General features: G+C 71.0%; 59 protein-coding genes, 4 tRNA genes and 1 pseudogene (2 of these 64 cut by a window edge). 33 read left to right on the forward strand and 31 right to left on the reverse strand.

All coding sequences use genetic code 11. The annotated features are described in order from the left end of the window. Window positions 1–304 carry the 5' portion of a hypothetical protein gene (locus AB0C28_RS30625; RefSeq protein ID WP_358079390.1) on the reverse strand. 242 nt of this gene lie to the left of the window's left edge, so the window shows 304 of its 546 coding nt (coding positions 1–304); the start codon lies at window positions 302–304; the stop codon falls past the left edge of the window. A gap of 144 nt (window positions 305–448) precedes the next feature. Here AB0C28_RS30625 and AB0C28_RS30630 point away from each other — a divergent pair, with 144 nt between their 5' ends. Continuing rightward, entirely contained in the window at window positions 449–1,198 is a 750-nt protein-coding gene (locus tag AB0C28_RS30630) for a MerR family transcriptional regulator (RefSeq protein WP_358079392.1), read from the forward strand. Window positions 1,199–1,256: 58 nt separating this feature from the next. Here the strand turns inward: AB0C28_RS30630 and AB0C28_RS30635 are convergent, their stop codons facing one another. Beyond that, on the reverse strand, window positions 1,257–2,105 hold the full coding sequence (locus AB0C28_RS30635; protein ID WP_357861436.1) for a LysR family transcriptional regulator: 849 nt from the start codon (window positions 2,103–2,105) through the stop codon (window positions 1,257–1,259). A 93-nt stretch (window positions 2,106–2,198) separates the two neighbouring features. On the opposite strand from AB0C28_RS30635, the gene AB0C28_RS30640 reads away from it, so the two are divergent. Both AB0C28_RS30640 and rpoB read left to right on the forward strand, forming a co-directional pair. After that, window positions 2,199–2,936 carry an SDR family oxidoreductase gene (locus AB0C28_RS30640; RefSeq protein WP_358079394.1) on the forward strand — a complete coding sequence of 246 codons (738 nt, stop codon included), beginning with the start codon at window positions 2,199–2,201 and terminating at the stop codon, window positions 2,934–2,936. A 213-nt stretch (window positions 2,937–3,149) separates the two neighbouring features. Further along, window positions 3,150–6,614 carry a DNA-directed RNA polymerase subunit beta gene (gene rpoB / locus AB0C28_RS30645; RefSeq protein ID WP_358079396.1) on the forward strand — a complete coding sequence of 1,155 codons (3,465 nt, stop codon included), beginning with the start codon at window positions 3,150–3,152 and terminating at the stop codon, window positions 6,612–6,614. Between the two features lie 1,326 nt (window positions 6,615–7,940). Here rpoB and AB0C28_RS30650 read toward each other — a convergent pair. The 7 genes from AB0C28_RS30650 to AB0C28_RS30680 all read right to left on the reverse strand — a co-directional run bounded on the left by AB0C28_RS30650 (window position 7,941) and on the right by AB0C28_RS30680 (window position 13,104). Continuing rightward, complete coding sequence (locus AB0C28_RS30650; protein WP_357861131.1) at window positions 7,941–8,324, reverse strand: TIGR03618 family F420-dependent PPOX class oxidoreductase; 384 nt, start codon at window positions 8,322–8,324, stop codon at window positions 7,941–7,943. Between the two features lie 11 nt (window positions 8,325–8,335). Further along, window positions 8,336–9,250, reverse strand: a complete 915-nt coding sequence (locus AB0C28_RS30655; protein WP_357861128.1) for an NAD(P)-dependent oxidoreductase — start codon at window positions 9,248–9,250, stop codon at window positions 8,336–8,338. Then, a complete protein-coding gene (locus AB0C28_RS30660) occupies window positions 9,247–9,840 on the reverse strand; it encodes a dihydrofolate reductase family protein (protein WP_357861125.1) in 594 nt (197 codons plus the stop codon). The genes AB0C28_RS30655 and AB0C28_RS30660 overlap by 4 nt, the downstream gene beginning before the upstream one ends. Window positions 9,841–9,863: 23 nt before the next feature. Further along, entirely contained in the window at window positions 9,864–11,021 is a 1,158-nt protein-coding gene (locus AB0C28_RS30665) for an FAD-binding oxidoreductase (RefSeq protein ID WP_357861122.1), read from the reverse strand. Window positions 11,022–11,030: 9 nt separating this feature from the next. Further along, window positions 11,031–11,885: a DUF6597 domain-containing transcriptional factor gene (locus tag AB0C28_RS30670; protein WP_357861119.1), complete on the reverse strand. Its 855-nt coding sequence runs from the start codon at window positions 11,883–11,885 to the stop codon at window positions 11,031–11,033. Between the two features lie 302 nt (window positions 11,886–12,187). Further along, entirely contained in the window at window positions 12,188–12,313 is a 126-nt protein-coding gene (locus AB0C28_RS30675; RefSeq protein ID WP_357861117.1) for a hypothetical protein, read from the reverse strand. A gap of 272 nt (window positions 12,314–12,585) precedes the next feature. Beyond that, window positions 12,586–13,104 carry a hypothetical protein gene (locus AB0C28_RS30680; RefSeq protein WP_358079398.1) on the reverse strand — a complete coding sequence of 173 codons (519 nt, stop codon included), beginning with the start codon at window positions 13,102–13,104 and terminating at the stop codon, window positions 12,586–12,588. 179 nt (window positions 13,105–13,283) lie between these two features. Here AB0C28_RS30680 and AB0C28_RS30685 point away from each other — a divergent pair, with 179 nt between their 5' ends. Genes AB0C28_RS30685 through AB0C28_RS30705 form a run of 5 tightly spaced genes read left to right on the forward strand, consistent with a single transcriptional unit; the run spans window position 13,284 to window position 17,978 of the window. Then, window positions 13,284–13,787, forward strand: coding sequence for an EF-hand domain-containing protein (locus AB0C28_RS30685; RefSeq protein WP_357861111.1), 504 nt, complete (start codon window positions 13,284–13,286; stop codon window positions 13,785–13,787). 36 nt (window positions 13,788–13,823) lie between these two features. Then, window positions 13,824–15,239 (forward strand): AMP-binding protein, encoded by a 1,416-nt coding sequence (locus AB0C28_RS30690; RefSeq protein ID WP_358079400.1) that lies wholly within the window; start codon window positions 13,824–13,826, stop codon window positions 15,237–15,239. Beyond that, a complete protein-coding gene (locus tag AB0C28_RS30695) occupies window positions 15,226–16,056 on the forward strand; it encodes an SDR family NAD(P)-dependent oxidoreductase (protein WP_358079403.1) in 831 nt (276 codons plus the stop codon). The genes AB0C28_RS30690 and AB0C28_RS30695 overlap by 14 nt, the downstream gene beginning before the upstream one ends. Then, complete coding sequence (locus tag AB0C28_RS30700) at window positions 16,053–17,417, forward strand: FAD-dependent monooxygenase (RefSeq protein ID WP_358079405.1); 1,365 nt, start codon at window positions 16,053–16,055, stop codon at window positions 17,415–17,417. The genes AB0C28_RS30695 and AB0C28_RS30700 overlap by 4 nt, the downstream gene beginning before the upstream one ends. Window positions 17,418–17,441: 24 nt before the next feature. Continuing rightward, window positions 17,442–17,978, forward strand: a complete 537-nt coding sequence (locus AB0C28_RS30705; protein ID WP_357861099.1) for a hypothetical protein — start codon at window positions 17,442–17,444, stop codon at window positions 17,976–17,978. Here the strand turns inward: AB0C28_RS30705 and AB0C28_RS30710 are convergent. From AB0C28_RS30710 to AB0C28_RS30730, 5 genes and pseudogenes are all read right to left on the reverse strand, one after another. Then, the gene (locus tag AB0C28_RS30710; protein WP_358079566.1) at window positions 17,973–18,320 is read right to left on the reverse strand and encodes a hypothetical protein; all 348 of its coding nucleotides are present in this window, start codon (window positions 18,318–18,320) and stop codon (window positions 17,973–17,975) included. The two genes, AB0C28_RS30705 and AB0C28_RS30710, sit on opposite strands and share 6 nt — an antisense overlap. A gap of 88 nt (window positions 18,321–18,408) precedes the next feature. Continuing rightward, window positions 18,409–18,681 (reverse strand): annotated as a pseudogene (locus AB0C28_RS30715) (phosphotransferase); the annotation flags it as partial. 39 nt (window positions 18,682–18,720) lie between these two features. Then, window positions 18,721–19,722 (reverse strand): hypothetical protein, encoded by a 1,002-nt coding sequence (locus AB0C28_RS30720; protein WP_357861094.1) that lies wholly within the window; start codon window positions 19,720–19,722, stop codon window positions 18,721–18,723. 47 nt (window positions 19,723–19,769) lie between these two features. Then, window positions 19,770–19,973: a hypothetical protein gene (locus tag AB0C28_RS30725; RefSeq protein ID WP_357861091.1), complete on the reverse strand. Its 204-nt coding sequence runs from the start codon at window positions 19,971–19,973 to the stop codon at window positions 19,770–19,772. A 292-nt stretch (window positions 19,974–20,265) separates the two neighbouring features. Then, complete coding sequence (locus tag AB0C28_RS30730) at window positions 20,266–21,693, reverse strand: serine hydrolase domain-containing protein (RefSeq protein ID WP_358079407.1); 1,428 nt, start codon at window positions 21,691–21,693, stop codon at window positions 20,266–20,268. A 535-nt stretch (window positions 21,694–22,228) separates the two neighbouring features. Here AB0C28_RS30730 and AB0C28_RS30735 point away from each other — a divergent pair. Both AB0C28_RS30735 and AB0C28_RS30740 read left to right on the forward strand, forming a co-directional pair. After that, complete coding sequence (locus AB0C28_RS30735; protein WP_358079409.1) at window positions 22,229–23,095, forward strand: oxidoreductase; 867 nt, start codon at window positions 22,229–22,231, stop codon at window positions 23,093–23,095. A gap of 150 nt (window positions 23,096–23,245) precedes the next feature. Beyond that, the gene (locus AB0C28_RS30740; RefSeq protein WP_357861078.1) at window positions 23,246–24,307 is read left to right on the forward strand and encodes a HesA/MoeB/ThiF family protein; all 1,062 of its coding nucleotides are present in this window, start codon (window positions 23,246–23,248) and stop codon (window positions 24,305–24,307) included. Between the two features lie 271 nt (window positions 24,308–24,578). Here AB0C28_RS30740 and AB0C28_RS30745 read toward each other — a convergent pair whose 3' ends face one another. Next, complete coding sequence (locus tag AB0C28_RS30745; RefSeq protein WP_358079410.1) at window positions 24,579–25,772, reverse strand: serine hydrolase domain-containing protein; 1,194 nt, start codon at window positions 25,770–25,772, stop codon at window positions 24,579–24,581. 405 nt (window positions 25,773–26,177) lie between these two features. On the opposite strand from AB0C28_RS30745, the gene AB0C28_RS30750 reads away from it, so the two are divergent. From AB0C28_RS30750 to AB0C28_RS30765, 4 genes are all read left to right on the forward strand, one after another. Next, window positions 26,178–26,248: transfer RNA gene (locus AB0C28_RS30750), tRNA-Ala, on the forward strand. Between the two features lie 9 nt (window positions 26,249–26,257). Next, window positions 26,258–26,330: transfer RNA gene (locus AB0C28_RS30755), tRNA-Leu, on the forward strand. Window positions 26,331–26,352: 22 nt separating this feature from the next. Continuing rightward, window positions 26,353–26,425, forward strand: a tRNA-Glu gene (locus AB0C28_RS30760). Window positions 26,426–26,429: 4 nt separating this feature from the next. Beyond that, window positions 26,430–26,505 (forward strand) — tRNA-Arg (locus AB0C28_RS30765). Between the two features lie 15 nt (window positions 26,506–26,520). On the opposite strand, the gene AB0C28_RS30770 is transcribed toward AB0C28_RS30765, so the two are convergent. Beyond that, entirely contained in the window at window positions 26,521–27,168 is a 648-nt protein-coding gene (locus AB0C28_RS30770; RefSeq protein WP_358079412.1) for a transcriptional regulator, read from the reverse strand. After that, entirely contained in the window at window positions 27,165–27,560 is a 396-nt protein-coding gene (locus tag AB0C28_RS30775; protein ID WP_357861069.1) for a DNA-binding protein, read from the reverse strand. Before AB0C28_RS30775 ends, AB0C28_RS30770 begins: the two co-directional genes overlap by 4 nt. A gap of 59 nt (window positions 27,561–27,619) precedes the next feature. On the opposite strand from AB0C28_RS30775, the gene AB0C28_RS30780 reads away from it, so the two are divergent. Both AB0C28_RS30780 and AB0C28_RS30785 read left to right on the forward strand, forming a co-directional pair. After that, the gene (locus tag AB0C28_RS30780) at window positions 27,620–28,771 is read left to right on the forward strand and encodes a PEP/pyruvate-binding domain-containing protein (RefSeq protein ID WP_358079414.1); all 1,152 of its coding nucleotides are present in this window, start codon (window positions 27,620–27,622) and stop codon (window positions 28,769–28,771) included. Window positions 28,772–28,786: 15 nt separating this feature from the next. Beyond that, on the forward strand, window positions 28,787–29,389 hold the full coding sequence (locus tag AB0C28_RS30785) for a histidine phosphatase family protein (RefSeq protein ID WP_357861063.1): 603 nt from the start codon (window positions 28,787–28,789) through the stop codon (window positions 29,387–29,389). 42 nt (window positions 29,390–29,431) lie between these two features. On the opposite strand, the gene AB0C28_RS30790 is transcribed toward AB0C28_RS30785, so the two are convergent. From AB0C28_RS30790 to AB0C28_RS30830, 9 genes are all read right to left on the reverse strand, one after another. Continuing rightward, window positions 29,432–30,043, reverse strand: a complete 612-nt coding sequence (locus tag AB0C28_RS30790; protein ID WP_358079415.1) for a VOC family protein — start codon at window positions 30,041–30,043, stop codon at window positions 29,432–29,434. 96 nt (window positions 30,044–30,139) lie between these two features. Next, window positions 30,140–30,835: an SDR family oxidoreductase gene (locus tag AB0C28_RS30795; RefSeq protein ID WP_358079417.1), complete on the reverse strand. Its 696-nt coding sequence runs from the start codon at window positions 30,833–30,835 to the stop codon at window positions 30,140–30,142. Window positions 30,836–30,877: 42 nt separating this feature from the next. After that, complete coding sequence (locus AB0C28_RS30800) at window positions 30,878–31,714, reverse strand: NAD(P)-binding domain-containing protein (RefSeq protein WP_358079419.1); 837 nt, start codon at window positions 31,712–31,714, stop codon at window positions 30,878–30,880. Further along, the gene (locus AB0C28_RS30805) at window positions 31,711–32,766 is read right to left on the reverse strand and encodes an LLM class flavin-dependent oxidoreductase (protein ID WP_358079420.1); all 1,056 of its coding nucleotides are present in this window, start codon (window positions 32,764–32,766) and stop codon (window positions 31,711–31,713) included. Before AB0C28_RS30805 ends, AB0C28_RS30800 begins: the two co-directional genes overlap by 4 nt. 72 nt (window positions 32,767–32,838) lie before the next feature. After that, window positions 32,839–33,402, reverse strand: a complete 564-nt coding sequence (locus tag AB0C28_RS30810) for an NAD(P)H-dependent oxidoreductase (RefSeq protein ID WP_357861049.1) — start codon at window positions 33,400–33,402, stop codon at window positions 32,839–32,841. Window positions 33,403–33,635: 233 nt separating this feature from the next. Next, the gene (locus tag AB0C28_RS30815) at window positions 33,636–34,061 is read right to left on the reverse strand and encodes a helix-turn-helix domain-containing protein (protein ID WP_358079422.1); all 426 of its coding nucleotides are present in this window, start codon (window positions 34,059–34,061) and stop codon (window positions 33,636–33,638) included. Window positions 34,062–34,155: 94 nt separating this feature from the next. Further along, window positions 34,156–34,302, reverse strand: a complete 147-nt coding sequence (locus AB0C28_RS30820) for a hypothetical protein (RefSeq protein WP_357861044.1) — start codon at window positions 34,300–34,302, stop codon at window positions 34,156–34,158. Between the two features lie 51 nt (window positions 34,303–34,353). After that, a complete protein-coding gene (locus AB0C28_RS30825; RefSeq protein ID WP_358079424.1) occupies window positions 34,354–34,713 on the reverse strand; it encodes a hypothetical protein in 360 nt (119 codons plus the stop codon). Beyond that, window positions 34,710–35,114: a GntR family transcriptional regulator gene (locus tag AB0C28_RS30830; RefSeq protein WP_358079426.1), complete on the reverse strand. Its 405-nt coding sequence runs from the start codon at window positions 35,112–35,114 to the stop codon at window positions 34,710–34,712. Before AB0C28_RS30830 ends, AB0C28_RS30825 begins: the two co-directional genes overlap by 4 nt. A 147-nt stretch (window positions 35,115–35,261) precedes the next feature. Between AB0C28_RS30830 and AB0C28_RS30835 the strand changes: the two genes are divergently transcribed. Then, window positions 35,262–37,166, forward strand: a complete 1,905-nt coding sequence (locus tag AB0C28_RS30835; RefSeq protein WP_358079428.1) for an alpha/beta fold hydrolase — start codon at window positions 35,262–35,264, stop codon at window positions 37,164–37,166. On the opposite strand, the gene AB0C28_RS30840 is transcribed toward AB0C28_RS30835, so the two are convergent. After that, window positions 37,150–38,022: an aldo/keto reductase gene (locus AB0C28_RS30840; protein WP_358079430.1), complete on the reverse strand. Its 873-nt coding sequence runs from the start codon at window positions 38,020–38,022 to the stop codon at window positions 37,150–37,152. The two genes, AB0C28_RS30835 and AB0C28_RS30840, sit on opposite strands and share 17 nt — an antisense overlap. Window positions 38,023–38,141: 119 nt before the next feature. Further along, complete coding sequence (locus AB0C28_RS30845; RefSeq protein ID WP_358079432.1) at window positions 38,142–38,588, reverse strand: helix-turn-helix domain-containing protein; 447 nt, start codon at window positions 38,586–38,588, stop codon at window positions 38,142–38,144. A gap of 275 nt (window positions 38,589–38,863) precedes the next feature. Here AB0C28_RS30845 and AB0C28_RS30850 point away from each other — a divergent pair, with 275 nt between their 5' ends. The 3 genes from AB0C28_RS30850 to AB0C28_RS30860 all read left to right on the forward strand — a co-directional run bounded on the left by AB0C28_RS30850 (window position 38,864) and on the right by AB0C28_RS30860 (window position 40,924). Beyond that, entirely contained in the window at window positions 38,864–39,721 is an 858-nt protein-coding gene (locus tag AB0C28_RS30850; RefSeq protein ID WP_358079434.1) for a nitroreductase/quinone reductase family protein, read from the forward strand. Window positions 39,722–39,987: 266 nt separating this feature from the next. Next, a complete protein-coding gene (locus AB0C28_RS30855) occupies window positions 39,988–40,626 on the forward strand; it encodes a helix-turn-helix domain-containing protein (protein WP_358079436.1) in 639 nt (212 codons plus the stop codon). A gap of 4 nt (window positions 40,627–40,630) precedes the next feature. Beyond that, window positions 40,631–40,924 (forward strand): DUF6204 family protein, encoded by a 294-nt coding sequence (locus AB0C28_RS30860; protein ID WP_357861021.1) that lies wholly within the window; start codon window positions 40,631–40,633, stop codon window positions 40,922–40,924. Here the strand turns inward: AB0C28_RS30860 and AB0C28_RS30865 are convergent. Continuing rightward, complete coding sequence (locus tag AB0C28_RS30865) at window positions 40,921–41,607, reverse strand: hypothetical protein (RefSeq protein WP_358079438.1); 687 nt, start codon at window positions 41,605–41,607, stop codon at window positions 40,921–40,923. The two genes, AB0C28_RS30860 and AB0C28_RS30865, sit on opposite strands and share 4 nt — an antisense overlap. Before the next feature lie 66 nt (window positions 41,608–41,673). Continuing rightward, window positions 41,674–42,258: a TetR/AcrR family transcriptional regulator gene (locus AB0C28_RS30870; protein ID WP_358079440.1), complete on the reverse strand. Its 585-nt coding sequence runs from the start codon at window positions 42,256–42,258 to the stop codon at window positions 41,674–41,676. 89 nt (window positions 42,259–42,347) lie between these two features. Between AB0C28_RS30870 and AB0C28_RS30875 the strand changes: the two genes are divergently transcribed. The 4 genes from AB0C28_RS30875 (at window position 42,348) to AB0C28_RS30890 (ending at window position 44,515) form a co-directional block, all read left to right on the forward strand. Beyond that, on the forward strand, window positions 42,348–42,836 hold the full coding sequence (locus AB0C28_RS30875; RefSeq protein WP_358079568.1) for a hypothetical protein: 489 nt from the start codon (window positions 42,348–42,350) through the stop codon (window positions 42,834–42,836). Between the two features lie 189 nt (window positions 42,837–43,025). After that, the gene (locus AB0C28_RS30880; protein ID WP_358079571.1) at window positions 43,026–43,439 is read left to right on the forward strand and encodes an erythromycin esterase family protein; all 414 of its coding nucleotides are present in this window, start codon (window positions 43,026–43,028) and stop codon (window positions 43,437–43,439) included. 24 nt (window positions 43,440–43,463) lie between these two features. After that, the gene (locus AB0C28_RS30885; RefSeq protein WP_358079442.1) at window positions 43,464–44,234 is read left to right on the forward strand and encodes an RNA polymerase sigma factor; all 771 of its coding nucleotides are present in this window, start codon (window positions 43,464–43,466) and stop codon (window positions 44,232–44,234) included. Beyond that, the gene (locus tag AB0C28_RS30890; RefSeq protein ID WP_358079444.1) at window positions 44,225–44,515 is read left to right on the forward strand and encodes a hypothetical protein; all 291 of its coding nucleotides are present in this window, start codon (window positions 44,225–44,227) and stop codon (window positions 44,513–44,515) included. Before AB0C28_RS30885 ends, AB0C28_RS30890 begins: the two co-directional genes overlap by 10 nt. A gap of 47 nt (window positions 44,516–44,562) precedes the next feature. On the opposite strand, the gene AB0C28_RS30895 is transcribed toward AB0C28_RS30890, so the two are convergent. Further along, window positions 44,563–45,645 (reverse strand): SIS domain-containing protein, encoded by a 1,083-nt coding sequence (locus tag AB0C28_RS30895; protein WP_358079446.1) that lies wholly within the window; start codon window positions 45,643–45,645, stop codon window positions 44,563–44,565. A 65-nt stretch (window positions 45,646–45,710) separates the two neighbouring features. Here AB0C28_RS30895 and thrC point away from each other — a divergent pair, with 65 nt between their 5' ends. From thrC to AB0C28_RS30940, 9 genes are all read left to right on the forward strand, one after another. Continuing rightward, entirely contained in the window at window positions 45,711–46,775 is a 1,065-nt protein-coding gene (gene thrC, locus AB0C28_RS30900) for a threonine synthase (RefSeq protein ID WP_358079448.1), read from the forward strand. 436 nt (window positions 46,776–47,211) lie between these two features. After that, on the forward strand, window positions 47,212–47,388 hold the full coding sequence (locus tag AB0C28_RS30905) for a hypothetical protein (RefSeq protein WP_358079450.1): 177 nt from the start codon (window positions 47,212–47,214) through the stop codon (window positions 47,386–47,388). A gap of 103 nt (window positions 47,389–47,491) precedes the next feature. Further along, window positions 47,492–48,097, forward strand: coding sequence for a biotin transporter BioY (locus AB0C28_RS30910; RefSeq protein ID WP_357861001.1), 606 nt, complete (start codon window positions 47,492–47,494; stop codon window positions 48,095–48,097). 7 nt (window positions 48,098–48,104) lie between these two features. Continuing rightward, window positions 48,105–49,487, forward strand: a complete 1,383-nt coding sequence (locus AB0C28_RS30915; RefSeq protein ID WP_358079452.1) for a class I adenylate-forming enzyme family protein — start codon at window positions 48,105–48,107, stop codon at window positions 49,485–49,487. A 1-nt stretch (window position 49,488) separates the two neighbouring features. Beyond that, window positions 49,489–50,670 carry a thiolase family protein gene (locus tag AB0C28_RS30920; RefSeq protein WP_358079454.1) on the forward strand — a complete coding sequence of 394 codons (1,182 nt, stop codon included), beginning with the start codon at window positions 49,489–49,491 and terminating at the stop codon, window positions 50,668–50,670. A 123-nt stretch (window positions 50,671–50,793) separates the two neighbouring features. Next, window positions 50,794–51,471 carry an ABC transporter ATP-binding protein gene (locus tag AB0C28_RS30925; protein ID WP_358079456.1) on the forward strand — a complete coding sequence of 226 codons (678 nt, stop codon included), beginning with the start codon at window positions 50,794–50,796 and terminating at the stop codon, window positions 51,469–51,471. Then, on the forward strand, window positions 51,468–52,073 hold the full coding sequence (locus tag AB0C28_RS30930) for an energy-coupling factor transporter transmembrane protein EcfT (protein WP_357860992.1): 606 nt from the start codon (window positions 51,468–51,470) through the stop codon (window positions 52,071–52,073). Before AB0C28_RS30925 ends, AB0C28_RS30930 begins: the two co-directional genes overlap by 4 nt. Before the next feature lie 39 nt (window positions 52,074–52,112). Next, window positions 52,113–52,463 (forward strand): metalloregulator ArsR/SmtB family transcription factor, encoded by a 351-nt coding sequence (locus AB0C28_RS30935; RefSeq protein ID WP_358079458.1) that lies wholly within the window; start codon window positions 52,113–52,115, stop codon window positions 52,461–52,463. Further along, window positions 52,460–53,430, forward strand: partial view of a VOC family protein gene (locus AB0C28_RS30940; RefSeq protein WP_357860985.1) — the 5' portion only. The gene runs 52 nt beyond the window's last position; only the first 971 of its 1,023 coding nucleotides appear in the window; its start codon is at window positions 52,460–52,462; the stop codon falls past the right edge of the window. The genes AB0C28_RS30935 and AB0C28_RS30940 overlap by 4 nt, the downstream gene beginning before the upstream one ends.

The raw sequence follows: 53,430 nt of genomic DNA on the forward strand, positions 1-53,430 counted from the left end.
CCATGACCCGCAGCTCGACCCGCGCGCCGTTGTTGATGTAGCCCTGCCCGTCGTACCTGTTCGACGGGAGCCAGACGTCGATGTTGACGGCGTAGGTGTTGTTGTCGTGGCTCGGCCCGGGGAAGGTCTCGATGCTCAGGCCGACGTGCATCTCGGTCACGGCCGCCGCCGGCAGGGTCGCCACGGACAGGGCCAGGGCGAGGCCGGCTCCCAGGGCGGCCAGCCGCCGTCCGAGTCGGCCCGCCCGGCCGGAGGGTACGGCCCGCGGCCGCTGGTCACGGGTGCGGTGGATCAAGGCGAACATGGGTCTCCTTTTCGTCAAGGGCGCTGCCCTCGGGCGGTGGCGGCTTCACCGGGAAGACGTTCCGCGCCGTTCCAAGCCGTTCCAGCCGTCTGGGGGAGTACGTGGTTTGACCTTGACGTGGCGTCAACCTGTTCAATGAGACGCATGAGGATCGGCGAGCTCGCGGCGCTGGCCGGGGTGTCCACCCGGACCATCCGCCACTACCACCACCTGGGGCTGCTCCCCGAGCCGGAACGACTGGCCAACGGCTATCGCGAGTACCGGCTGCGCGACGCGGTGGCGCTCGCCCGCGTGCGGCGTCTGGCCGAGCTGGGCCTGTCGCTCGACGAGGTCCGCGACGTCCTGGCCGACGACGAGGGCCAGGAGCTGCGAGAGATGCTGCTGGAGCTGGACGCCGACCTGGCCAGGGAGCAGGCGGCGATCGCCGCCAGAAGGGCCCGGCTGGCGGGGCTGCTGGCGGAGGCGGACCTGCATCCCGACTCGACGGTCTCGCCCGACATGGCGGAGGTGCTGCGCGGCCTGCCCACGGGTACCTCGGCGTTCGCCGAGTTCGACCGCGAACTGCTGACCCTGGCCGCCAGCGGGCGCGACCCGGAGGGCCGGGCCGAGTTCGCCGAGCTGCTGCGGCCGCTCACCGAGCCGGAGGCGTACGCGCGCGGGCAGGTCCTCATCGCCCGGCTGGACGAGCTCGCCGACGCCGATCCCGATGATCCGCGCGTGGCCGTGGTCGCCGGTGACCTCGCGGCCCACCTGCCCGGCGAGATGGTCTCGGCGACGCTGGGGAGCCTCGACGACACGAGTATCGGCCACTGGCTGGAGGAGATGCTGCGCGAGCTGCCCGCCGCCCAGGCCCAGGTCTTCCAGCTGCTCGTGAAGCGACTGCGGCGAGGGTGAAGGTGTTCAGAGCCGGGCGGTGACAGCAGCTCGTGGAGCGGGGGCGGCGGAGACGGTGTCAGAGCCGGGCGGCGACGCCGACCAGCCGGGCCAGGGGGAGTGAGCGGCTGTGTGCGGGCCAGGCGAGGGTGGTGGTGACGGCGGGCGCGTCGCTCACGGGAACGGCGGCGTGCTCGGCCCACAACCAGGCGTAGGCGGAGGCGGGAATGACGATCAGGGCGAGCCCGAGCGCGACCAGCTGCGCCATCTGAGCCTGGTCCTTGACCTCGGGGCCGGGGCCGGGCGGATAGCTGCCGTCCAGCCGGGGCCAGCGCGCGATCGGCAGATCGGGTACGCCGGCCGCCTCGGCCATGGACAGCGAGTCGCGCATGGCCAGCGGATGCCCGGCCGGCATGACGGCGACCTGCCCCTCGGTCAGCAGGTCCTGGGTGTCGAACCCGGACAGGTCGTCGAAGGGCCGGTGCACGAGCGCCACGTCGGCCCGGCCCTCGCGCAGGAGCCTGGCCTGCTCACCGATGCCGCACATCAGCACCTCGACCTCGGCCGCCTCCGGTTCCGCGGCGTACGCGTCGAGAAGCTTGCGCAGCAGCTCGTGGGAGGCCCCGGCCTTCGTCGCCAGCACCAGGCGGTCGCCGTGCTGGGCGGCGCGGCGGGTACGGCGGGCGGCGGCGGTCGCGGCGTCGAGGGCCGCGCGGGCCTCGTGCAGCAGCACCTCCCCGGCGGCGGTGAGCGCGACGCCGCGCCGGTCGCGCTCCAGCAGGGTGACACCCAGGCGCCGCTCCAACTGCTGGATCGCCCGCGACAGCGGCGGCTGCGCCATCCCGAGGCGCTCGGCGGCCCGGCCGAAGTGCAGCTCCTCGGCGACGGCCACGAAGTACCTCAGCTCACGGGTCTCCAGGGTGTCCACCGCACCAGCATAATCCGGTGATACCTGCCGGGTATGACAGCGCACCCGATCGGTGTTGGAGCTCCCCGGCGGCCCGGGGGCAGGATCGACACCGTGAGCGAGAAGAAGATCGCGCTGGTGACCGGCGCGAACAAGGGGATCGGATACGAGATCGCGGCCGGGCTCGGCGCTCTCGGCTACGGCGTCGCAGTGGGCGCCCGCGACGACGCCCGGCGGGAGACCGCCGTCGAGAAGCTGCGCGCCGCCGGGGTGGACGCCTTCGGGGTGCCGCTCGACGTGACCAGCGACCAGAGCGTCACCGCGGCGGCCGAGCTCGTCGAACGCCGGACCGGGCGGCTGGACGCCCTGGTCAACAACGCGGGCATCTCGGGAGCGATGTCGGCGGAATGGATCCAGGATCCGACCACGACCGACCTGGACGAGGTCCGCAGGGTCCTGGAGACCAACGTCATCGGCGTCATCCGGGTGACGAACGCGATGCTGCCACTGCTGCGGCAGGCGCCGTCGCCGCGCATCGTCAATGTGTCCAGCAGCGTCGCCTCCCTGACCTGGCAGGCGGACCCGGACGTCAACGTCGGCCCCCTCATGAGCATCTACGCGCCGACGAAGACGTACCTGAACGCCGTCACGCTGCAGTACGCCCGGCAGTTCGCCGGCACGGACATCCTGATCAACGCGGTCTGCCCCGGCCTGGTCGCGACCGACTTCACCGGCTTCCAAGGGCCCCGCACACCCGAGCAGGGCGCGGCCGTGGCGATCCGCTTCGCCACGCTGCCCGACGGCGGTCCCACCGGGTCCTTCTTCCAGGACGACGGCGTCATTCCCTGGTGACTCGAACGCCTGGCTCGTGCGGAAGTTGACGAAGGTGCCGCCGCTGTGACAAGCTGAAGGCGGCACCGAGGTTGACGCTCATAGTAGGTGTAGACATTCGTTTGCATTTTGCGTTATGCTGCTCCCTCGCGCTGCCTTACTCCGCCCCGGGTCGCTCCGGGGCGTTTGGCATGCGCGCAGTCCGATTCCATCCGTGCCCCGGAAGGACATCTGTTGGCAGCTTCGCGCACCGCCTCCGCCATACCCGCCGGTCCCCGCCGTGTCTCCTTCGCCCGCATCGAAGAGCCTCTGGAAGTTCCCGACCTTCTCGCCCTGCAGACCGAGTCCTTCGACTGGCTGCTCGGCAACGACGCCTGGAAGGCCCGGGTGGAGGCGGCTCGCCTGGCCGGGCGTAAGGACGTCCCGGTCCAGTCGGGCCTGGAAGAGATCTTCGAGGAGATCAGTCCCATCGAGGACTTCTCGGGGACCATGTCCTTGTCGTTCCGCGACCACCGGTTCGAGCCGCCCAAGTACTCCGTAGACGAGTGCAAAGACAAGGACATGACCTTCTCCGCCCCGATGTTCGTGACGGCGGAGTTCATCAATAACACCACCGGTGAGATCAAGAGCCAGACGGTGTTCATGGGCGACTTCCCGCTCATGACCCCGAAGGGCACGTTCATCGTGAACGGCACCGAGCGGGTCGTCGTCACCCAGCTGGTCCGTTCGCCGGGCGTCTACTTCGAGCGCAGCGTCGACAAGACGACGGACAAGGATCTCTACGGCTGCAAGGTGATCCCGTCGCGGGGCGCCTGGCTGGAGTTCGAGATCGACAAGCGCGACAGCGTCGCCGTCCGCGTCGACCGTAAGCGCAAGCAGGCCGTCACCGTGCTGCTGAAGGCACTGGGCTGGACCAACGAGAAGATTCTCGAGCGGTTCGGCCAGTTCGAGTCGATGCGGGCCACCCTGGAGAAGGACCACACGGCCGGCCAGGACGACGCCCTGCTCGACATCTACCGCAAGCTGCGGCCCGGTGAGCCGCCGACCAGGGAGTCGGCGCAGACCCTGCTGGAGAACCTCTACTTCAACCCCAAGCGGTACGACCTGGCCAAGGTGGGCCGCTACAAGATCAACAAGAAGCTCGGGGTGGACGCCGAGATCACGCACGGCACCCTGGCCGAGGACGACATCGTCTCGATGATCGAATACCTAGTGCGGCTGCACGCCGGCGAGACGTCGATGGGCTCGACGGGTGAGGTCGTCGTGGACGTCGACGACATCGACCACTTCGGCAACCGCCGCCTGCGCAGCGTCGGCGAGCTCATCCAGAACCAGGTCCGGCTGGGCCTGGCCAGGATGGAGCGCGTCGTGCGCGAGCGGATGACGACGCAGGACGTCGAGGCGATCACGCCGCAGACCCTGATCAACATCCGGCCGGTCGTGGCGTCGATCAAGGAGTTCTTCGGCACCTCGCAGCTGTCGCAGTTCATGGACCAGACCAACCCGCTGGCCGGCCTGACGCACAAGCGGCGGCTGAACGCGCTCGGCCCCGGCGGCCTGTCGCGTGAGCGGGCGGGCATGGAGGTGCGCGACGTGCATCCGTCCCACTACGGCCGGATGTGCCCGATCGAGACCCCCGAAGGCCCGAACATCGGCCTGATCGGCTATCTCGCGTGCTTCGCCCGCCTCAACGCCTTCGGCTTCGTCGAGACGCCTTACCGCAAGGTCGTCGACGGCAAGGTGACCGAGCGGATCGACTACCTGACCGCCGACGAGGAGGACCGGTTCATCATCGCGCAGGCGAACTCCGCGCTGACGGCGGACGGCGGCTTCGCGGAGAACCGGGTGCTCGTACGGCGCAAGGGCGGCGAGTTCGAGCACGTACGGGCCGAGGAGGTCGACTACATCGACGTGTCGCCGCGCCAGATGGTGTCGGTGGCCACCGCGATGATCCCCTTCCTGGAGCACGACGACGCCAACCGCGCGCTGATGGGTGCGAACATGCAGCGCCAGTCGGTGCCGCTGCTCAAGAGCGAGGCGCCGCTGGTCGGCACCGGCATGGAATACCGTGCCGCGACCGACACGGGCGACGTGCTCAGCGCGGAGAAGGCCGGTGTGGTGGAGGAGGTCTCCGCCGACTACATCACCGTGATGAACGACGACGGCACGCGGACGACGTACCGGGTGGCGAAGTTCAAGCGCTCCAACCAGGGCACGAGCTTCAACCAGAAGCCCATCGTGGCCGAGGGCGACCGGGTCGAGGTCAACCAGGTCATCGCCGACGGCCCCTGTACCGACAACGGTGAGATGGCGCTCGGCAAGAACCTGCTCGTGGCGTTCATGCCGTGGGAGGGCCACAACTACGAAGACGCGATCATCCTGTCCCAGCGGCTGGTCCAGGACGACGTCCTGTCCTCGATCCACATCGAGGAGCACGAGGTCGACGCCCGTGACACCAAGCTGGGCCCGGAGGAGATCACCCGCGACATCCCCAACGTCTCCGAGGAGGTCCTGGCCGACCTCGACGAGCGCGGCATCATCCGGATCGGCGCCGAGGTCGTGCCCGGCGACATCCTGGTCGGCAAGGTCACGCCCAAGGGCGAGACCGAGCTGACGCCGGAGGAGCGGCTGCTGCGCGCGATCTTCGGTGAGAAAGCCCGTGAGGTCCGCGACACCTCGCTGAAGGTGCCGCACGGCGAGCAGGGCAAGGTCATCGGGGTCAGGGTGTTCTCACGCGCCGACGGGGACGAGCTGCCGCCGGGGGTCAACGAGCTGGTCCGCGTCTACGTGGCGCAGAAGCGTAAGATCACCGACGGTGACAAGCTGGCCGGCCGGCACGGCAACAAGGGCGTCATCTCCAAGATCCTGCCGGTCGAGGACATGCCGTTCCTGGAGGACGGCACCCCGGTCGACATCATCCTCAACCCGCTGGGCGTGCCCGGCCGGATGAACGTCGGCCAGGTGCTGGAGATGCATCTGGGCTGGATCGCCGCCAGGGGCTGGGACATCTCCGGCATCGAGGAGGCCTGGGCCGAGCGGCTGCGCGACAAGGGCTTCGAGCGGGTCGAGCCGCGGACCCGGATGGCCACGCCGGTCTTCGACGGGGCGAACGAGGAGGAGATCGTCGGGCTGCTCGACAGCACCGTGCCCAACCGCGACGGGGATCGGATGGTGCGCGGGAGCGGCAAGGCGCAACTGTTCGACGGCCGTTCGGGGGAGCCGTTCCCGTATCCGATCGCCGTGGGGTACGTCTACATCCTCAAGCTGCACCACCTGGTCGATGACAAGATCCACGCGCGTTCGACCGGCCCGTACTCCATGATCACCCAGCAGCCGCTCGGCGGTAAGGCCCAGTTCGGTGGCCAGCGCTTCGGTGAGATGGAGGTGTGGGCGCTGGAGGCGTACGGCGCCGCCTACGCCCTGCAGGAGCTGCTGACCATCAAGTCCGACGACGTTGTCGGCCGGGTGAAGGTCTACGAGGCCATCGTCAAGGGCGAGAACATCCCCGAGCCCGGCATCCCCGAGTCCTTCAAGGTGCTCATCAAGGAGATGCAGTCGCTGTGCCTGAACGTCGAGGTGCTCTCCAGCGACGGCATGTCCATCGAGATGCGCGACACCGACGAGGACGTCTTCCGCGCGGCGGAAGAGCTCGGTATCGATCTGTCCCGGCGTGAGCCGAGCAGCGTCGAAGAGGTCTGACGCTCCCGCGACCCGGCGGAGGACGCCCGTCCGTCCTCCGCCGCGCTGCGAAGCAGCGCCAAGGGTACGGCTGCCCTCTGACGGTTGCCCTGGCCGGCCCAGGTCTGACCGAGGACGTCGACGAGTCCGCGCTGACCACCGGTGCCGGCGGTGCCCAACGGCGCGAACGTCGTCCCGAAGCTGAGGCGGGGCCGGTCACCGACAAACAGCTGAAGTGCCTCAGTTGATCACGGTCTTGGCCGGTCCCTGACGCCGGGGCTGATCAGGCGGTGGGCGACACCTGGGCGGCCCCCACTGGGTCGGTGCGACCAGCCCAAAAGTAGCTCTCTGTAGTTGTTGTCACCGTATGTGTCTGAAGCTGCTGAACCGAACGGCTGACAGGGGAAGTCGACCTGTCGCTGGCGAAGCTGTCAGCAGGTACACGTGATCGTGTTGGCTCTGGTCAACGCGTCGCCGCCGGCGTCCAGCACGCGGGTGATCTCGCGGGCGGACAGCAGCACATCCACACGGGCCACCGCGCTGACCGGTGCGTCGTCCAGGTCGTCCTGGCTGTCGGCGAAGCCGCCGGTCTGCCAGGCTTACGGCCACACCGCTGCCGTCACACCTGCGCCACCCCGTCTACGCCACGGTGGAGCCGACCCGGCCCACGTCCAAGCCCTCCTCGACGAATGTCGCTATCGTCCGCAGGTCCATTCGCGTCCGAGCCGTTGCGTTCCCGGAGGTCCGTATGTTCCCCTTGGCTGCTCATGGAAGAAGGGGGGTGTGGCGAACCATCTCCGGCCTCGCTGTTCCTCTTTTGTGGCCGGGTCCCTTAATTTCGCTGCCCAGCTCGGAATTGTCGCCATTCTGGGGCGTATGGGGGGAGAGGTCATTTATGTACGTTCCCTGTATCAGCCTGTCAGCCTCATCGTCCTTGCCCTGAGTGTGGGCTTCGCGGTCTGTAACCAGGTAACCGCCGCGATCAGCAAGGGGGCCGGGCGCCCCGGGACGTCATGTCGAACGCCGCCAGCCCGGCCAGGGTATGGCTCGGGTTCGGCGCGGCCCTGTACCTGCTCCTCGCGGTCGCGGCTCCCTCCCTGACCGGTCTTCTCCATGTGGACGCCGGTCTGCTGGTCGTCGGGGAGGAGCTGTGTGCGTCCAGCCTGCGCGGCTATGGGTATGCGCGGCAGGCCACCGTCCTGGTCATCTGTACGGCGAGAGTGCGGGCCGCCTACTTGCCTGACGTGACTGACACGCCTTCAACCGCGCTGACCAGCAGATTCGCTCTGGTCGCCCGTGTGCCCGTGCCTCCGGCGCCGCAGCGGCGCGTGCGCTGGGCGCACACGTTCAGCCCATCCCGACCTTCTGGTGTTCAGGGTCGATGACGAAGACGGTGCGGGGGCTGTCGTGGGGGTAGGGCTGGTCGGTGTACTTCGCGGCGATGGCGTCGATGATTTCCCAGGTGGCGTCGCCTTCGATGCGGTCGACGACTCGGCCGCGGACGACGATGGGCTCGAACCACTTGGCGGCGGGAACGATGGAGATGGCGACGCGGGGGTCGCGGGCGAGGTTGCGGGCCTTGCGGGTGTGCGGGCCGGTGAAGAAGATGACCTGTTCGCCGCGGGCCGCGACATACACGGGTGCGCTGTGCGGCGCGCCGTCGGGGCCGATGGTGGCGAGGTGACCGAAGGACGCGGCGTCGAGGGCGGCGCGTACGGCGGGATCCAGCATGGTGAGACTCCTCAACGGGGATTGGTGGTTCGCCAGTCGACGTAGTCGGCGACGGCGCGGTTGATGTCGAACTCCGGCGTGAATCCGGTGTCGGCGGTGAGCCGGGTGATGTCCAGGTACGGCGCGGGGCCCATGGTGCGGCCGGGAAGCAGGTCGCCGGCGATCTCCGGGCGGACGGCCTTGACCGCCTCGACGAACTCGCGGTTGCTGACCGGTTGCCCGCTGGACACGTTGTAGACGGTGTGCGGCAGCGTCGGAGCCGTTGTCAGCAAGGCGATCGCGCGGCCCGCGTCCGGTGCGTAGCAGGAGTCCTCGGCGGCGTCGTCGGGCAACGCCGGCGGTGTTTCGCCGCGCAGGACCGCGCCGATGTACGGCGGTTTCGGGCTGAATGCGGACTCCGGATCCATCAGCGGCCCCCACGTGCTCCCGATGCGCAGCAGCACCGGCTGTACGTCGGTGCCCTGCAGGGCGTGGGTGACGATCGGCTCGGCGGCCTTCTTGAACGCGATGATGAGGTGCGGGTAGTCCGCCACCGGGAGCGGCAGGTCCTCGGTCCAGCAGATCTCTGGCCGGCCGATGTAGTTGCCGATGCTGCTGGCCACCGCGAATCGTCCTACGCCCCAGGTCCGAGCCGCGTCCAGCGCGTTCAGCAGGCCGGTCAGATCGGTGCGGAAGAACGACACCGGGTCATCGCCCGGGATGCTGCCGGCCAGGTGCACGATGTCGCTGATCTCGTACCGCTTGCCCAGGGACAGAAACCCCTCCCGGTCGGTCACATCGAGCGTCTCCACCGTCGCCGCACCCGCGAGGAACGACGGTAGGTCGGAACGCCGGTGCGAGGTGACGATCACCTCCTGACCCAGGTCCAGGAGCGCGCGGGCGGTGTGGGCGCCGATCATGCCGAGCCCGCCGGTGACGAGGATCATCGGACCACCTCGTAGCGCAGGTGCGTCACGCCCGGCGCCGGGACGGCCTCGAGCAGGCGCAGCTCGACATGCTGGGGAAGTGCCTGGAAGAACGGGTGCCCGCCGCCGAGCAGGACCGGGACCTGGTGCAGGACGATCTCGTCGACCAGCCCGGCAGCCAGCGCGGAGGTGACGGCACCGCCGCCCATGATGCCGACATCCTTGCCGTCGGCAAGCTTGCGGGCGATCTCGACCGCCGCTTCGATGGTGGAGGCGACCGTCTGCGTCGGATGCAACTCCGGCACCGGCCGGTGGGTCAGGACAACGAGCGGCGCGTTCGGGTGCGGACTGCCGTCGGTGAAATGACTGGAGTGTTCGTACGTCGTCCACCCGCAGATCACGGCGCCGTCCCGGCCCGCGAGCTCGTCGAAGATCCGGGCGCTCTCCGGGCTCAGCTTGAACCCGTCGCCGAACACCTTGCTCGGGGTGTCGCCGTTGAAATACCAGTCGAACAGCATGCCGGCATCGCCGAGCCCGCGACCGAACTCGTCGGCGCCCTCCGGCGTCCGGCCACTGATGTAGCCGTCGACCGAGACGGCGAGCGCCGCCACTACCTTGCTCATGGAACGTCCTTTCAGAGTGCTTGCGGAAAGTCGAAGAAGCGGTCCGGGTCGTAGAGTTGTTTCACCGCGCGGAGACGGTCGAGGTTCTCGCCGTGGTAAGCCGAGGGGCCGTCGGTCAGGGTTGGATCCGGGAAGTTGGGATACACCCGGCCGGAGCCGTCTTCGTGGGCGATCGCCCAGGAGGTGTCGACCCAGCCGGGCGTGCCGACGTGCTGGAGGAGGAACCGTTCGTCGCGGTGGGCGAACGCGGTGGCGTCGGGACCGACGCGGTTGTAGGCGCCACCCATCGCGGTGAACGACAGCCGCCCACCAGGCTGGTGATCCAGCAACTCGGTGAGAACCCGGTCGGAGAGCGAACGGGCAAAGAATTCGGATCGGGTGTGGTGCTGCTGCACCGGCTCATTGAAACTTCCCTTCAACTCAGGCAGCGACATGCCGCCCCGCAGGTCGAACGGAATCTCGTACCCGGCCAGATCGCTCAGCTCCCGGACGAGCTCCCGGGTCGGCTCCACCGCGAGAAGCGACGCACCAACCAGACCAGCCCGTACACCTATCGTGAGGTTGACGGTCAGGTTGTCGGGGATTTCGGGGGCCCAGGCTTGCCAGGCCGCGGCCAGGAGTTCGGGGTCCGGGGGAGACCACTGTGCGGAGATCCGGGTGATCGGAGCAGCCGGAACGGTTTCGAAGTGGAGTTTGGTGACCACGGCGAAGTGGCCGCCGCCGGCCCCCCGGAGCGCCCAGAACAGATCGGGCTCCCGAGCGGAATCGCAGTCGGCAACGGTGCCGTCGGCAAGAACGACCTGCGCGCCGATCAGCCGATCGCACGTCAGCCCGTGAGCGCGCCCGATCAGGCCGATGCCCCCGCCAAGAGTCAGCCCGGTGATACCGACCGTCGGACCGCAGCCGGCCGGAAGCGCCCGACCCGCGCCGTCCAACGCCGGATAGACCTCACCAAGTACGGCGCCGGCTTCGACAGTGGCGACATCGCCGGCAACGCTGATCGACCGCAGGTCCGTCATGTCGAGCACGACGTCGGCGCCCGACAGGCGATCGGTGAAGCAATGACCGCCTCCGCGCGGCACCAGCCGCGCACCGGACTGCCGTGCGTGCTTGATCGCAGCAACAACCTCCGCGACCGACCGGCACTGCACTACCTGGCGAGTGATCATGCTCCGACCTTAGGAGCGCGGCACCACCGGGTTCTTGAACAAATCGCGCATCCCGGCCAGGAACGGCAGGTACGACCCCGAGTGGTCGTGCTCACACCCGCAGCGGTTCACGTTCATGCCGAGCAGTTGCGTCGGCGTCAACCCGGTCAGCCGCAGGCATTCCCGGCTGAGGTGCGCCTGATCGGCGTACCCGGCATCGATCGCGAGTCCTGCGGTCCCGTCCGTCCCGCGCCGTCCGGACGGCGCCGCGCCGGCCTGCGCCAGGGCGAGAAATCCCTGGAACCGCAACGTCCGCTGCAACACCTTCGGCGTTATCCCGACCGCCTGCAGACACCGTCGCCGGAGCTGGCTCGACGACAGCGCCAACTCCGAAGCCAGTGAGTCGATCGACACCGGCTGCCACGGCATCAGTCCCCGGACGGCCTCTCGCACCAGTGGATCCAGCCGATCGGCGCGGAACTCGTTCAGCAGTTGCGCCTGCAGGTACAGCAGCGCTCGCTCCGGCGACGTCTCCCGAGCCATCCCCTCGACCAGCCGATCCGCGGTGTGCCCCCACAGATCCGCCAGGCTGAGCTGCTGGTCGACCAACTCGTCCAACGCCGCCGGCAGCGGGGGAGCAGTCCCCGGATGGAACCGTACGCCGACCAGCGTGGTGCCGGCCGGGATCACCTCACGGGCCGGTCGCGTCAGCGGCCCGAGCAGTCGCGGCCGCTCACCGAGCGGGAAGTGGATCTCGACCCCGCCGGTCGGCAGATGCCGGTGGACGTGGTCGGTCGCGCCGATGCGCTGGATCCACACGGTCCGGACCACTCCGGACAGCCCTCGCACCGGCAGGCTCTCGACGTACGCCTCCACTGTGGCCACACCCGCACTGAATCGGTGGCGCCGGGGTGGTGTCAACCAGATTCGCTCAGGACCGAAAAGGAAATGTGCCGATCCCTTGAGCCGGCACCCCGATCGGGGAGGTCCAGGAGCCCAGCTCTCTGTCAGCTCAACGAGCCTCCTTGGGGCTTACCGTAGCTGGAGGAGTTCTGTGCCGTTCGGGGAGCCGGTTCGCGAAGAACGCGCGGGTGCCGTGGACGAGAAGGTCCGGCGCCTGGTGGGCGGCGTAGTGACCCCCCGGTCGTAGGTGTTCCAGGACACGATGTTGGCATGGTCGCCGTTGATCACCGCCTGGATACGACCACCACCACCGCTGTGCGCATCCACTCCAACGGCGAGACCTTCTTAACCGCCGGCACGACCAGGCTCTCCAGCAGTTCCCGCCGCATCTCCACCGGCGTCTGCTCCACCAGGCCCGCACCTGCTCCAGGTGCATCACGTCGGAAGAGATCGTCTCGTCCGACAGTTCCGCCGCAGCCACGCCCGTCGACAATCAGGCAACTCTCTCCGTCGGTGACCGCCCGCAGAGCGTCGCGGTAGCCGCTGGCCCTTGCCGTTGACCTAGCGGTCACTGGGTCACCGGGTCTTGATCGTGGGTGGCCGGTTGACATCGGCGATCGGCCCGGCCGCCGTCCGTATGAGACCCCGTACGGTGGTCGAGCCGACGGTTTCCCTGCTCATCTCATGCGGCGTCCCGGTCGTCGCCGGTCGTGTAGTCGAAGAGGAAGGCGACGGTGTCCGGTCCCGCGGCGGGCACGCCGAGCGGCTCGCCGGTGAGCTGGTTCGCGCCGGTCAGCAGCGGAGGCAGCTCGCATCCGGCGCGTACGTCGATCGTCAGTGTGAGCGGCCCGGTCGGCACCGCGTGAGCCGTCACCCGCTGGCGCAGCGGCCCGATCCTGGCGATGACGCTCACCTGTCCGTCGTCCACCTCCAGGTCGTAGTGGTGCGCCTCATCGATGCGCAGTGAGAGGCCGACACGAGCGGCGCCGGGATCGAGCCGGGCGCTGAAGCGGGCGGACAGGTGCTGCTGCCGGCGGCCGACGAAGGTGGCGCCGGACCGGTCCAGGGTGCGGCCGAGCACGTGGAAGGCGGGGGTGGCGCCGCGTGGGCGGGTGCCGAGCAGCACCATCCACCAGGAGCCGTCGGCCGCCTGGACGAGGTCGCCGTGGCCGGTGCTATGAATAGGCCGGTCAGTGCTCACCTCCCCACCTCATGGCCTACTTAGGGTTATGAGATCTTACTCAGGGTAGTTATGGGGTTGCCGACTCCCGCTCGACGGGCTGCCTTCCCTCACCCCCGTCACGGCGCCGCGTCGAGGCAGGAGCGGCGGACCGGTCGATCACGTGATCGCAGGGATCACGAACCGAATGGAGAACCCCCATGTCCTTTTCCGCTGCCGACCGCCTGCGGATGCGCTTCGAACTCCTCGACGTCAACGGCAGCGGCTCGCTGACGTCCGCCGACTTCGAACTCTTCGCCGCACGCGTCTGCCGCGTGCTGGGCGTGCCCACCGGCGCCCCGGCGGCCCACGCGCTCGCCGAAGGGTGCCGGCGCTTCTGGACGGGGCTGGCCGCCGCCGCCGACCTGGACCAGGACGGGCAGGTGACCTTCACGGAATACCGCTCGTTCTCTCACGACGACGCCTGGTTCGCCGAGTACGGCGAGGCGTACGTGGGGGCGGTGTCCACCGTCTGCGACCTGGACGACGACGGGCTCATCGAGCGCGACCACTTCCTCGGCCTGCACAGCGCCGGGGGTTTCCCGCTGTCGTACTCGGTCAAGCTCTTCGACGACCTGGACGGCGGCGGGACCGGCCGGGTGAGCACGGCCGCCTTCGCCGCGTTCCTGCGCGCGTACTACACCGGCGCCGACGCGCTGCTCTGACCGGCCGATCGGACGAGGAACGGGGACCGCGCTCACATGCTGGTGTGCGGCGATCGCACGGTGAGCCGTGCCGAGTTGACGGCGCTGGCGGGCGAACGGGCGGCCAGGCTCGCGTCCTGCGGGATCGGAGAAGGTGATCTCGTCGGGCTGTGCCTGCCCAACGGCTGGGAATGGGTGGTGACCTACCTGGCGCTGGCGCGGCTCCGGGCGTGCTGCGTGCCGCTCCACGCGGCGTCGGCCGTCGCGGAGCTCGCCCATGTGATCCGCGACTGCGGGATGCGCGCGTTGTTCGTCTCCGCCGACCGAGCCGAGGCGCTGGCGGACACGGACGCCGGCCAGGTGCTGCTCTGCCCGGACGGCGTGGTTCCCCGTAACGGGCGGGCCCCGGAGCACGGGCAGGCGGCGCCCGCCGCCTGCCTGGCCTACACCTCGGGGACGACGGGGTCGCCCAAGGGGGTGATCCAGACGCGGCGGGCGGTTCGCGCGGGCGGCGCCAACCTGGCCGGACGCCTGCGGCTCGGGCCGCGGGACCGGGTGGTGACGGCGCTGCCGCTGGCGCACACGTACGGGACGAACGTCATGAACGCGGCGCTGCGCAGCGGCGCGGAGCTGATCCTGCTGGAGCGCTTCGACGTGGCCGCGCTGGCGGAGCGATCGGCCAGGCACGCGGCGACCGTGATGGCGGGCGTGCCTGCGATGTATCGGCGGCTGCTGCTGGAGCCGGAGGTGCGGCTGCCCGGCTCGCTGCGGTGCTGCCTCTCGGCCGGTCAGAGCGCGGGGGAGGACCTGGCTCTGGCCTTGGAGGACCGTACCGGCGCCCCTTATGCCGAGGGATGGGGGATGACGGAGCTGGGCGGCATGGCCACGCTGGCCGCGCCCGAGCTGGCCGGCCGCCACGGCACGGCCGGAACGCCGCTGCCCGGCGTGCGGCTGCGGGTGCGGGCGGACGGGAACGCGGCGCCGCCGGGCACGCCGGGCGAACTCCAGGTGCACGGCCCGATCGTCACGCCCGGCTACTGGAACGCGCCGGGGCTGAGCGCCGAGGCGATCGGCGCGGACGGGTGGCTGCGGACCGGGGACGTCGGCGTCATCGCCGCCGACGGGCGGGTCCGGATCCTCGACCGGATCAAGGACGTCGTCCTGTGCGGCGGCTATTCGGTGTTCCCGGCCGAATTGGAACGTGCCATTCGTGGTCATCCGGGGGTCCGTGACGTCGCCGTCGCCGGGTTGCCCGATCCGGTCCTGGGTGAGATTCCGTGCGCGTGGGTGGTGGGCGGGGGCGGGGCCGTCCCCACCGCCGAAGAGATCATCGGGCACTGCCGGGCGGTGCTGGCTCCGTACAAGCTGCCGCGCCGGGTCGTCTTGGTCCCCGAACTGCCGGTCACCGCGAGCGGCAAGGTCGACAAGCGTGCCCTGACCACTTCCGACGAGGAGCTGCATGTCGCTGAATGACCGATTCGGCCTGCACGGCCGTACCGCGCTCGTCACCGGGGCCTCGCGGGGCATCGGCGCCGCCGTCGCCCGCGGGTTCGCCGCCGCGGGCGCCGACGTGGCCGTGCTCGGACGCTCCCGCCACGACCTGGAGGCGGTCGCGGCCACCGTACGGTCGCACGGCCGCCGGGCCGTGGCGGTCGAGTGCGACGTCACCGACGCGGCCAGGATCGAGACCGCGTGCGCTGCCGTCGAGGAACGGCTCGGCGCGGTCGACATCCTGGTGAACAACGCGGGCGGGCCCGTCTTCCAGGCGCCGCTGCTGGACGTCCGCGACGACGGCTGGGAGCGGGTGCACAACCTCAACCTCACCAGCGCCTTCCGCTTCGTCAGGAGACTGGCGCCGGCGATGGCCGGACGGCGCCAGGGGGTCATCGTCAACGTCGGGTCGATCGCGGCGGCCCGGCCCTGGCCCGAGATCGCCGCCTACGGAGCGGCCAAGGCCGGCCTGCGGCACCTCACCCAAGCCCTGGCGGGCGAACTCGGACCCCAGGGGGTACGGGTGAACGCGGTCAGCCCGGCGTGGATCGACACCGCCGTCAACCGCGCCTACGTCACCGACCCCGCGCTCTCGGAGGCGGCCATGGACCTGGTGCCGCTGGGCCGCTGGGCGAGCCCGGACGAGGTCGCGACGGTGGTGACGTGGCTGGCCTCACCGGCGGCCTCGTTCGTCACCGGGGCCGACATCCCGGTCGACGGGGGCTTCGCGGTGGCCATGCCCTCGGGCGCGCGGGCCGCGCTGAGCAGGGTGCGCCCCGCCGAGGGGGCCAGGGCGTGATCGACGGACCGCTCATCGTGGGCGCGGGCCCCGTGGGACTGGCGGCCGCCCTGCTGGCGCGCGCCCGGGGTATGCCCGTCCACGTGCTGGAACAACTGCCTTCCACCGAGCCCAAGCCCGGCAGCCGGGCCATCTTCCTGCACCGGCAGACGATCCGGACGCTCGCGACCGCCTCGCCCTACCTCGCCGGCCGCGTGGTGGAGGAAGGGCTGGTGTGGGCGGGACGGGCGACGTACTGGGCCGGGCGGCAGGTCCATCACCGCCGCCACGCGCCGGTGCCGGCGGAGCTCGCGCCGTACGTCAGCCTGCCGCAGCCCCGAGTGGAAGCGCTGCTCCGCGAGACGGCCCTGCGGGCCGGGGTGACCTTCTCCTGGTGCGCGCGGGCCGACGAGGTGACTCTTCTGGACGGCTCCGTCCTGGTCCGGGCGACCGACGGCAGGCAGTGGCGCTCCGCGTTCGTGGTCGCCGCCGACGGCGCCGGATCGACCGTGCGGCGCCGGCTGGGCATCCCGATGAACGGCGTCCCGACGAACGGCATCCGGAGAGGCGGCTTCCGGAGGACCGGCGTGCGAAGGGACGGCGTTCGGGGGGACGGCGTTCGGGAGGGCGGCGATGCGCGCGGCGACGCGTTCGTCGTCGTGGACGTCGCCGGCGATCCCGACCGGCCGCTGCCCGCCGAACGGGTCTTCCACTACCGCCATCCGCGCGCCGAGGGCCGCAACGTGCTCGTCGTCCCCTTCGCCGGCGGTTACCGCGTGGACCTGCAATGCCGCGCCGATGACGATCCGGCGGCGCTCGCCGCCGACCCGTCCGCCTGGCTGCGGCCCTTGCTGCCGCCCGGCCACGCCGGCGAGATCACCTGGTCCTCCCACTACGTGTTCCGCCAGGCGGTCGCCGAGACCTTCACCAGCGGCCGGGTCCTGCTGGCCGGGGAGGCCGCTCACCTGTTCGCGCCCTTCGGCGCACGCGGGCTCAACTCCGGCATCGCCGACGCGGCCGCCGCCGTCGAGGCCATCGCCTCCATCGCCTCCATCGCCCAAGCCGGCCTCGTGCGCCCCGGCGACGAGCGTCCTGGTGCCGCCCTCAGCACCGAGCCTCCTGGCGCCGCCCTCGGCACCGACGGCTCTGGCGCGGTCCTCGGCGCACTGGCCGACTACGACCGGGTCAGGCGGGCCGCCGCCGAACGTAACCGCGTGGCCGCGGGCAAGGCGCTGGCGCACCTGACCGCCGCGGGCCCGCACCGCCGGGCCACGCAGCGCGCCGCCGCCCTCGCCGCCCGGATCCTGCCCCGCGCCGGAGCCTGGCTCGACCGCAAACCCTTCGGTCCCCGCGACGCCGGCATCCCCGGCAGCCTCTACTGAACGTTCACCCCTTGCGAGGTTCCCATGCTCCAGCGGATCGCGCCCCGGCCCGTCAGCGCCGAAACCTTCACCGACCCCCGCACCCGAGCCCTCCTGTCCCACCCGGGCAGCACCACCTGCCTGCTCGAACGTCTCCTGAACGACCGCCTGACGGTCAGCAGCATGAAGGTCTCCCGGGCGGCAGTGGGTCGGACGTGCCCTGAGGCGGCCGCGCCGCTCGGCGTACCCCTCGACGCTCCCGTCCTGGTCCGCCGCACCACGCTCGGCCTCGCGCGGCAGCACGTCTCCCGCAACCTCGTCCTGGCCCCGCTCGGCCGGCTGCCCTGGGCCGAGCGGCTGCTGCGCTCCTGCGCCACACCGCTGGGACCGCACCTGCCCCAGCCGCACCACCGCCGTCCGCTGGGCCTCGGCGTGGACACGTGGAGTCCAGGACGCGCCGCCGCCTCCAGGTGGTACCTCATCATCGACCCCGGCAGCACTCAGCCGGCGCTCTTCATCCGGGAGACCTTCCATCCCGATCTCTTCGATCCCGCGACATCGTGCGCGCACGTCCAGTCATGAAGGGCACGGCGGCCGGTAGGGGAGGCCGGGAAAGTACCGGTCCCACTCCTGTGAGGTGATCCGCGGGTGGGCCAGCCGGCAAACCCGGGCCGCGATCTGTTCGGCGTCGGTCTCCCACAGCAGCGCCGTGCGGTCGTAACCGCCGGTCGCCACGGTGTGCCGGTCCGGGCTGAAGGCCACGGAGGACACGCGGTCGGTGTGGGCTTCGAGTGCGGTCCGGAGTTGTGGCCGCCGTGGGTCGGAGAGATCCCACAGCCGGGTGGCGCCGTCGTTGCCCGCGGTGGCGAGGAGGCGTCCGTCCGGGCTGAAGGCCACCATGTTGACGCTGTCGGTGTGGGCGATCGGCGCGGCGAGCGGTGAGGGGTGGCGGGGGGGCGGTGAGGTCCCACAGCCGGGCGGTGTCGTCGAAGCTGGCGGTGGCCAGGGTGCGGCCGTCCGGGCTGAACGCGACCGAGACCAGGCCGTCGCGGTGGCCGGTCAGCGCGGCGCGGAGCCGGTGGTCCCGTACGTCCCACAGCCGAGCCGCCCTGTCGGAGGAGGCGGTGGCCAGGAGGCGCCCGTCGGGGCTGAACGCCACCGCGTTCACGCCCTTGGAGTGCCGGAACACGGCCAGTGCGCGAGGCCGCCCGGGGCCGGCGAGGTCCCAGAGCCGGGCCGTGTTGTCCCAGGCGGCGGTGGCGGCGGTGCGTCCGTCCGGGCTGATGGCGGCCGCGTTGACGTTGTCGCTGTGGCGGGCGAGCGCTCAGTAGGTGATGAATCCGTACAGGGCCAGATGGTTCGACTTCGTGCCGCTCACCGTGTGGTCGATCGGCGAGGGCAGCACGGTGCCCCTGACGAAGAGGTAGTCGATCTTCCTGGAGCCCATGGTCGCCTTCGTGCCGTGACCGGTCATGCCGAAGCCGCTGAGCGTGGTGGCGGCGATGTTCGTGCGATTGGCGTCGATCCCGATCACGCGGATCGCCGAGGCGTTCATCAGGGCGGTGGCGTCCGCGCCGACATGGATGCCGGAGTTCGCGATGCCCGTGGTGCCGGCGCCCGCGCAGGCGTTGGCGCCGTTCTGCTCGGGGAGGTGCATGGTGGCGGCGAAGACCGTCGTGCCTGCGTCCCTGATCGTGAACTTCGCCGCGATGGCGCTGGTCCGCTTCCATTTGTACGCGTTGGTGGTGCCGCTGTCGTTGTTCGGCGGCTTGTACAGCGTGCATCCGGCCCCGCCGGCGTACGACGTGCCTGGCTTGAGCCAGCCGGCGCTCCAGTACTTCGAGACGTCGCCGGCCGCGAGGCTCAGCGTCCTGGTGTTGTAGATGATCGCGTTGGTCTGCTTCTTCTTCAGGTCGCCGAGCTCCTGCTGGCTGCATTTGTGCGTGCTGCCCCACGGCTCGGGGTCGTCCCAGGCCACGATCGCCTTGTACGTGCCCGCCGAGTAGCCCATCTTGGCCGAGAGCTGGTCGGCGTAGGCCGAGGCCTGGCCGGTGCCGCGTACCTGCTGCACGATCAGCAGATCGGGCGCCTGCACACCGGAGGTGCCCGTCCGGCCCTCGTCGTCGACCAGTATCGAGGTGAGGTGATCGGGGCCGGAGATCCGGGTGCACGAGCCGTCGGCGTTGTTCGTCACCAGATTCTCGACGTTGTTGCTGTAGACCCGTAAGACCCGGTCCGCGGTGGTGGCGGTCGCGGGCGTGGTGATAGTCGTGATGAGGACGGCGGCGAGCACTATCGCGGCAGGCGCGCGGTGATCGAACAGCATGATCGCAGAGTAACCACGCCCCGGCGGCAGATACCAGGCCCGGCGGATCAGGAGAGATCGGCCGGCGTGATCTCCGGAGCGGGGAGAGGATCAGCGTCCGGGCGGGCGCGCAGACCGTCGAGCATGAGGCTGAGATACCGGTCGCCACCGGCCTGGCGGACGAACCGCGTCAGCGCCGCCCAGGCGTCCGGCTCCTCGTCCTCGGCTGTCCTGGCGATGGCGATCACTCGGTCGAAGCTGTCCAGCGCCACCCCGCGGATCAGCGCGTCGCGGTTCGCCCGCCCGGTCGGCGCTTACCTGGCGGTCGTCTCGGTGCCCCGCGAGCTGGCCCGCGACGGCGCGATGATCGCCTGCTTCGACGTGGGCCGCACCGCGATGGTGTACACCGCCGCGCATCTGGACGACGCCCGCGCGCTGTTCCTGTTCCGCACCGAGCGTCCGCTCGACTACCACCATCGCGACACCGACCGGCAGAAGACCCTTCCCGGGGAGTCCGGCTGTTCGACTCCTTCCCGGTACGGGACTATCAGCCGCCGCCGTCACCTACGCGACGTCGGGCCGGGTCATGAGCGGCGATCGCAGATGCAGCGTCAGATCGGGGCCGGTCAGGGGCACGGTGCTCCACGTCGCCGTCGCCGTCCCCGAGTCGGCGTCGACCACCAGCCGGACCCGGTGCGGGGTGGTGATGACGTAAAGGTCGGCGACGAACGTGTCGCCCTGCCAGGCGCCGGCCGCGACGACAGGACGGCCGAGCGGTGAGCTTTCCCGCCATTCGCCGTGGCCGGCCTCGACGTCGAGGGGCGCCCCGAAGCGCAGGAGCCAGCCGCCGTCCACGGGATCGACGATCACCTCGGTTCCGTCGGGGAGAGCCGAGTCCGCGGCGGAGGCGTCCAGTCTCGCCTTGGTGGAACGCCCCGGGGCGGCCGAGCCTGGCACTGGCGCGAGTGACAGTCGCCGCAGTCGATCGGCGAGGAGCTCGTCGTCTTTGGTGTCGTCCGGGTGGTCCACGCCGGGCAGCAGGCACTCCCAGACGGCGTCGAGCACGGCTTGGGCGTCTCCTTGGGCGGTCACGGCGACCACGAGATCGTGCGACGGGATCACCACACACTGCTGGCCGAAGGCACCGTGACCGTGGTAGCCGTGCCGCGCCATCCAGAACTGGTAGCCGTAGCCGCAGCTGAAGTCGGCGTCGCTCGATCCGTCCTCGAACGGCCGGCAACCGATCTGCCGGCTGGTCGCGAGCTCCACCCATGCGCGAGGGACGAGCTGCCGGCCGTTCCAGAGACCTCCGCGCAGCAGCAGCTCACCGAAGGCGGCGACGGCCCCGGTCGTGAGGTGCAGGCCGTGGAATCCGAAGGCGGCGCCGCTCGCCACCCGGTCCCATTCGGCGTGCTCGACGCCCATCGGGTGGAAGAGGCGCTCGTCGAGCAGTTCGGGCAGGCCGCGGCCGGTGACCCGTTCCACCATCCGGGCCAGGACGAAGGTGGTCGGATTGTCGTAGGCGTGCCGGGTGCCCTCCGTTTCGGGAAAACGTACGCGCATAAAGCCCTTCACCAGGTCGCCCGGCTCCAGCCGCCAGGCCTCGTCGAGGCTGTCCGCCTGGTGGCCGGTCGTCATGGACAGCAGGTGGTGGACGGTGAGGCGGCGTCCCTGCGCCGAGATGTCGGCCGGAACGTGCTCGGGCAAGACGTCCACCACCCGGTCGTCGAGTGAGAGCAGCCCGTCCTCGATCGCGAGCCCGACGGCGATAGAGGTGAAGGACTTGGTCAGCGAGTAGAGCAGGTGCGGGCGTTCAGCCGAGTACGGCGCCCACCAGCCCTCGGCTACGACGTGACCCTGGTGCACGATCATGAGGGAGTGGCACTCGACGGCCTGTGCTTCGAGCCGGTCCAGCAGGGCGCTGATCGAACGGGACGACATTCTCGCGGCGGCCGGTGCTGAACGCGGCAGGAGGGTGTGCTGAGAGGACACCCGGGCACCCTAACGAATCCGCCCCGATCCGCACGATCGAGTTTCCGACTGTGCTCGGGAAGCGCGGTCAGCCTTGTCTGCTCCGGCGAACGGGGCTGCCCGAGGTGGAGCAGCTGATCGCCAGTGCCACTCGGGCGTCCGTGAACCTTCCCGTCCTCTCACCCGACTGTGTCGGGTGACGGGTGATCGGCGTCGCCTGCCTGGCGATCCGGCACCCATCCCGACCATGGAGGAAACGATGGCGCACAACCCGAAGTTCATCCGCCGCCGGCTGGGGACGAAAGCTCTGGTCGTGGTGGCCGTGCTCGTCGCCGCGATGCTTCTCGCCGGCGTGATCATGCTGCTGAACTGAGACCTTCACTGAGCTGCGACCTTCGTCTCGCGGGCTCTGAACGGCCTGCTATGATGATCGCATCAGTTGAGCCTCTTCGGCTTGGACCCGCGTCCGCCGGAGAGGCTTTTTTTGTGCCCGGATCCAGTCCTACGACCCGATCGCCGTGGCCACTCCTCTTCCACCTCGCTCTAAGGATCGATCATGCACACCTGGAAGCTCGGCGACCTCGCCGTCAACCGGATCGGGTTCGGCGCGATGCGGCTGACCGGCGGCGTCGCCTTCGGCTCCGGCGCGCCGGGGGACCGCGACCGTTCGATCGCGGTGCTGCGGCGCGCGATCGAGCTCGGGGTCGACCACGTCGACACCGCCGCCTTCTACTTCTCGCCGAGTCTGTCCGCCAACGAGCTGATCAGGCAGGCGCTCGCCCCGTACCCGGACAATCTGGTCATCGCCACGAAGGTGTGGCCGGCGCGGGACGCCTCCGGGGCCTGGCACTGGGCCACGCCCGAGCAGCTGCGCGGGCAGGTGGAGGAGAACCTGCGCGGGCTCGGCCGCGACCACCTCGACGTCGTCAACCTGCGGGTGCCGCGGAGCCGGCGGGACGGCTCGATCGCCGAGCACTTCGGCGCCCTGGCTGCTCTGCGCGAGGCCGGTCTGATCCGTCACCTGGGCGTCTCCAACGTCACCCCGGCTCAGCTGGCCGAGGCGCAGGCCATCGCGCCGGTGGTGTGCGTGCAGAACGCCTTCGGTGTCGGCGCACCGGCCGGCGAGCGGGAGATGTTGCGGATCTGCGGTGAGCAGGGCCTGGCGTTCGTGCCGTTCTTCGCCATCGCCGGTGCCGGGCGCGAGGCGGGGGTCGGCGCGCCGGAGCACGAGAGCGTGCTCGCCGTCGCCCGCGCCCACGGCGCGACGCCCGCGCAGGTCCGGCTCGCCTGGACGCTGCGGCAGGGGCCGCACGTGCTGGCGATCCCTGGCACCGGCGACCCCGCCCACCTGGCCGAGAACGTGGCCGCGAAGGACCTGCGGCTGTCCGAAGAAGAGACGGCCCTGCTCGACCGGATCGGCTAGTTGATCCGGTGGCGAGGCGACCCCGCTGAACCGGATCGGCTGGTCGAGCCGGCGAGGAGATGGCCTTGCCGGCTCGGATCGGACAGCCGCTGAGGCCGGGATCGGACAGGTGTCTTGACGGCCGGTCGGGCGGGTCCCGACCATCGGTGGATGCGTCTTCCCCGCGTCAAACCCGAGCACGCGCCCCACCGCCTCGCCGACGGCACCATCAGGCTCGGCGGCGCCCTGTACGGCATCGCCTCCGAGATCACCGATGCCGACGGGTGGGCGTGGGCCGCGCTGACGCTCATGGACGGCACCCGTACCCCCGCCGACATCACCGCCGGGCTGCGCGCCGCCTTCCCCGTCCTGACGGGGGAGGACGCCGGCGACATCGTCGAGACGCTGCTCGCCTCCGGCCACGTGGAGGAGGCGGGACCGGCCGTCTGCGAGCAGCTGAGCGAACGGGAGAAGGAACGCTACAGCCGCAGCAGGGACTACTTCCGCTGGGTGGACCTCACCCCGCGCGACCACGGCTGGGAGCCGCAACTGCGGCTCAAGGCCGCCCGCGTGGTGGTGCTCGGCCTCGGCGGGACCGGCAGCCACGCCGCGTGGTCGCTGGCCGCCGCGGGTGTCGGACGCCTGCACCTGGTCGATCCCGACGTCGTGGAGCTGTCGAACCTCAACCGGCAGATCCTCTACACCGAGGCGGACCTGGGCCGGCCCAAGGCGGAGGTGGCGCTCGACCGGCTGCGCCGGGTCAACTCCGACATCGAGATCACCGGGGAGACGGCGTCGGTGGACGGTCCTGAGGCGCTGGCGCGGCTGATCGACGGCTTCCACGTGCTGGCGCTCTGCGCCGACCTGCCGCGCGAGCCGTACGGCATTCAGACCTGGGCGAACCGCGCCTGCGCCGCGGCCGGGATCCCGTGGGTGAGCGGCGGGTACCACGGGCCGCTGGTCAGCGTGGGCGTCTTCGGGCCCGGCGGGCCCTGCTTCGAGTGCGTGCGCGCCGGCATCGCGCCGCAGCCCGGCGGCGGGTACGCCTGGCCGGGCGTCACCGGCGCGTCGGCCGGGCTGTCCGGGCAGCTCGTCGCGTACGACGTGCTCGCGCAGGTGACCGGCGTGTCGAGCGTGCCGCCCGGCTATTTCCACGGGGTGACGCTGCTGGATCCTGACGGGCACGTGTATGCCAGGCACCCCTCACGGGACGGGTGTGAAATCTGTTCTTGATCGGAAGGCCTGGAGATCATACTCTCGCGGTTGCCGTTCCCGACCTCGATCGGTGAGGAGTGCGATGAGCAACATCCCAGTCCGGCAGGACCAGCAGGAGCGGAACCCGAGGAAGATCGTCGTGCGCAGGCTGGGCAAGTCAGGAGCCGCCGCGGCGCCCAGCCACGGCGTCTCCAACTGACCGCCCGGAGGTGAGCGAGGGAGACGGCGGGCCCGCCCGAGACGCGGTCGGTCCCACCCCCGGCGCGGTCCCTGCCGTCTCCGCCTCCGTTCATCGCCCAGGCAGGGAAGTCCCGGCGGTCTTGCCCGGCGGCTCGTACGGTTCCGCGCAGAAATAGCGGTTGAGCGCGTCGAGGACGCCCAGCAGCATGGGCGCGATCCCGGGATCGGCGCGGTGTACGTTGACCGACACCGTCATCCGGCGCTCGCCGACGGCGTCGGCGAAGCTGAAGGTCAGGTAGCCGGGAATCGCGCCGGTCGCGCCCCACAGCTCGCCGCAGGTGAGCCCCACCGACTCCAGGCCGAGCCCGTACCGGGGGAAGATCGGGGCCTGGGGTGTGCCGACGCCGGTACGCATCTGCTGCAGCAGGGCCGGGCTGACGAGCCGGCCGCCGAACAGCGCCCGGTAGAAGCGGTTCAGGTCGCGGGCGTCGGACACCACCCCGTACGCGGCCCAGGCGAACGACGGGTTCAGCCGGGTGATGGACCGCAGCGCGCCGGGCTCGTCGCCCGCGGGCAGGTAGTAGCCGGTGGCGTGCGGGCCGCGGATGCCCGGCTCGGTCCCGGGCAGGTAGGAGCGCGTCATGCCGGACGGGCGGAAGATCCTGCGGTCGAGTTCGGCGCTCAGCCGGTGGCCGGTCACCTTCTCCACCAGCAGTCCGAGCAGGATGTAGCCGGTGTTGGAGTAGGAGAAGCGGCCCCGTTCCGGCTGGGGGAGCCGTTCGGCCTCGTCGATGAGCCGCTGCGGGGTGTAGGTCCGGCGGCCGTACCGCTCGGGGTCGGTGAACTCGGGCGCCTTGTCGTAGGTGGCCAGGCCGCCGGTGTGGTTGAGCAGTTGCCGTACGGTGATCAGGTCGCCGTCGTCGATCCGGCCGGGCAGCCGCTCGCCGATGCGCTCGTCCAGGCTCAGCCGGCCCTCCTGGACGAGTTGCAGCACGACGGTGGCGACCATGCTCTTGGTGACGCTGGCGACACGGAAGCGCGCCTCGCGCGGCATCGGCGCGCGGGTGCTCAGGTCGGCGGTGCCGCTGGTGCCGATCCAGGTGCCGCGCTCGTCGTCGATCCTGGCCAGCACGCCGGGGGCGCCGGCGGCCACGGTCGCGTCGAGCGCCTGCCGCAGCCCGGCGGGCTCTTCGTGCGAGGACCGAGCAGATGCCGGGGCTTGGGCGGAGGCGGGGGCAGGGGCTTGGGCGGACAGCAGGCCGGCGGCGACGAGCGCGGCGAGGGCCGCGCGTTTACCGTTCATGGGGTGACGTGCTTCTTCCTGGTAGGGGTCGTGGGAACGATCTCCATCCTGGCGACGCGTGCGGCCGTTTCCCTCCGCACAGGTGACGATCTCCGCCTGCGACCGCGGTCGCACCCTCGTACGACTCCGGGCTGACTTAATAAGTGGCGCGGCCGACGCGCCGGCCATTAACGTCTTATCCATCGGAACACGTCAGGAAAGGCCAGTCATGCTGATCGCAGCCATCGAGTACGAGCGCGAACGACGCCGTTGCCGGCGTCGCGCGGCGCTCGGCTGCGCGCCGGCCAGGCGGGCCCCCGGATAATCCCCGCAGAGGATTCCTCCGGAGGCCGCCAGGTGACACACCAGGCGGCCTTTCCTTTTACCCGCACCTCGCGGCTGCACAATTGCACAGCGGAACACCAAGGGCTGATGGTGAAAAGGCATCACACCTGCCTTGCAAGCAGGAGTTCGGGTTTCGAGATCCCGTCGGTCCACGTTTCAAAGCGTCCGTGGCCCAATGGCAGAGGCACCGGTTTAAGGAACCGGACGGTGCGGGTTCGAATCCCGCCGGACGTACGAACCTCCGTCACGGAGGCTTGCCCCGTTGGTCCAGCGGTCAGGACGCCCGGCTTTCACCCGGGAAATCGCCGGTTCGAGTCCGGTACGGGGTACTGCGGCCTTATAGCTCAATGGGATAGAGCGCCGGCCTACGAAGCCGGGTCTGTTGCAGGTTCGAGTCCTGCTGGGGCCACTCATCGTCGGCTGTTCAGAAGTCGCCGGGTTTCTCCGCGTACCGATCGACGCCGAGGGTGGCGATGAGGTCTTCGTGGAGCTGGAACCAGACCCGGTGGCACGAGTCCACGTCGGTCGTGTCGATCCAGCTGTGCTCGCCGCGTATGGCCCGGCTCAGCGCCGCCACATAGCGATCGGTGTATCCGTCGAATCGGGGGAGCACGCCGGAAAGGCGATCGGCCAGAGGGGCGAGTTCGGCGCCGAGTGTTGTCAGCTCGTCGAGGATTCGGCTGTCCCATGAACGGTCGCTGTGATCGTTGGGTGCGAACTGGTCGGTGTCGGTCGGTCTGATCTGCCAGTCGGTGACGGCGCGTACCAGCCGGGCGTTGAGTGGGAGAAAGGCGCGGTAGACGGCTGCGATCGTGTTTTCGGGGTCGGCGTGCTTGCGCTCGGCCGCGAGCTGACGTTCGTTCTCGGTTTTTCCCGCGTCGGTCAGTGACCAGCCGCCGAGGTCGGCGAAGGCGAGGTGCTGCACCCAGCCCGCACGCTCGGCCTCGTGCAGAAGGCGCAGCGCTTCGCCGGAATCTGTGCCGGCGCGTGCGGCGACCGCGTCGGTGTCCGCATAGCCGATGAGTCGTACCGCGTGCAGGACGAGCAGTTCCGGCGCTGACTGGTTGCTCATGCTCGTTTGTCCTGCCGGGCGGTGAGACGGTTCACGTACTGCTGGCACGCCTGCGGAGAATTGAAACCCATGGCGTCCGCGATCTGCGCCCACGTCAATCCCGCGCTGCGGGCGACGAAGAGCAGCCCGGTTTCCACGCCCTCGATCTCGGCCCGTGCCGCCGGGATCAGCGCGAGTGCGCTCAGCAACTCGTCGGGGCCGAGGTCCGCGGCGCGCCAGAGTGCGTACTGCGTCAGGTCGGTTGCGGTGGGCGGCGCCGGTGCGGGGCGCCATGGGCGTGGTTCGAGGTGATCCGCGCCGATGGCCAGGATGCGCTCCCGGGCGTCGCGTTCCCGTTGCGCCTGCGCGTGGTCGGCGCGGCCGGCGCGGTCGAGGTCGTGCTTGCGTTCCATGCGCCCCATCCTGTTAGCATCAACATAATGTTGTCAATCTTATGTTGATGGAGGATGCGATGCTGACGGCACTCGCCGACGCGACGCGCGCGGGCTGTGGAGGGAAGGCGGCGACGCTGGGCGTGCTGCTGCGCGAGGGGCTGCCGGTGCCTGATGGGTTCGTCGTTCCGCATGACGGCGAGCGCGGCCCGGAGGTCCCCGAGCTGCTTCGCGGCGCGGTCGCGCGGGAGCTTGGGCGGCTGGGTGATCCCGTGGTGGCCGTGCGGTCCTCGGCCATGAACGAGGACACGGCGGAGGCGTCGGCGGCAGGTCAGTACGAGAGCGTCATCGGCGCTCGCGGAACGGCGAACGTATGCGAAGCGATAACCGCCTGCTGGGCGTCGGCGAATGCCGCGAGGGTGAATGACTATTGGGGTCGGGCAGCGGTCGGCTCCGCGCCGTCGTTTTCTGGCATGGGCGTTCTGGTGCAGCGCGTGATCGAGGCTGAGATATCAGGGGTCATGTTCACGCCTCAGCGGCCAGGTGACTCCACTCGGATCGAAGCGGCCTGGGGTCTTGGGCTTACCGTCGTGGGCGGAATGGTCACCCCTGACGCGTATGAGGTCACGGCGGATGGGTCCGTCCGCTGCACGGTCGGCAGCAAAAGAATCCGTATCGATCTCGACCCTGTGCGCGGTGGTGTTGTCGAAAGTGCCGTTACGGATGAGCGGCAGCCGGCGCGAGCGCTGGACGGCGACACGACGGTGATATTGGCGGAGCTCGGACGTCGGATCGCGGAGATTCAGGGCGGCCCGCAGGATATCGAATGGGCGGTCGCGGGCGGTGTCGTATGGGTGCTGCAAGCGCGCCCGGTCACCGCAGCACTTCCCGCGCTCCACTCTCCTGCCGATGAACGTGCGCTGACGGGAACGCCGGGATCACACGGAATGGTCATCGGGGCCGCGCGAATCGTTCGTGGCCCTTCGGACTTCAAAGCCGTGCGGCCCGGCGAAATCGTGGTGTGTCCGTACACGGATCCGGCCTGGACGCCGTTGTTCAGGATCGCCGCGGGGGTCGTCACCGAAACCGGCGGTGCGCTGTCGCACGCCGCGATCGTCGCCCGCGAATACGGCATCCCGGCCGTGCTCGGCGTAGCCGGCGCGCTGAATCGGATGGAGAACGGCCACCGGATCGCCCTCGACGGAACCGCGGGAACCATCACCCTCCTGTGAAAGGACCAGGCGTTCATGGCGACCCGATATCTCTACCTCGCCCGGCACGGTCACGCCGACGCATTCGGCAATCTCACCGACACCGGCCGCGAACAAGCCCGGTCGCTGGGAAAGCGTCTCGCCCATCTTCCCATCGGGGCCGTGTGGCACTCCCCGCTGCCACGAGCCGCCGATACAGCCCGTGAAATCGGCCTGTTCCTCAGAGGAATCACCTCTGTCGCGGAGGCCGCCGAACTCATCGACCACGTGCCCTACGTTCCGGAAAGGGAGGAGATCCCGCCGTCATGGAGGTCGTTCTTCGACGGCTATTCCGCGGAGGACGCGGCGGCGGGCCAGGAGATCGCCCGGAGCCTCACCGCTCGATTCGCGCACGCGCCTGAGTCGGAAAGCGATGTGCACGAAGTCCTCATCACCCACGCCTATCCGATCGCGTGGCTCATCCGCGATGCCCTTGACGCGCCATCCGTACGCTGGCTCGGACTCAGCAGTGCCAACGCCGCCCTCACCGGCATTCACTACCGGCCGGGCGCGCCCCCGAGCATCGGCATGTTCAACGACATGAGTCATCTCCGCCCCGAACTCCGCTGGACGGGCTTCCCGCAGGCCCCGCGCCCCTGAATCCGACATTCGCCTGGCGCCCCCGACGCCGGCGATCGGTGGTCACGACGGCAGGCCGGTTCCGGCCTGCTCGCGTACCAGGTAGTCGGCGTACCAGTCCGGCCAGTCCGGGTCCTCGGCGCCGATGCGGGCCTCGTGCTCGCCGTGTGCGGCGGCGGCGCGGCGCAGGGCGGCGGCCAGATCCGCGGTCGAGGCGAACGTGGTGGCCGACGGGTCCAGCCGGCCCGGGAGCCGGGTGGTCACCTCCTGCAGCACCCAGCCGTTGCCGTCCGGATCGCTGAACGACAGGAACGAGCCGTAGCTGCCGCGCTCCGGAGCCGGGCCGGGGATCCGGGCGTCGTCGCCCCCGTGGTGGAAGACGCCCCCGGCGTCGTGGAAGACCTTGCTCGGCGCGGCGCCGAGTCGCTTGAGCTCGTCGTACGCGGCCGCGATGTCGTCCACGATCAGGTGCAGGCCCTGAGCCGAGCCCGGCGCCTGGGACGTGACGGACGTGCCGAAGATGACCGAGGCCGGCGAGCCGGGCGGGGTGACCTGCACGACCCGGAAGTCCGGGCCCGTGCTGACGTCGGCGTCCAGCCGCCAGCCCAGCCCGGTGTAGAAGTCCTTGGCCCGGTCGACGTCCGCGACGGGCACCACGACGACTTCGAGTTTCATGTCCATGACGTGCGCCCCCGCGCTTGCTCGTAGGTCGGCCCGACGTGTCGCCTGCCCCGGGCCGCTTCGGGAAAACTCCTGGTCATCAGTGACACCTCAGGCGGAAGGCGGTCCGGCCGGCTGCGACAGCGCGGCCTTGGCCTTGCGGGTCTTCTCATCGGCCAGCAGTTCGTACTGATCGGCGAGGAGGGCGTCCATGACCTGCTCGGCCAGGGCGTCGGCGCCGATCTTCGGGGCGTCGACCCAGGCGCTGAGGTCGGTGTCGACGAACCCCACGTGCACCCCGAGCACGAGCGTTCCCTGCGCGTGCAGCGCCTGGCGCAGCGAGTCGGTCAGCGACCACTGCGCGGCCTTCGACGCCGCGTACCCGGGGAAGTCCGGCCGACCGCCCCAGGAGGCCACCGACAGCACGTTGACCAGGGCTCCGCCGCCGTTGCGGGCCAGGATGGGCGCGAACGCCCGCGAGACGGCCCAGGTGCCGAAGTAGTTGACCTCCATCGCCTGACGGGCGCCGTCGAAGGAGCCCTCCAGCAGCCCGGTGCCCACGCCGCCGACGCCCGCGTTGTTGATCACGATGGTGACGTCGCCCGCGGCGGCCGCGGCCGCCGCGACGCTCTCCTCGTCGGTGACGTCCAGGCGCAGCGGAACGAGGTCGGCGTCCGACACGTTCGCCGGGTCGCGGACGCCGGCGTAGACCTTCGCCGCGCCGTGCTCGACGAGCGCACGGGCCAGCGCGCGGCCGATCCCGCGATTCGCGCCCGTCACGAGGGCGACCGATCCGTTGATGTCCATGGTTGTTCTCCGTGCTCCCGCGTCATTCGGCTGAGTTGAGAATCACAACTCAGCCGTCCCCGAGGTGAACGTCTCCCCACCTCGGGGACCTTCCCCTCGCCTGGCGTGAAGTACCTCACGTCCGCGCGGCGACGCCGGGAAGCGGTCGAGCATGGCGCGCAGCTCAGGGGCGGTGACGTTCGCGCCGAACGGCTCCGTGCCCGGCTCCAGGCGGATGCCCTCGGCGAGCGGCCCGGCGGGCACCGGGTCGAAACCGAGCGCGTCCACGAGGGCGGCGACGACCGCGACGTCCGCCGGATCGTCGCCGGCGACGGCGATCGCGGCACGCCCGGGGGCGCCGGCGGGCCGGGCGCCCGCTTCGAGGTCGTGGTAACCCATGTGGTTGAACGCCTTCACCACCCGGGCTCCCGACAGGAACGCCTGGACGATCTCGCTGGAGGACGTACGCGGGTCGGTGAGGTCCTCGCGCACCCCGTCGATCTCCCACCAGTAGTTCATCGCGTCGATCACCAGCTTGCCCCGCAGTGCCTCGGCGGGCACCTCGCGATGCCGGCCGAGAGGCAGAGCGAGCAGCACGACGTCCGCCTCGGCGGCGGCCCGCGCCGCCGTCACCGCCTCCGCGCCGGGGGTGACGACCTCGACGATGAGCGAGATCCGCGCCGCCTCGCCGGAGCCGGCGATCAGGACGCGGTAGCCGGCTGCGACAGCGAGGCGGGCCAGCACGGTCCCGACCTTGCCGGCACCGAGGATGCCGACAGTGCCGACGGTGGTGCTCATGGCGGTGCGTATGGTGCGCGTGCCGCCGGGTTCCATGTGCGGCGCGGAGACGGGGTCGCTCAGCGAGCCGCCCGGGTCGCCGCTTCGAAGCTCGTCTCTCATCGGGCCACCTGCTCCGGGGCGGCGAGAAGTTCCCGTACCCGCGGCGCGACCTCGCGGCCGAGCAGCTCGATCGTGCGGGCGCGGGCGTCACGCGGCAGCCGCATGATGTCGTACTTGAGATCGAAACGGCTCAGCCGCAGCTCGCGAGCCACCCGGACGATCTTGCGGGCGACCGTCTCCGGCGAGCCGACGAAGAGCGCGCCGTGCTCCAGCTCGGCCTCGTAGCGCCGCCGATCGGGCGCGTAGAAGCCGCGCTCGGCCGCCAGCGCCGCGACGACCGGCTGCCAGTACGTCCACCAGGTCTCGATCGCCTCCTCGTCGGTGTCGGCCACCAGGCCCAGCGAGTGCTGGCCGATCGGCAGCTCGGGATGGCCGAAGCGGTCGAGCGCCTGGAGGTAGAGGTCGACGTTGCGGGCGAAACGCCGGGGCTGCCCGCCGATGATGGCCATCATGAGCGGCAGGCCGTGCCGGGCGGCGCGCACCACGGAGTCCGGCGTGCCGCCCACGCCGATCCAGGTCGGGATGCCGCCGGGCCGCATGCGCGGGTGCGGCCGGTGCCCGGTGAGCGGCGGCCTGACGGTGCCCGACCAGGTGACCCGCTCCTCGCGTTCGAGCCGCAGGAACAGGTCGAGCTTCTCCTCGAACAACCGCTCGTAGTCGGCCAGGTCGTGGCCGAACAGCGCGAACGACTCCGTCGCCGAGGCGCGGCCGAGCACGATCTGGGCACGGCCGCCGGACACCGCGTCGAGGGTGGAGAACTCGTGGTAGAGCCGGACGGGATCGTTCGTGCTGAGCACGGTCACCGACGTGCCGAGCCTGATGCGGCGTGTGGCGGTGGCCATCGCGGCCAGCAGCACCGGCGCGGCGGAGTCGTTGTGACCCTCCCGGTAGTGCTCACCGACGCTGAAGACGTCCAGCCCCGCCTGGTCGGCCAGCCGGGCCTCCTCGACGAGCAGGCGCAGGGTCTCGGCGTCGCCGAGCTCGCGCCCGCCGTCGGTGGCGATCTCGCCGAACGAGTTGAGCCCCAGCTCGAAAGGTACGGATTCGCGCACGGTTCCTCCTGTGGTGTGGCGAGACGATCGGCGCCGGCCGGGGCGCGCGACGGCCCCGGCCGGGCACGGGGATCAGGCGGCCTGGCGCAGCGGGGCCAGGGCGCGGCTCCAGGCCAGCACCTCGTCCAGCATCGTCGTCAGGGCCGCGATCTGGTGCTCGCCGGCCGCGAGCTTGCTGAAGCCCTCGAAGTCGGTGAACAGCGACAGCGTCACGTTGGTGCGCACGTCCGCGAGCTTGAGCTCGCCGCCGATCAGCCGCAGGTGCTCCGCCGCCCGGGCGCCGCCGACGCTGCCGTAGGAGACGATGCCGAACGCCTTGTTGTTCCATTCGGCGTTCAGGTAGTCGATCGCGTTCTTCAGCACGCCGGAGGTGGAGTGGTTGTACTCGGGCGTCACCATGACGAAGCCGTCGAAGGAGCCGATCTTGGCCGACCACGCCTTGGTGTGCTCGTTGCGGTACTGGCCGTAGGCCGGGGGCATGGGCTCGTCCAGGTGCGGCAGCGGGTAGTCCAGCAGGTCGACGAGCTCGAAGACGGCGTCCGAGCGCCGGGAGGCGTGCTCCAGCACCCAGTGCGCCACCTGCTCCCCGTTGCGTCCTGGACGGGTGCTGCCGAGGATGATGCCGATGCGGGTCATCGCGGGTCCTTTCGAAGATTCCGATATGCGGCGGCCCGTGTGCGGGCACGCCGAAGAAGCCCCGGGACAGGGGGCGAGCGGAAAAGCGTCACGGGACGAGGCACGCGGGCACGGGGCGCCGTTTCGAACGGGCGCCGGGTGCCGATGGCCTCGCAGTACTGACTACAGGCCGCTGATCGGTAACTTCAACTGAACCGCGGTCACATGGAGTGAACCGCCTCAGCGGGAGGGGCTCAGTCCGTGCCCTCGTCGTCCTCGCCGCCGGTGGCCCGGTCGAAGGCGTGGCGGTTGGCGCGGATGGTGCTCTGGTTCTCGGCCGTCCATTGGGCGAGCGCCAGCACGGGGTCGGACAGGCTGCGTCCGAACGGCGTGACCTCGTACTCGACCCGGGGCGGGATCTCCGGATAGGCCACGCGCCTGACCAGCCCGTCGCGTTCGAGGCTGCGCAGCGTCAGCGACAACATGCGGCGGGAGATGCCGGGCGCGGTGCGCAGCAGTTCGGTGAAGCGCATCGGCTTGTCGTCGAGCAGCCCGATGAGGATCAGGCTCCACCGGTCGGCGACCCGGTCGAGGACCGACCGGAGGACGTCGGGGTCGTGGTCGAGGCACATCCGGCCCCGCGAGCGCAGCACCCTGTCCGCTTCGCTCTGGTGCGACATGGGTCCCCCGTCTCCGTTGTCACGCGTAAGTGACCAGGTCACGTTGCTGTTACCGGCCGTCGAAGGGTACATCAGTCACGGAAAGCGACATTCCTCAGGTGGCGGGAACATCGATCACGTGGAGCAGGGCCAGCAGCACCGGCACGGCCACCCCGGCCAGGACCGCCCACGTGGCGGGGTTGCCGAGGTTGAGGGTCCAGCGGCCGCCCAGGCGCGCATGGACGAGGATCGCCGGATCCATCCGATTGGCGTAGATCGTCCCGGCGAGGCGCCAGTAGCGGTCGTCGTCGCGTTACACGAAGCCGGACTCCTGCTCCTCGCCCGGCTCCGGCGGCAGCCGGTGGCCGGCCTCGCCGACCCGGATCCCGAAGAACAGGAACGCGCCCCCCGCGACGGTCAGGGGCAGCCAGGTGAGGGTGGTCACCCGCACGCTGGACGGCACGATCTCCCACAGCTGCAGGGCGAGCAGCAGGGTCAGGTCAGCGCAGACCACTCCGATCAGGAGCAGCCTGGTCAGGCCGCTCAGGTAGACGCGGTAACGGCGGGCCGAGCCGGCCGGGCCGGCGGCGTCCAGCTCGGGCCTGGCACGCAGCAGCGCGGCGGCCGTGAGCAGCGCGACCAGGGACAGGCACGCCAGAGCGATCATGATCATGTCGGGGTTCTTCCTTTCCTGGTTCCGAACGAGTCGAGCACCTCGCCGCACTGACGCAACGTCTCCTGCTCGCCGAGGCCGTGCACCGTGGCCTCGGCGAGCAGCGTGCGCAGCCGCGCCTGCCACTCCTCGGCGAAGCCGGCCTCCGCGGGGCCCGAGGCGGGGTCGCGGCGCACCACCGCTCCGCTCTTGCGGTTGATCCGGATGACCCCCTGCTGGCGCAGCAGGTCATACGCCTTGTTCACGGTGTGGAAGTTGATCGCCAGGTCGGCGGCCAGCTGCCGGGTGGAGGGCAGCGCCGATCCCTCCACCAGATCACCGTCGGCGATGGCCTCGACCACCCGATCGCGGATCTGCTGGTAAATCGGCACCTCGCCGTCGAGGTCGATCGTCAGAAGCACACTTGCAGTCTATCTGATATAGATGAACTATAACAGATAGAGAAGGCGGCGCTTTCCGCGTCCCTGATCCCGCGGACGTGCGTCGAGGTCCCGGCGTCCGCGGGCACGCGCCACGTTCGGCATCCCCGCCAGGAAAGGACCAGCTCCATGCGTTCGAAAGTCTCCGATCCTCCCGTCGTCAGCGCGCGAGACGGCCGCGCCAGCCTTCGCCGGCGCGAGCTGACGGTCTTCCTGCTCCTCGCCTTCGGCGTCCCGTGGCTGCTCTGGCTGCTGCGCCTGCTCACCGGCATCGACGTGGTCGCGGCGGGCGGCATGCTCGCGGCCGGCCTGGCCACGTTCGTGGCCGTTCGCTGGGCCGTTCGCTGGGCCGGGCGGTGGGCTGGGCGGCCGGGCGACATCCCGCGCGACACCGCGCTGACTCCGCTGCGTCCGGCGCGGCGGCTCGTCCGCTACTGCGTGATCGGCCTGGTGGCCCCGCTCGTCCTCGCGTTCCTCGCGATCGCGATCGGCGCTCTGGCCGGCGTGTACCCGCTCGACCTGGAGAACTTCTCCGGGCTGCGCGGCATGTACGCGCCGGACACCGCCGGCGAGACCGGTGCGCCCGTCGGGGTGATCCTGTCCGCGCTCGGGACCGGTTTCGGGCTGTTCCTCCTGCTGCTGCCGCTGGCGTTCTGCGAGGAATGGGCCTGGCGCGGCTTTCTGCTGCCCCGGCTCCGCCCGCTCGGCCTGTGGCCGGCGCTGCTGCTCAGCGGCCTGATCTGGGGGTTGTGGCACCTGCCGGGATACGTCGGCACGAACGCGAACGCCGGGCTGATCCCGTTCCTGGTGACCGTGATGTTCTACGGCGTCCTGCTCGGCTGGCTGCGCCTGGCCTCCGGGCTGATCTGGCCTGGCGTGATCGCGCACGCGACCAACAACACGCTGATCACGGGCTTCGTGAACGTCGTGTTCGCCGCCGACGACCAGCGGGCGTTGAGCAACCCCTGGACCATCGGGCTCAGCGGCTGGCCCGGCTGGCTGGTCATGCTCGCCACCATCGCCGCCCTCGTCGTGACGGGCGCGTTCCGGCTGCTGGACGACAGCGGTTCGCGGAAGCCTCGGCGGCGGATCCTCACCGCGGTCCTCGCGCTCGCCGCCGTGGCCGCGCTGGCCGGAGCGTCCGTCGAGAACTCACTCGCGCCGACGGACGCCCGGCGCTTCCCCGCGCCGGGCCGCCTCGTCGGCGTCGGCACGCACCAGCTGCACCTGCGCTGCCTGGGCAGCGGGCGGCCGACGGTCGTCTTCGAAGCGGGATGGGGTGACTCGTCCACGACCTGGGACGATCTCCAGCGGCGAACGGCCGACTCCGGGCAGCGTTCCTGCGCCTACGACCGGGCGGGCTATGCCTGGAGCCGGCCCGGACCGGGCGTGCGGGACGTCTCCGCCGAGGCGGCCGACCTCGTGGCGGTGCTGCGGAACGCGGGGGAGCGCGGGCCGTACGTGTTCGTGGGGCATTCCTGGGGCGGGCACATCCTGCGGCTGCTCCGCGCCCGGTGGCCCGGGGGCGTGGCCGGGCTTGTGCTGCTCGACGTCGCCGACGAGCGGAGCGGCACGAATCCCGCGACCCCCGCGACGGTCCAGGCGAACGTGTGGTCCTTCCTCGCCGGCGCGGGGCTGCTGCGTACGGGAGCGTGGATGATCGACCCCCGGGAACCGCGTCTCACCCGCGACAACGTGCCTGTCGTCTTCGGCCCGGGCACCTGGGCCGCCGCCGCGGCCGAGATGCGCGGATTCGACATCAGCACCCGTACCGTCCAGGACCTTCCGCGCGAACCGGGATCATGGGGCTCCCTGCCCCTGACGGTCGTCAGCGCCGGCGGCAACCGCGAGAGCGCCGAGCACCTCGCTCAGATCGCGAAGCTCTCGACCCTGGGGCGGCACGTCGTCGCGCCCACCACGGATCACTACCTGCATCTCGCGGATCCCGCGCTCGTGTCACGGGAGATCTCCCGGGTCGCCGGTCAGGCCCGGGAGCAGGAGCTCGGGCGGGACGGCGTCACTTCGACGAGCTGACCGCCGCGGTCAGCTCGGCGACGTCCTCGTCGGTCAGGTCGAGGCCGGCCGCGGCCACGTTCTGCTCCAGATGCTCGATCGACGAGGTGCCGGGGATCGGCAGCATCACCGGTGAGCGGTGCAGCAGCCACGCGAGCGCGAGCTGCGACGGCGTGGCCGACAACCGTGAGGCGATCGCGTCGAGCGGCCCGCCGGGCTTGACCAGCCCGCCGGTGGCCAGCGGGAACCACGGGATGAACGCGATCCCGTGGCGCTCGCAGTGGTCGAGTACCTTCTCCGCGGCCCGGTTGGCCAGGTTGTAGAGGTTCTGTACGGAGGCGATCGGGGCGACGGCGCGGGCCTGCTCGATCTGCTCGACGGTGACCTCCGACAGGCCGATGTGCGCGATCTTACCCTCGTCCTTGAGCGCCTTCAGCTCGCCGACCTGGTCCTCGATGGGCACCTCCGGGTCGACGCGGTGGAGCTGGAACAGCGGGATCCGATCGAGGCCGAGGACGCGCAGGCTCATCTCGCACTGCTGGCGCAGGTAGGCGGGCCTGCCGACGGGCGTCCACTGGTCGGGGCCCTGCCGGGTGAGGCCGGCCTTGGTGGCGATGACGATGCTCTCGTTGTACGGGGCGAGGGCACGCTTGAGCAGCGGCTCGGCGACCAGCGGGCCGTAGGAGTCGGCGGTGTCGAAGAGCGTCACGCCGAGCTCCGCCGCGCGGCGCAGTACCCGTACGGCTTCGTCCTCGTCGGCGGGAGGCCCCCACACGCCGGGCCCGGTCAGCTGCATGGTGCCGTAGCCGAGCCTGGTGACGGGAAGGACATCCTCGATCATGAATTGGCCGGATGCGTCGGCTCGTACGGTGGTCATCACGGTTTCCTTTCGCTGCCGGTCCGCCGAAGCTGTGGGCGTGCGGGGTGGCTCTGCCCGGTGGGCCCGCGCCCTATCTCAACCTGCGGCAAAGCCCTGTCCTCGATCACGGGTGGAGATCACGGGCGGACGTCCAGCAGGACGTCATCGCGGGCCACCTCGTGGCCGGCTTCGTCGACGAACGCGACGCGCACCGGCTCGCCGGTGGAGCGGCTCCTGCGCAGGGCCGAGGGCCCGGCCGGACGGGCGCGATGCGTGTCACCCCACTGCTGCAACGCGCCGAGCACCACGCTCAGGTCGGCGCCCGCCTTGGTGAGGTGGTAGCTGCGGCGCTGCCTGCTGCCCGGCTCCTGGTAGGTGAGCGTGCGCACCACCCCGGCGCCGACCAGGGTCTTCAGCCGCGTGCTCAGCAGGTTGGGCGCGATGCCCAGGGAGTCCCTGATGTCGGCGAAGCGGTGCCTGCCCAGGAAGAGCTCGCGCAGGATCAGCAGCGTCCACCGCTCTCCGAGGATCTGCAGGCTCCGCTCGATCGAGCAGGTCGGCTCGTCGGCCGTGACGGTCATCATGCCTCCTCTCCACCGATGACTATCGTTACTGTACTCAGCCCTCACGTGACGGCGCCCGGTTGACAGTCGCCCGCGAATATGGGCGTAATGGCGGTCGCGTCGCGTGTCACCGCCGGGAGGACGGACGGAGGCATGGAGGCGCCGTACCAAAGGGGATTGACGTGATGGCCACTCACACCACCGGTCGTGCCTGAGCACACCGCGCCCGCGCGTCTCCCCATGCCTTCTGCGGTGTCGTAGCACCCGTACGGCGGGCATGCCCGCGCGGGTCTCCCATGTCATCGACACCCACCCGCGAGGAGCCGGTACTCAGCATGCCCATGAGCTTCAACCAGCAGATCATCGACGAATTCCGTGCCAACAAGGGCCTGGTCAGCGGCCCCTTCGAGGGAGCCAGGCTGCTCCTGCTGACCACGGTCGGCGCCAGGACGGGCGCCCCGCACACCACCCCGCTCGGCTGCCTGCCCGACGGCGACCGCAGCCTCGTCATCGCCTCGGCGGGCGGCGCGCCCCGGCACCCGGCCTGGTACCACAACCTGCTGGCGAACCCGCAGGTCACCGTGGAGGACGGCGCCTTCACCTACCAGGCGGAGGCCGTCGTGCTGGAGGGCGAGGAACGCGAGCGCCTCTTCGCCCGCGCGGTCGAGGCCGACCCCGGCTGGGGCGCCTACCAGGAACGCTCCGGCCGCGTGCTGCCGGTCGTGGCGCTGCTGCCGATCGACGCGGGCCCGCCCAGCGGCTCCCTGGCCGACGCCCTGATCACCGTGCACGACGCGTTCCGCCGCGAACTGGCCCTCATCCGCGCCGAGACCGCCAGGTCGGGCCCGCGCGTGGGCGCGCAGCTGCGGGTCAACTGCCTGACGCTGTGCCAGGGCCTGGACGTGCACCACTCCCGCGAGGACTCGTTCATGTTCCCCGCGCTGGAGCACCAGTATCCGGAGCTGGCGCCGGCGATGGAGCGGCTGCGCGCCGAGCACGAGGTGATCGCCCGGCTGCTCGGCGAGCTCAAGACACTGCTCGACCGTACGGACGTCGCCCCCAGCGAGCTGCTGGCCGAGGTGGGCCGGCTGACCGGGGAGCTGGAGGCCCACCTCGACTATGAGGAGAAGCAGCTCGTACCACTGCTGACCTGACCTTTTCGGGGTGCCTCTGTGACAACGGGGACAGGCGAGACGTATGCTGATGGGGCGTCCGGGCCCGGCGCCACATCACTCATGATCCGCTCGACGACGGCTGCCGCCTGCGCGCGCCTCGTCCCCTTGAAGCGGGCATTCGTTGAAGCGGGCACTCGGCTCTTTGGGAAAGCGACCACCTTCGTACGGCCTCGCCTGCCCTGGGCTAAATCTACACTGCACTCCAAAAATGCAATGTACTTAAAGTTTGCAGTAGGCTTGACGTCATGGCGGAAGGATTGCGGGAGCGCAAGAAGCGGCAGACCCGGCGGCACATCTCGGAGGTGGCCATCGGGCTGTTCGTCGAGCGCGGCTTCGACAACGTGACGATCGCCGAGGTGGCCGAGGCCGCCGAGGTGTCGGTCAACACCGTCTACAACTACTTCCAGGCCAAAGAGGACCTGGTGCTGCCGCCGGAGGAGGCCTCGCCGCAGCGACTGGCCGGCATCGTGCGCGAGCGCGCCGCCGGCGAGTCGGCGGTCGGGGCGGTGCTGGCCCGGCTGCGCCGGGAGGTGCGCGGGCGCGAGCGGCAGGTCGGTCTGAGCGCGGGCTTCGGGCGTTTCCTGGAGATGATGCGGGCGGCCCCGACACTGAGCGCCCGGCTCGAAGACCTCGCCCACCAGATGACCGACGCGCTGGCCGCCGTACTGGCCGAGGAGACCGGCGCGGCGCCGGGCGATCCGGTGCCGCGCGTGGCGGCCTGCCAGCTCGCCGCCCTGCACGCGATGGTCCTGACCGAGATCGGCCGGCGCGCGGCGGCGGGCCAGGATCCCGACGCGATCGCCGCCGCCGTGCTGGATCTGCTGGACGCCGCCGAGAGCATGCTCGGCGGCAAACTGCTCGACTACGCGGTACGGAAGGACTGAGGTCGTGTTCAGAGTGACGATCAGGGGCAAGTTCCAGGACCTCGACGACGCGGGCCGGGCCGCCGTGCTGGCCGCGGGGGGCGCCGCCTTCACCGAGGCGGGGACGTTCACCCACGACGAGGGTGTGTCGGTGTTCACGTTCCGCTGCCAGGTGCCGGCCGGGCCCGACGACGGGGAGGACGAGGCGACCCTCGGGGCGATGATGGCCCTGGAGGCGCACGGCCACCCGCACGAGATCCTCCGGATCGGGGTCACGGACCTGCGCGACATCAAGATCCGCAACCGGAAGCGGGTCTAGGCGCCGGTCGCTGGATGCCGGGCGGGACGGCGTCTGTCGCCTTCCGGCGTGAACGTGAAGGTGTCCTTGAACGCGCCTCTTCCGGCGCGGACGGCCAGCAGGACAGGTTCGTCGTAGATGGGGGGCCGGGTCTTTTCGGCCTGCGAGTCGCTTCCGTTCCAGAAATGGAAGAAGACGATCGGCGCCGCCGCGTGCGAGGTCAGGTAGGCGAGCGTCTTGCCGAAATACGGGTTGGTGCCACCGATGAGAAGCGAGGGCGGGCCGAACAGCTCTCGCACGTCGGTGAAGGTGCGGTCGTGGGCGGCCCAGCCGACGAGCGTCCGGCGCATATCGGCGTACTCGTCGGGGGTCAGGGTTCTGTCGGCCTGTAACCACTCGCGATCGTGGGCGAGTTCGGCGTAGATCGATGCGACGCCATGGCCGCTGGAATCGGGTAGAACGGTGCTGATCGCTCCGGTTACACCGCCGCCGTTGAAAGCGCCCCGCGAGGTCAAGGTCCGCAACGCCTGCGCGAACTCCTCGTCCTGGTGTTCCGCGTAGGCCAGGTGGTCGAACAGCAGACGCAGGGCGATCTCGTCGCCGTACATGCCGGGACGGCGAAGCGCCTGGTTGAGCTGGTCTTTGAGGTAGGCACGGATCTCTGCGGAAGAACGTGGCGCGGAGGAGGTCGTCATGATGCTCATTTCATGTCGCTGCGGGCGGTGTGAGACGGCCTCGGTGATCGCGCTCCCGGGCGGATGCCGGCCTCTCTATGCGGGGGAGGGGCCGAGGCCGGTGAAGAGGGCGTCGAGGATGCGGTCGACGTACGCATGCGTCAAAGGCTCCTGGGTGATCAGGAGCTGGAAGTACAGCGGGCCGGACAGGATCGCCATCGCCAGGGTGAGGTCGAAGGCGGGCGACAGCTGACCCTCGTCGCGGGCCTTGCGCAGGCGGGCGACGGTTTTGTCCGCCTGCGGGCCGATGAAGCGTTCGTTGAGCGCGGCGGCGATCTGGGGGGCGTGCTGGGCCTCGCTGATCAGGGCCCTGAACAGGGGGCCGACTGGTGGCCCGGTCAGCAGGTCGACGGCCGAGTGGATCTGGGTGCGCAGGTCGGCCACGATGTCGCCGGTGTCGGGATAGTCCAGGGCGGGTTCGTTCACTGACAGCAGCGAGTCGAACAGCAGCGCCGCCTTGGACGGCCATCGGCGGTAGACGGTCTGCTTGCTGGCGCCCGCGCGGGCGGCGACCGCCTCCATGCTCAGTTTGGCGTAGCCGATCTCCTGGCCGAGCTCCAGCGTGGCCCGCATGATGGCCGCGGTCCTGTCGGCACCGCGACGGTGCGGCGTGTCGGTCATGACGACACCTTATCGGTACGGGACGTTCCGTACCGTTAAGTATGTCCCGTACCGCCCCACACCCTCATGGGAAAGAAGACGACTGCGTGATGGCCGTTTCCGCCGACCCGACCGTGCTGCGCCCCATGCCCGAGCACCCCCGTGTCGTGCTGCTCAAGCCGGTGGTCACCTCCCCGCTGATCGAGGTCGGCGAGTTCTCCTACTACGACGACCCGGACGATCCGACCGCCTTCGAGACCCGCAACGTGCTCTACCACTACGGCCCGGAGAAACTCGGCCCCTCGACCTTCCCGTTCCCGATCACGGGCGGCTCCTGGGCCGAGCACTTCGACCTCGTCACCGGGCTGCCGGGACGGGGTGACACCGTGGTGGGCAACGACGTCTGGTTCGGCTACCGGTCCATGGTGATGCCCGGTGTGCGCATCGGCCACGGAGCGATCATCGCCTCCGGCGCCGTGGTCTGGACGACGTGCCCGACTACGGGTCGGCGGCAACCCGGCCAGGCTCATCCGCCGTCGTCACAGCGACGCCGACATCGACCGCCTGCTGGCCGTGGCGTGGTGGGACTGGCCGCTTGAGCAGATCACCGAGCACGTACGCACGATCATGTCCGGCAGTGTCGCGGAGCTGGAGGAAGCGGCGGCCCTCAGCCGGTAGGGCACACCGCCGAGCCCCGCCCCCTTCACTTTCCACGATCAGAATCGAGCTATCAGCATGCCCGTTTCCTCACCGAGTTCGCGCTCCTGCGCCTGCGCATCCTGCGGTTCCTGGCCGAACGCTGCGGCTTCACCGTCCTGGCCTTCGAGTACGGCTTCAGCGAGGGCTTCCCCCTGGGCGCCTGGGCCCAAGGAGAAGGCCCGGACGACGAGCTGGCGGGCCTGCTCGCCACGTCGATCCCCGTGGGAGTCGAGGAGCCGCTGCGCTGGACGCGCCGGCACAACGCCTCAGCCGCCGAGCCGGTGCGCTTCGCCGGGATCGACATCCCGGCGGCCGGCGGGTCCTTGCTTCCTTGCCACCGCCACGCCCACGCTGCGCGAAGCCCTCTCCCACTGGTTCGGCCCCGAGGCAGCGGTCTGAAGCTCTCGGGCCGGGGCGGGGAGGTTCAGGGGAAGGCGAAGGCGGGCTGCGGACAACAACGGGGTGACGTTGTCCCGCCGACCTCAAGGCCCTTGAATGAATGAGTCGTACGCATGAATGAGCCGTCCATGACCGATCACCGGGACGTCGCCGCACCGCCGCAGGACGACGCCGTGGTGATCGAACGGTCCTGGGCCGAGCCCGAGCGTTTCGGCGCCGTCTTCGACGCGCATTATGCGGAGATCCACCGGTACGTCTCCCGCCGGCTCGGCCCGCAGGCCGGTGACGACGTCTCGGCCGAGACCTTCGCCCTCGCCTTCCGGCAGCGCCGCCGCTACGACGTGAGCCGCCGCAGCGCCCGTCCCTGGCTGTACGGCATCGCCACCAACCTCATCAACCGGCACCGCCGCGACGAGGTGCGCCTGCTTCGTGCGGTGGACCGGCTGCACCCGAAGGCATACCCGGCCCAGCGCCATTCCTTCGCGGCTCGCGCGGCAGAACCGGTGGCTACGTCGTGGAGGAGCGCAGCGAGTACTTCGCGTGGACGGGGCGCGCCCGCGGCGGGTTCCCCTTCGAGCTGGACGGTGGGCTCGTCAGGGGCGAGCAGGACGGTCCGGGCGAAGTCCGGCGCCTGGCGCGAGGACTCTCCCGGCTACCGGAGCGGCGGCACTTTCCTCATCAGCGGCGTCGGCCACTTCACCTACCGGGAACTGCAGGAGCTGACCGCCGATCCGGAGGAACTGCGCAAGCTGCTGTGCGAGGGCTCGGTCAAGTTCCCGACGGGCGGGTCCGGGCGCCGAGGCGCTGCGACGACCCCGCACAGGTGCTCAGCAGGGCCATCTTCGTCCTCGTGGACACGCCCGTGCCGCCCCAGGTGCGAGCCGGACTCATGCGTCTGATCACCGACTATCCGGGCGTACGGCAGCTCGGGGCCGTCACGGATCCGCTCGGCCGGCCGGCGATCAGCCTCGCGGCCACGTTCGGGAGCGCCGACGGGCGGGGGGAGATCCAGCGGGAGGTGCTCTTCGACCGGCGGGCCGGCAAGGTTCTGGGCAGCCGCGACGTCCAGCTCGTGCCCGGGGCTGACAGCGAGAAATGGCAGGTCGCCGGCCGGGTGCTGAACTACCGGGCGGTCCTGGACATGGGCTGGAGCGACACCAGGCCGGCCCTTCCCGGCTGAGACGGCTTGTCCCGGATCGGCGGGGACGGGGGCCTCGCCGATCCCGGTCACAACGTCTGGGTGAGCTCGTCGAGGGCGGCCAGGCGGCCGGCGGCGGACGGGGCCAGGCGGGCGGCCGTGGCGACGAGCAGGAGTTCGCTGACGGCGATCTCGTGGGCCAGCGGCGCGATCGGCCCGGCGGCCTCGCGCGGCAACCTGATGAGCACCTCCGCCTCGGCCGCCAGCGGCGATCCCCAGGCGTCGGTGACGAGCACCAGCCGGGCGCCCCTGGCTCGTGCGGCGTGCACGAAACGGGCCGTTCTGGGGGAGTAGCGCCGGAAGTCGTACGCCACGACCACGTCGGAGGCGGTGAGGTCGAGCACGGTACGGGCGCGGCCGGGGGCGGAGCCGGGCACCCGCTCGGCCCGGGGGCGCAGGCCGGCCAACTGGCGGATCAGGTAGTCGGCGGCCAGTTCGCTCAGCGGGCCGCCCAGCGCCCAGACGGAGCCCGCCTCGGCGAGCAGGGCGGCGGCTCGGTGGTAGAGCGGCTCTGGTACGGCGGTCAGGGTGCCGTCGAGCCCGGCACGCAGGTCTTCGGCGGCCTGCCACAACGAGGCGAGGCCCGCTCCGCCGTCCGACGCACTCGCGCCCACCTCGCCGGCCGACACACGTGCGCCCGCCGTGGCGCCCGACGCACGCGCGCTCGCCCCGCCGTCCGGGGCAACCGGTCCCGCCTCGCCGGACAGGGTGACCGCGCCTTCCTCGCCGGCCGGCGCGTCCGGATCTGCGGCTCCGCTCCGTACACCTGGACCTGCGGCTCCGACCGGGGCATCGCCGCCCGAGCGGCCTGTATGCGGACCGCCGGATTCGTTCGCCTGCGGCCGGTGGGTGATGAACTCCAGCAGCCGGGACCGATCCCGCGCCCCGTCCCGTACCGCCGCCTGGAAGTCGGCGAACCCGTCATACCCCAGCCGGTCGAACAGCCGCGACGCCGTCGGCGGGCTCACCCCGGCGCGCTCGGCGAGGGCGCGCAGCGAGCCCAGTGCGGCGAACGGATAGTCGTCGAGCAGCACCCGCACGACCGCCCGCTCCCCGGGCGGCAGCTCCGGATAGACGGCCCCGAGGCGGCTCGCGATCGGATCGTTCTCCATGATGACGAATGTTACATCAGTTCTGCCTTGACGACATGCACGAAACAGTTGTTACGGTGTGGGGCATGACTACCTGGCATGGTTTGCTGGCCAGCGGCTACCGGCGCTGGCTGCCGGTCACCGCCGACACCCCGTCGATCTCGCTCAACGAGGGCAACACTCCGCTGCTGCGCTCGGAGCACCTGTCCGACCGCACCGGCTGCGAGGTCTGGCTGAAGGTCGAGGGCGCTAACCCGACCGGCTCGTTCAAGGACCGCGGCATGACGGTGGCGATCAGCCGGGCGGCCGAAGCCGGCGCCGAGGCCGTCATCTGCGCCTCCACCGGCAACACCAGCGCCTCGGCCGCCGCCTACGCCGCCCGCGCCGGGGTGACGGCCGCCGTGCTGGTGCCCAAGGGCGGCGTGGCGCTGGGCAAACTGAGCCAGGCCGTACGGTACGGCGCCGAGATCGTCGAGATCGACGGCACCTTCGACGACTGCCTGCGGGTGGCCCGCGACCTGGCAGCCCACCACCCGATCGCGCTGGTCAACTCGGTCGGCAACGAGCCGCGCCTGGCGGGTCAGCGCACGGTGGCGTACGAGATCGTGGACGCTCTGGGCGGCGCGCCCGACGTGCACTGCCTGCCGGTGGGCAACGGCGGCAACATCACCGCCACCTGGGGTGGCTACCGTACGTACCGGGAGGCCGGTCTGTCGGACGGGCTGCCGCGCATGTGGGGTTTCCAGGCGGCCGGAGCCGCCCCGCTCGTCCACGGCGCGCCCGTCGCCGAACCGCGTACGGTGGCCGGCGCCATCAGCATCGGCCACCCCGCCACCTGGGACGGCGCGATCGCCGCCCGCGACCAGTCCGGCGGGCTGATCGGTGCGGTGAACGACGAGCAGATCCTGGCCGCGTACCGGCTGCTCGCCCGCCGCGACGGCGTCTTCGCCGAGCCGGCCTCGGCGGCGGGGGTGGCGGGGCTGCTCGACCGGCACGCGAAAGGTGAGCTGGAGCCGGGCCTGCGCATCGTGATCACGCTCAGCGGCAACGGGCTGAAGGACCTCGGCACCTCCATGCGCGACGGCTACACCGCCAAGGAGACCTCGGCGGCCACCACCGACGTGGCCCGCGCCCTACGCCTGGCCGCCTGACCCGGCCTCCTCCCCGCAGTGGGCCGCCGACAACCAGGACGATCTCATCGTGGCACTCAGCTCGGGAGCAAAATGCGTTGACGGGCGTGCCGGCCGCTGAGCGAGGATGGCGCGATGGAGTCGGGTTACGTCCTGGCCGGCTATCGGGTCGCCACAGCGTGTGATTTCCCCTCTTGGCAGGAGAACGGTCTTCCCGGTCCTCGGCTGCTGGCGATGAGCGACTGCATCGCGGACCTGGTGCCGGTGGATCCCGGTGGCTGGGACCACTGGTTCTCCTGGCCGACATCGCCGGCAGAGGCTGGGACGGCTGCCTCCACGAACGGGTTGACCGGCGTGAGAACTTCCCCGGCCCCGGCGAGAGGCGACTGGGTTTCGAACTGGTCGGCTTCGACGTCGGAAACTGGCACACCTGGACCTGCATGGGGGGCTCGTCACCGTGGTTCGCCAGGCCACCGGGGTCCGGCCGGGCCCCAACGGGCTGATCCAGGACGAGCAGGACGCGCGCCGGGCCGCTCAATGGCTGACCCGCTCGGGTCTCGGCGATCCGAAGGTGTTCCTCTGGGCGGCCGCGCTGCTCACCGAGCCCTCCGTGGGCGCTGCTCCAGGCGGCTGACGCACCCGGGGGGAGGCGGTATCGATCCTCGCAGATGATCGGCGGGATTGTTGTGGGATACCTCCATGCCCCCGCGTGACCGTTGTGGTGTGGGATCGACCCCATGACGAATGCAGGAAAGCAGCGCCGGTTCCCCACGGGGGACCTGGCGAGGGTGGCGGTGTTCGCGGCGCTGATCGCGGTCCTCGGCCTGCCCGGCACACTGAACGTCTTCGGCAACGTGGTCCCGATCACGCTGCAGACGCTCGGCGTGATGCTGGCGGGCACGATCCTCGGCTCGTGGCGGGCGGCGCTGGCCGTGGTGGTGCTGCTGGTGCTGGTCGCGGCGGGGCTGCCGCTGCTGGCCGGTGGGCGGGGCGGGCTGGCCGTCTTCACCGCGCCGTCGGCGGGGTTCCTGATCGGGTGGATTCCGGGCGCGGCGGTGACCGGCTGGCTGGTCGAGCGGGCGGGCCGACGCCCCGGCCTCGTCCCGCTGCTCACGGCGTGCCTGGTGGGCGGCATGGGCGTGGTCTACCTGTTCGGCATTCCCGTTCAGGCGCTGGTCACCGGGGTCTCGCTGGTGAGTGCGGCGCAGCTCACGCTGGTCTTCCTGCCGGGTGACCTGATCAAGGTGGTGCTGGCCGCCGTCGTGGCCAGAGGGGTGCAGCGGGCCTATCCGGACGCGGTGCCGGCCGTGCACCAGGAACGACTCCGCGCCGGGGGGCGTTGACCCTTCCATGCCCGTAGCGCAATATGTGATGTCGCACGCCGCCGAGCGCCCTTCCCGGCTCGCGATGCGCGGCCCCCTGAGCGAGCTGACGTACCAGGAGCTCGCCGACAAGATCAACGGCGCCGCCCGCCACCTGCTGGACCGGGGCGCGGGTCCCGGCGCGCTCGTCGGGATCGGCCTGGCCGATCCGGTCGAGCTGCTCGTCGCCGCGCTGGCGGCCGACCTGGCGGGGGCCACGCCCCTGGTGGGCGACCCCACGTGGGACGCCGGGCGCTGGGCGGGCGCCGCAGGCTCGGAGGCTCCGTTCCTGGTGAACGAGCCTCTGCCGTACGTGGCCGGCGCTCCTGTGGTGCATGAGCCCCGGCCTGGGGATCGGGCGTGGGCGTGTTTCAGCTCCGGCAGCACCGGCCGGCCCCGGGCGGTTGTACGCAGCCGGGCGTCGTGGACCGCCTCCTACCCGCACCTGAACGACCTGACCGGCATCGGGCCTGACGACGTGGTGCTGGTGCCGGGGCCGCTGCTCTCTTCTCTTTACTCCTTCGCCGCCCTGCACGCCCTGGCCGCCGGCGCGACGGCGGTGGTGCCCGGCCGCTGGCCCGGCGGGTCGCTGGACGCCCTCCTGGACGAGGCCACCGTCGTGCACCTGGTGCCGCACCGGCTGCCGGACGTGCTCGACCGGCCCGGCTCCCTGCGTACGACCGTGGTCGGCGGCGCGGCACTCGACCCTGACGTCCGGGCGGCGGCAATGCGGGCCGGGGTGCGGGTGGTGGCGTACTACGGGGCTACCGAGTTGTCGTTCGTGGCGGTGGACGCCGATGGTGGCGGGTTGCGTCCTTTTCCCGGCGTGGAGATCGACGTCCGGCGGATTGAAGGTCTCGCGGAGGGCCGGCTGGGTGAGGTTTGGGTGCGGTCGCCGTGGCTGGCCGAAGGGTACTTGGGCGGCGTGGCCGGGCCGTTGCGGCGGGACGGGGCCGGCTGGGTGAGCGTGGGCGACGTCGCGGAGCCGTACCGGGAAGGAGAGGTGCTGCGGGTGCGCGGGCGTGGCGGCGGCGCGATCCAGACCGGCGGCGCGACCGTTGTGCCCGAGGACGTCGAAGAGGTGCTGCGCAAGGTGCCGGGCGTGGGCGACATCGTGGTGGTCGGCTCGCCGCACCCGTCCCTGGGCGCCGTGGTGACGGCGATCATCGAGGCCGCGCCGCCGCCTCCACGTGCGCTCCTTGAGGCCACCGCCCGGGGACGGCTGGACGTCGCCCAGCGGCCCCGACGCTGGTACGCGGTGCCGAATCTGCCCCGCACCGGCACGGGCAAGCCGGCCCGGGCCCAGGTGGAGGCGCTGCTCGCCGCCGAGCTGGCGGGTCAGCCGGGCGACGGGTTGCGGCGGCTGGTCTGACATGGGCGACGACACACCTGTGGTGGTGGCGGCCCGGCGCACGCCGATCGGCACGGCCGGGCACGCGTACCGGGAGCTGAGCGTCGACCGGCTGGCCGCACCGGTGATCGCGGCAGTGGTCGCGGACGTGACTGGAGACCCGGCCCCGGACGTGACCGGGGACCTAGCTGAAAACCTGGCCGGGCGGCGGGTGGATGACGTCGTGCTCGGCAACTGCATGGGGCCCGGCGGCAACGTGGCCAGGATCTCGGCGCTGGCCGCCGGCCTGGGGCACGAGGTGCCGGGGCTCACCGTGGACCGGCAGTGCGGCAGCGGCCTGGCCGCGATCCTGCTGGCCGGGCAGGCCGTACGCGCGGGGGAGATGGACCTGGTGATCGCCGGCGGGGCCGAAAGCGCCTCGACCGCGCCGCTGCGCACGTTCAGGGGCGCGGCGGAGCCGTACGAGCGGGCGCCCTTCGTCCCCGACGGCCGTCCGGACCCGGACATGGGCCCGGCGGCGGAGGCGCTGGCGGCGGCTCGCGGCATCAGCCGCGAACGGCAGGACGCCTACGCCTGCCGCAGCCACGCCCGCGCCCTGGCCGCCCGCGCGGCCGGGCGGTTCGACGGGGAGATCGTCCCGATCGGCGGCCGGTCGGATGACCAGCGCCCGCGCCCGCTGCGGGCGGCGTCGCTGGCCCGGCTGCCTGCGGCTTTCGTTTCTGACGGTACAGTGACGGCCGGCAATTCCTCCCCGGTCAGCGACGGCGCCGCCGCCGTGGCCCTCGTGCCGGAACGGTCGCGCGGAGGCCTGCCGGGGATGCGGCTGCTGGCCGGAGCCGTCGTCGGGTGCGATCCCGCGCTGCCCGGCTGGGGGGCGGTGCCCGCGATCAGGCGGGTGCTGGAGCGTACGGGGGTGGATGTGGAACGGGTCGCGGCGGTGGAGATCGTGGAGGCGTTCGCGGCGCAGGTGCTCGCGGTCACCGACGCGCTCGGGCTGGATCCGCTGGGCGCCGACGACGAGCGGGTGTGCCCTGACGGCGGGGCGCTGGCGCTGGGCCATCCGTGGGGCGCGACCGGCGCGGTCGTGGTGACCAGGCTGTTCTCCAGGCTCGTACGCGCCGGCGCCTCCTCGGGAACGCTCGGCCTGGCGGCGGCCGCGGTCGGCGGCGGGCTGGGCGTGGCCGCGCTGTTCGAGGTGGTGTGAGGTGGGCACCGCACCGGCGCCTGCGGGGTCCGTCCGAGGTGGTGAGGTGAGCGTCGCACGGGCGCCTGCCGGTTCCGACGGCGGGCATCGCGTTGATGGCCGCCCCGTCAGAGGTGGTCTGAGATGAGTATCGACTTCGCCGACGTGCACGTTCGCCTGGGTGAGCGCGACGTGCTGCGTGGCGTGACCGCCTCCCTGTCCGAGAGCCGTGTCGGCGTGGTCGGGGCCAACGGCTCGGGCAAGAGCACGCTGGCCCGCCTGATCAACGGCCTGGCCGTGCCGACGTCCGGCAGCGTCACCGTGCTCGGGCTGGACACCCGCCGCCACGGCCCGCGGATCCGGCGCGGCGTCGGGTTCGTCTTCACCGACCCCGACGCGCAGATCGTGATGCCCACCGTGGCCGAGGACGTGGCCTTCTCCCTGCGCCGCAGCAAGCTGCCGCGCGCGGAGGTCGAGCAGCGTGTGCACGAGGTCCTCGGCCGTTACGGCCTGGCCGGCCACGCCGACCATCCCGCGCACCACCTGTCGGGAGGCCAGAAGCAGTTGCTGGCGCTGTGCTCGGTCATGGTGCTGGAGCCGCGGATCCTGGTCATGGACGAGCCGACCACGCTGCTGGACCTGCGCCACTCCCGCCAGGTCGCCGCCCTGCTGCGCGAGATGCCGCAGCAGGTGCTGGTGGTGACGCATGACCTGCCGCTGCTGGCGGGCTTCGACCGGGTGCTGGTGATCGACGAGGGCCGCGTCGTCGCCGACGGCGCCCCCGACGAGGCCATCTCCTTCTACCGGAAACTGATGGCGTGAACGGCCTGCTCGGCGCGTACGTCCCCGGCTCCTCGCCGCTGCATCGCCTCCCGGCCGGCGTCAAGCTGGCCGGGCTGGCCGTGGCGTGCACGGTGCTGGTGCTGCTGGGCTCGCCGCCGGCGCTGGGGGTGGCGGCGGTCGTGGTGGCGGGCCTGTACGTGCTGTCGCGGGTGGGCCCGGCGGCGGCGTGGGCGCAGGTCAAGCCGGTGCGCTGGTTCGCGGTGGCGCTGTTCGGGATGCAGTGGGTGTTCGTCGATCTGCAGGGGGCGCTGTCCACGGTGCTGCGGGTGGTGCTGGCGGTGGCGCTGGCCGGGCTGGTGACGCTCACCACCCGCGCCTCGGCCATGATGGCGGCGCTGGAGCGCTGCCTGTCGCCGGCCAGGTTCGTCGGGCTGGACCCGTTCCGGCTGTCGTTGCTGCTGTCGCTGACCATACGCAGCGTGCCGGTGGTGGCGGAGCTGGCCACTCGCGTCAGGGAGGCACAGCGGGCCAGGGGCGTCGAGCGCAGCGTGCGGGCGTTCGCGGTGCCGCTGGTGGTGGGTTCGCTGCGGCACGCCGACGCGCTGGGGGAGGCGCTGAGCGCCCGCGGCCTCGATGACTAAGGATTGACTTATATAAGGCTGTACTGAAATACTCTGGTCGTGCACGCTTTCGACGTTCTCGGAGATCCGGTGCGTCGCCGGATCCTGGAGCTGCTCGCCGACGGCGAGCAGAGCTCCGGCGAGGTGACCGCTGTCATCCAGCGCGAGTTCGGGATCTCCCAGCCGGCCGTCTCCCAGCACCTGCGGGTGCTGCGCGACAACGGGTTCGCCAGTGTGCGGGCCGAGGGCACCCGGCGGCTCTACGCCGTCGAACCGGGCCCGCTGCAGGAGGTCGATCTCTGGCTGGAACGCTTCCGCGGGTTCTGGGACCAGCGCCTGGACGCCCTGGCGACGGAGCTGGCCCGCGGCAGGCGAGAACGCCGCAGGAAAGACGATACGGAGGACAAGTGAAAAAGATCATCGACGAGCTCACCCAGGCGCACAGGGAACTGCTCGACGGCGAACGCAAGGTCGTGGTGCTGCGGCGCCACTACGACGCCGAGATCGAGGACGTCTGGCAGGCGTGCACCGACGGCGAGCGGCTCTCCCGCTGGTTCCTGCCCGTCAGCGGCGATCTGCGGCTGGGCGGCACGTACCAGCTGGAGGGCAACGCCGGCGGCGAGATCCTGCAATGTGAGCCGCCCAGCCTGCTGAGGGTCAGCTGGCTCTTCGGCCCCGACCCCGGCTTCTCCGAGGTCGAGGTGCGCCTGACCGGCAAGGACGGCGGCACCGAGCTCGAACTGCGGCACACGGCCGAGGTTCCGCCGGAGTTCTGGGGACAGTTCGGCCCCGGCGCGGTCGGCGTCGGCTGGGACCTGGCGCTGCTCGGCCTGGCCCTCCACCTGCGCGGCGGCGAGCGGGTCGACGAGGCCACCTTCCACAAGACCGAGGAGGGCCGCGCCTACATCACCGGCAGCTGCCAGGCCTGGGGTGAGGCCCACCGGGCGGCGGGCGCGCCGGCCGGCGAGGTCGCCGCCGCCGTCGCCATGACGACCGCCTTCTACGCCCCCGAGGAGGAGCCGCCCGCGCCGCCGCAGCAGAAGGTGACCCCCTTCCTCATGTTCCAGAAGGGCGACGCGGAGGAGGCGATGAACTTCTACGTCTCGCTCTTCGACGACGCCAAGGTCGTGCATGCCGAGCACTACGGCCCTGGCGAGCAGGGCAAGGAGGGCTCGATCAAGCTCGCCCGCTTCACCCTGGCGGGCCAGGAGCACATGTGCATCGACAGCAACGTCAAGCACGACTTCGAGTTCACGCCGTCGATGTCGCTCTACGTCACGTGCGGCAGCGAGGAGGAGCTGGAACGGCTGTACGGCGCGCTCGTCGAGGGCGGGCAGGCGCTGATGCCGCTCGGCTCCTATGGTTTCAGCACCCGCTT

The organism is Nonomuraea sp. NPDC048892, from assembly GCF_040649735.1.
Classification (GTDB): domain Bacteria; phylum Actinomycetota; class Actinomycetes; order Streptosporangiales; family Streptosporangiaceae; genus Nonomuraea; species Nonomuraea maheshkhaliensis.

What these genes read in the sequence shown, in the direction of transcription:
- AB0C28_RS30630 (WP_358079392.1), top strand. Translation starts at nt 449, where the DNA reads ATGAGGATCGGCGAGCTCGCGGCGCTGGCCGGGGTGTCCACCCGGACC.
- AB0C28_RS30650 (WP_357861131.1), bottom strand. Translation starts at nt 8,324, where the DNA reads ATGCTGGATCCCGCCGTACGCGCCGCCCTCGACGCCGCGTCCTTCGGT.
- AB0C28_RS30655 (WP_357861128.1), bottom strand. Translation starts at nt 9,250, where the DNA reads ATGATCCTCGTCACCGGCGGGCTCGGCATGATCGGCGCCCACACCGCC.
- AB0C28_RS30665 (WP_357861122.1), bottom strand. Translation starts at nt 11,021, where the DNA reads ATGATCACTCGCCAGGTAGTGCAGTGCCGGTCGGTCGCGGAGGTTGTT.
- AB0C28_RS30685 (WP_357861111.1), top strand. Translation starts at nt 13,284, where the DNA reads ATGTCCTTTTCCGCTGCCGACCGCCTGCGGATGCGCTTCGAACTCCTC.
- AB0C28_RS30690 (WP_358079400.1), top strand. Translation starts at nt 13,824, where the DNA reads ATGCTGGTGTGCGGCGATCGCACGGTGAGCCGTGCCGAGTTGACGGCG.
- AB0C28_RS30695 (WP_358079403.1), top strand. Translation starts at nt 15,226, where the DNA reads ATGTCGCTGAATGACCGATTCGGCCTGCACGGCCGTACCGCGCTCGTC.
- AB0C28_RS30705 (WP_357861099.1), top strand. Translation starts at nt 17,442, where the DNA reads ATGCTCCAGCGGATCGCGCCCCGGCCCGTCAGCGCCGAAACCTTCACC.
- AB0C28_RS30720 (WP_357861094.1), bottom strand. Translation starts at nt 19,722, where the DNA reads ATGCTGTTCGATCACCGCGCGCCTGCCGCGATAGTGCTCGCCGCCGTC.
- AB0C28_RS30735 (WP_358079409.1), top strand. Translation starts at nt 22,229, where the DNA reads ATGCACACCTGGAAGCTCGGCGACCTCGCCGTCAACCGGATCGGGTTC.
- AB0C28_RS30740 (WP_357861078.1), top strand. Translation starts at nt 23,246, where the DNA reads ATGCGTCTTCCCCGCGTCAAACCCGAGCACGCGCCCCACCGCCTCGCC.
- AB0C28_RS30745 (WP_358079410.1), bottom strand. Translation starts at nt 25,772, where the DNA reads ATGAACGGTAAACGCGCGGCCCTCGCCGCGCTCGTCGCCGCCGGCCTG.
- AB0C28_RS30770 (WP_358079412.1), bottom strand. Translation starts at nt 27,168, where the DNA reads ATGAGCAACCAGTCAGCGCCGGAACTGCTCGTCCTGCACGCGGTACGA.
- AB0C28_RS30775 (WP_357861069.1), bottom strand. Translation starts at nt 27,560, where the DNA reads ATGGAACGCAAGCACGACCTCGACCGCGCCGGCCGCGCCGACCACGCG.
- AB0C28_RS30780 (WP_358079414.1), top strand. Translation starts at nt 27,620, where the DNA reads ATGCTGACGGCACTCGCCGACGCGACGCGCGCGGGCTGTGGAGGGAAG.
- AB0C28_RS30785 (WP_357861063.1), top strand. Translation starts at nt 28,787, where the DNA reads ATGGCGACCCGATATCTCTACCTCGCCCGGCACGGTCACGCCGACGCA.
- AB0C28_RS30790 (WP_358079415.1), bottom strand. Translation starts at nt 30,043, where the DNA reads ATGAAACTCGAAGTCGTCGTGGTGCCCGTCGCGGACGTCGACCGGGCC.
- AB0C28_RS30795 (WP_358079417.1), bottom strand. Translation starts at nt 30,835, where the DNA reads ATGGACATCAACGGATCGGTCGCCCTCGTGACGGGCGCGAATCGCGGG.
- AB0C28_RS30800 (WP_358079419.1), bottom strand. Translation starts at nt 31,714, where the DNA reads ATGAGAGACGAGCTTCGAAGCGGCGACCCGGGCGGCTCGCTGAGCGAC.
- AB0C28_RS30810 (WP_357861049.1), bottom strand. Translation starts at nt 33,402, where the DNA reads ATGACCCGCATCGGCATCATCCTCGGCAGCACCCGTCCAGGACGCAAC.
- AB0C28_RS30815 (WP_358079422.1), bottom strand. Translation starts at nt 34,061, where the DNA reads ATGTCGCACCAGAGCGAAGCGGACAGGGTGCTGCGCTCGCGGGGCCGG.
- AB0C28_RS30820 (WP_357861044.1), bottom strand. Translation starts at nt 34,302, where the DNA reads ATGGATCCGGCGATCCTCGTCCATGCGCGCCTGGGCGGCCGCTGGACC.
- AB0C28_RS30825 (WP_358079424.1), bottom strand. Translation starts at nt 34,713, where the DNA reads ATGATCATGATCGCTCTGGCGTGCCTGTCCCTGGTCGCGCTGCTCACG.
- AB0C28_RS30835 (WP_358079428.1), top strand. Translation starts at nt 35,262, where the DNA reads ATGCGTTCGAAAGTCTCCGATCCTCCCGTCGTCAGCGCGCGAGACGGC.
- AB0C28_RS30840 (WP_358079430.1), bottom strand. Translation starts at nt 38,022, where the DNA reads ATGACCACCGTACGAGCCGACGCATCCGGCCAATTCATGATCGAGGAT.
- AB0C28_RS30845 (WP_358079432.1), bottom strand. Translation starts at nt 38,588, where the DNA reads ATGATGACCGTCACGGCCGACGAGCCGACCTGCTCGATCGAGCGGAGC.
- AB0C28_RS30850 (WP_358079434.1), top strand. Translation starts at nt 38,864, where the DNA reads ATGTCATCGACACCCACCCGCGAGGAGCCGGTACTCAGCATGCCCATG.
- AB0C28_RS30855 (WP_358079436.1), top strand. Translation starts at nt 39,988, where the DNA reads ATGGCGGAAGGATTGCGGGAGCGCAAGAAGCGGCAGACCCGGCGGCAC.
- AB0C28_RS30865 (WP_358079438.1), bottom strand. Translation starts at nt 41,607, where the DNA reads ATGAGCATCATGACGACCTCCTCCGCGCCACGTTCTTCCGCAGAGATC.
- AB0C28_RS30870 (WP_358079440.1), bottom strand. Translation starts at nt 42,258, where the DNA reads ATGACCGACACGCCGCACCGTCGCGGTGCCGACAGGACCGCGGCCATC.
- AB0C28_RS30875 (WP_358079568.1), top strand. Translation starts at nt 42,348, where the DNA reads ATGGCCGTTTCCGCCGACCCGACCGTGCTGCGCCCCATGCCCGAGCAC.
- AB0C28_RS30885 (WP_358079442.1), top strand. Translation starts at nt 43,464, where the DNA reads ATGACCGATCACCGGGACGTCGCCGCACCGCCGCAGGACGACGCCGTG.
- AB0C28_RS30890 (WP_358079444.1), top strand. Translation starts at nt 44,225, where the DNA reads ATGCGTCTGATCACCGACTATCCGGGCGTACGGCAGCTCGGGGCCGTC.
- AB0C28_RS30895 (WP_358079446.1), bottom strand. Translation starts at nt 45,645, where the DNA reads ATGGAGAACGATCCGATCGCGAGCCGCCTCGGGGCCGTCTATCCGGAG.
- thrC (WP_358079448.1), top strand. Translation starts at nt 45,711, where the DNA reads ATGACTACCTGGCATGGTTTGCTGGCCAGCGGCTACCGGCGCTGGCTG.
- AB0C28_RS30910 (WP_357861001.1), top strand. Translation starts at nt 47,492, where the DNA reads ATGACGAATGCAGGAAAGCAGCGCCGGTTCCCCACGGGGGACCTGGCG.
- AB0C28_RS30915 (WP_358079452.1), top strand. Translation starts at nt 48,105, where the DNA reads ATGCCCGTAGCGCAATATGTGATGTCGCACGCCGCCGAGCGCCCTTCC.
- AB0C28_RS30920 (WP_358079454.1), top strand. Translation starts at nt 49,489, where the DNA reads ATGGGCGACGACACACCTGTGGTGGTGGCGGCCCGGCGCACGCCGATC.
- AB0C28_RS30925 (WP_358079456.1), top strand. Translation starts at nt 50,794, where the DNA reads ATGAGTATCGACTTCGCCGACGTGCACGTTCGCCTGGGTGAGCGCGAC.